The following is a 46,766-nucleotide window of genomic DNA, read 5'->3' as shown; positions in this document are numbered from 1 at the left end:
CCCCGAAGCCGGCAGGAACCGCGACAGCACAGCCCACTCGGCATCCGACAGCTCATGACGACGCACCATGACGGACATGATTCCTCATCACTTGATCAGCTTTGAAGACGGCCCCTAGGTGTCGCCCACGCTGCTTGCCGATGACGGCGCGGCGGCCGTGGTGGCAGCTTCGTGGAGGGCTGCCCGCAGGCTGTGCGCTGGAGGCGGCTCAGCAGACGTCGACGGTGCGGTGGGGTTCGTTCGAACTTCCCAACGGGCTTCGCGCGCATGGGTGGTAGTCCGGCCCGGCGCGGACGGCCGCTGTCGTACGTGCGCGGCGGCTGTTCCAGGGAGGACGATCCCGCCCTCCCTTACCGTCCGCCGGCCGGGACCTTGCCCTCACTCGCGGTCTGGCCCTTGTGGTTCACCTCGGGCAGGCGTGCCAGGAACATGTCGAACTCAGCGTGCTGCGCCTCGGTGAACGGCGCCTTGAGCACCGTCGCCGTCAGCGGCGCGGCACCCGCCTTCCGTGACTGCACCGTCCATGCCACGGGGTTGTGCGCCACCTTGGTGACCGAGGACCAGGGAATGCTGCAGTCCAGAGCCGGCGTGGTCAGCTGAAGGGCGTCGTCAGTGATCCTCACGGCAGTGGGTCCGACGTAGCGCGGGGCGACGGTCCGCCCCGCCCACCTGCCGCCCGCGGTGATGTTCACCACCTGCAAGGCCCCGAAGACGAACGCCGACATCGCGAACCAGGTGCTGCCCGCGGCCGCACCGGCCACCGCCACCAGCAACCACAGGCCGACGATGGCCCACCGGAGCCGGAGCCGGGCGGCTCCGTGCGCCGTCACCGACGCGACGATGTCCTCGGTGGTGGCCTCGTAAGTGACCTGGATGTCCATGCTCGCGTGCTCCCCGCTCCGTAGTGGCGGCACATCATCGCCGCACATCGTCATCCGAGGCAAACGTATTGGCGAACCCCACTGCCGGACGCCATCCGCGTCCACCGTGGTGGAAGGCGTCTGGCGTGGGAGGGCACGGACAGGTAGGTGGGAAGGCCAGGTTCGGACTCTGTCCGGGCCTGGCCCTTTTTGTGGGGTTCGGGGCCGGGGAGGGCGGGGGAGGTGAACTGATGGTCGGGTGAGCTGATTGACAGTGAGAGAAACCATCAGTCATGCTGACTTTCAAGGATGGTGATGCAGAGAGAGGGAGGGTGGCAGCTCATGGGGCACCGGTACGCGTTCCTCTTTCCGGGGCAGGGCAGCCAGCACGTGGGTATGGGGGCCGACCTGTACGAGCGGTCGCCCTTCTTCGGGCAGGTGTTGCGCCGGGCGGGGGAGATGGTCGGGCAGGACATCGAGGCGGCGGTGCTGGAGGGGCCGGCCGAGCGGCTGACCGAGACGGTGCCGACGCAGCTGTCCGTGCTGGCGCTGTCCTGCGCGTTGACGGCCGAGTTGGACCTGTTGGGGCTGGTGCCGGCCGTGGTGGCCGGGCACAGTCTGGGGGAGTACTCGGCGCTGGTGGCGGGCGGGTGGCTCGATCTGGATGACGCGTTGGTGGTGGTGGCCAACCGGGCGGCGGAGATGGCGGATTGCTGTGTCGCCGCCCCGGGAGCGATGGCCGCCGTGCTGGGGATGGACCCGGCGGCGGTGCGCGCGGCGGCCGGGGAGGTGGCCGGCACGGTCGTGGTCGCCAACGCCAACAGCCCGCGTCAGTCGGTGGTTTCGGGGGAGGCCGAGGCCGTCCGGCTGCTGTCCGGGACGCTGCTGGAGCGGGGCGCCAAGGCGGTGGTCCCGTTGGAGGTGCACGGTGCCTTCCACTCGCCGCTGATGGCGCAGGCGGAGGAGCGGCTGGCCCCGCTGATCACCGATCTGCCGCTGCACACCGGCCACACGCCGCTGATCAGCAGCATGACCGGCCGGCTGGTCACCGATCTCGACTCCTACCGCCGTCTGCTGGCCCAGCAGATCGCCGCGCCCGTGGAGTGGGTGGGGGTGATGGAGACGCTGCGCGCCGAGGCCGTGGACACCTGCGTCGAGGTCGGCCCCGGCACCGTCCTACGCGGTCTGCTGCGGCAGTTCGACCGCAAGGCGGTGTCCGCGTCCTGTGCCGGCTGGGGCGACGCGATGGCGCTCACCGTGGGTGATGAACACCTGCTGGTGGCCTAGGGAATGCCTGCCGCGTGAGCACGGTGACCGGCCCGACCGGCCGTAACGAGCATTGAGCACCGACCACTTGACCGACCGAGAGGGACAAGGAGAGCGCGATGCGTCGAGTCGCGATCACGGGCCTGGGGGTCCTGGCCCCCAATGGCATCGGAAAGAAGGACTTCGCCGAGGGCCTCTGGGAGGGCCGCAACGGCGTCTCGCGCATCGGTTCGTTCGATGCCGCGGGCTTCAACTCGCAGATCGCCGGCCAGTTGCCGCCGGTGGTGCTGCCCGGCAGCCCGGCCGAGGAGCCGGACGGCGACGACCGGATGGTCCGGATCGCCCTGGCCGCCGCGTACGAGGCGATGGCCGACGCCGGACTGGACGGAGCGGACGACCTCGACCCGTTCCGTACCGGGGTGGTGATCGCCAACGCGATCGGCGGCACCAAGTTCATGACCGAGCACTTCCCGGGCCTCACGGCGGGCGGCACCGGCCCGATCGAGGTGGCCGCCGCGCACCGCCGGCTGCACCTGTCCGCGACCTTCAACACCCCGACCGCGGCCGTCGCCGACGCCTTCGGCCTGTACGGCCCGGCGGTCACCCTGACCACCGGCTGCACCGGCGGCAACGACGCGGTCGGCTTCGCCTTCGACGCCATCCGGCGCGGCGAGGCCGACGTGATGGTGGCCGGGGCCGCCGAGGCGCCGATCACCCCGTTCGTGGTCGCCTGCTTCGACGTGATCGGCGCGCTGTCGGTGCGCAACGACGATCCGGAGCACGCCTCCCGCCCGTTCGACCGCTTCCGGGACGGCTTCGTGCTGGCCGAGGGCGCCGGCATCGCGGTGCTGGAGGAGTGGGAGCACGCCCGCGACCGCGGCGCCGTGATCCTCGGTGAGGTGCTCGGCTTCGGCAGCAGCGCCAACGCCTTCCACATGACCGACCTGGCCGAGCACGGCACCGATCTGGCGCGCTCCTTCCAACTGGCGCTGGACGACGCGAGGTTGCCCGCCGAGCGGATCGGCTACGTGAACGCCCACGGCTCCTCGACGCCGCAGAACGACGTGTGCGAGACCAACGCCGTCAAGCTGGTGCTGGGCGAGCGGGCGTACCGCACGCCGGTCAGCTCGATCAAGTCGATGGTCGGCCACGCGCTGGCCGCCGCCAACGCCCTGGAGTTCGTGGCCTGCGTGCTCGCCCTCAACGAGCACCGGCTGCCGCCGACGATCAACCACGTCGAGCCCGGGGAGCACTGCGACCTCGACTACATCCCCAACACCGCCCGCGAGGCGACCGTGGACGCCGTGGCCAGCCTCTCCAGCGGCTTCGGCGGCATCCACTCGACGGTCGTCCTCGGCCGCGCCTGAGCCACCCGACGGAAAGAGAGGACACGAGATGCGCAAGGTCGTCATCACCGGGGTGGGGCTGGCGCTCCCGGGCGCGCGGACCACCGAGCAGTTCTGGGAACTGGTCGGCGAGGCCCGCCCGGCGGTCGCCGAGATCGACCGCTTCCCGACCGGGCAGTACACCGCGCACCGCGCCGGCACGGCCGGGGACGAGGCCGTCGCCTCGATCCCGCTGCGGCTGCGCAAGCGGATGGACCGCTTCTGCCAACTCGCCCTGGTCGCCGCGCAGGACGCGCTGACCGCCGCCGGGCTGGACCCGGCGGACGCCCCCGAGGGGGTGGGCGTCTACCTGGGCAACATGTACGGCGGCTGGGAGATCACCGAGGAGAGCATGCGCCGGCTCTGCCGGGTCGGCTACACCGGTGTCAGCCCGTACATCGCCTCCGCCTGGTTCCCCACCGCGCCGCAGGGCCAGATCAGCATCAAGTGGGGGATCAAGGGCTTCTCCAAGACCGTCGCGGCGGACACCGCCAGTGCCGCCGTGGCCGTCGGCTACGCGGCGCGGGCGATCGCCGAGGGCCGCGCGGACGCGATGCTGGCCGGCGGTGCCGAGGCGCCGGTCACGCCGTACGCGTACACCTTCTGCGAGACCAGCGGGCGGCTCACCCCGGGCGACTACCGGCCGTTCGGCGCCGGGGCGGACGGCTTCCTGGTGGGGGAGGGCGCGGTGGTCTTCACCCTGGAGGCGGAGGAGAGCGCCCGGGCGCGCGGCGCCGAGGTGCTCGCCGAGGTGGCCGGGTTCGCCGCCGGGCACGCCGGCTCGGACCAGGTCTTCGGCCGCACCGGCACCGACGTGCTGACCCATGTGGCGCAGACCGCGCTGAAGGAGGCCGAGGTCGCCCCGCAGGACCTCGACCTGATCGCCCTGGACGCCCAGGGCACCGTCTACGCCGACGCCGGTGAAGTCCGGGCGGTGCAGGACCTGCTCGGCGCGGGCGCGGTCGACCGGGTGCCGTGCACCACCGTCAAGCCGGTCACCGGTCACCTGCTCGGCGCGGCCCCGGCCGTGGACCTGCTCGCCGCGCTGCTGGCGATCCGCCACGGGGCGGTCCCGCCGGTGGCCGGGATCACCGCGGGCGAGCGGGCGGCGACCGAACTGGACCTGATCGTCGACGCGCCCCGGGTGCGGCCGGTGCGCAGCGCGCTGGTCAACGCGCGCGGCGCGGACGGCACCGTGGCGGCCCTGGTGCTGCGCGGGCCCGCCGGAACAGCGAACTGACGCACCGTCGGAGCAGTCAACACTCGGAGCAGTCAACTTCAACCAGTCAGAGGGAGAAACCGAGATGAGCACCCAGACCCCGTCCACCTTCGAGCGCCTCAAGGCCGTGCTGGTGGAACTCGGCATCGAGGCCGAGGAGGTCGTCCCGGAGGCGCAGTTGCGCGCCGACCTGGACATCGACTCCGCCGAACTGGTCGAGACCGTCGCCTCGTTGGTGGGCGGCCAGGCCCCCGACGGCAAGGCGCTGAAGAACGTCCGCACGGTGGCCCAGCTGGTCGAGTTCCTGGACGGGCGGATCTGAACGGCGGCCCGCCCGCCGGCCCGGTGGGCGGGACCGACGACAGCGAGGAGAGGAGGCGGGATGACAGAGCACGAGGGCCAACCGCCCGCGGTGCCCGGGCTCCGGCTGATCGACCTGAGCGTCATCGTCCAGGACACCCCGAGCGAGGCGACCCCGGTGGAGGTCGAGGTGCTCGACCACGCGACCGGAGCCGTCGTGCTCGGACTCGGTCCGGACGCGTTCCCGGACGGCATGGCGGTCTCCAACGAGACCGTCACGCTGACCACCCACACCGGGACGCACATGGACGCGCCCCTGCACTACGGGCCGGAGTCCGGCGGCGCGCCCGCGAAGAGCATCGACCAGGTCCCGCTGGAGTGGTGCTACGGACCGGGCGTGCGGCTGGACGTCCGCCACGTACCGGTCGGCAGCGCGATCACGGTGGACCACCTGATCGCGGCGTTGGACCAGGCCGGGCACCAACTGGCCCCGGGCGACATCGTGTTGCTCTGGACCGGCGCCTCGAAGCACTGGGGCACCGCCGAGTACCTGACCGAGTACGCCGGACTCTCCGGGAAGGGGACCGCCTTCCTGGTGGAGCGCGGCGTCAAGGTGATCGGCATCGACGCCTGGGGGCTGGACCGCCCGATGGCCGCGATGGTCGAGGAGTACCACCGCACCGGGGACCGCGAGGTGCTGTGGCCCGCTCACATCTACGGGCGGGTCAACGAGTACCTGCAGCTGGAGAAGCTCAACCGGCTGGAGGACCTGCCCGGGCCGACCGGCTTCATGGTGACCTGCTTCCCGGTCGCCGTGGCGGGCGCCGGCGCCGGCTGGACCAGGGTGGTCGCGATGGTCGGCCCGACCGGGACGGCGCCCGCTCACCCCGGCCCGACCGGGACGGCCCCGGCGGCCCCCGCCCACCCCGGCGGAACCCGGGGCCCCGATCGGCGGACCGGCGAGCCGGACGGTCGAGAGGCGGGCTGAGCCGTGGTGGTCCGCTTGGGGGTCGACGTCTCGCACGTCGCGGACTGGGCGGTACGGCTGCGGCGCACCCCGCAGGTGGCCGCGGTGGCGTTCACCGAGCGAGAGCTCTCCGCCACCGCGGCCGACCCGCGTGCGCTGGCCGAGGTCTGGGCGGTCAAGGAGGCCGTGCTCAAGGCGCTCGGGACGGGCTTCGACGGGATCGGCTGGCGCGGCATCGAGGTGGCGCCGGCCGGCGGTGGTGCCCGGGCGGTCCGGATCGCGGGCGGCCGCCACCCGCCGGACTTCCCGCGGCTGCTGCACGGCGCGGTACGGGAGTTCGCGGGTTCGGTGCTGGCGGCGGTGGTCGCGGCTCCGGACCTCGGCCGCCGTCCGTCGCCGCGGCTGCGGGCCGCCGTGGTGGCCGTCCCGGCGGCCCTGGCGCGCAGGGAGCGGCAGCGGGCCCACTCGGCGGCCGCCCGGCTGGCCGGACGGCGGGCCTGGGAGGCGCTGTGCGCGGACGCGGGCCGCCCGGCGGGCCGGACCCGCTGGGACCGTACGGAGGCGGGCGCGCCGCTGCTGCGCACGGTGGACGGACGGTCCGTCCCGGTGGCGCTGGCGCACGGCGCGGGGCTGGCGGTCGCGCTGGTGGCGCTGCCCGCCGCGCTGCCGTCGGCCGAGGCCGAGAGCCCGTCGCCGCCCGTGGTCGGGGCCTGCCCGCGGCACGGGAAGCGGAGGGAGCCGGGCGATTCGGGCCCGGGGGCTGGAAAACCATCTCTAGAGCTGACTATCATCGCGCATGACAATCTGCTCAAGGAGGTGACGGTCCATGGCTGCGACCGCGGACAGCGGTGACACCGCGGACACCGCGAACAGCGCGGACACCGCCACGGCCCGGCGGCCCGAGCCCGGCACCGGCCGGCTGCTGCGCCAGGCGGCCGACCGGTTCTCCGACCGGCTGGCCGGGGCGCTCGCGGACCGCGGCGTCCGGCCCAAGGACCACGCCGTGCTGGCCGCCCTGGCGGCCGAGGGCCCCAGCGCCCAGCAGGCCCTCGGCGAACAGCTCGGGATCGACCGGACCAGCATGGTCGGGCTGATCGACCAACTCGAGGACCAGGGCTGGGTGGTCCGCCGCCGCAACCCGGCCGACCGGCGCGCCTACCGGATCGAGCTGACCGACCGGGGCACCCGCCTCGCCGCCGAACTCGCCGCGCTGGAGCGGCAGGTGGACGAGGAACTGCTGGCCGGCCTGGCCGCCGCGGACCGCGGCGCGCTGGAGCGGCTGCTCGACCTGCTGGCGGCATGACGAAGGCCCGGCGCGAGGACGCCGGGTGCCGACGGCCGCACCGCCGGGTTCAGAACGGGAAGCTCGGCGCCGAGACGGCCGAGGCGCGGTAGACCTCGGCCCCCGGACACGCGGCCTGGACGGTGTGCCCGCCGTCCGCGGTCGCCAGCCTGACCAGCACCGGCTCGTGGCCGAACCGCCGGTGCGCCAGCTCCACCCAGTCCACGGCCGGCCAGGCGCCGGAGGGCAGTCGGCCGACGGCGTGGCGGCGCAGTAGCGCCAGCTGCTCCGAGCCCTGGTGCCAGGCCGTCAGCGCCCGGGTGCCGCTCGGGCCGGTGGGCGGCGCGAAGCGGGTGCGCCGGGCGCGGTGCGCACCGGGCCGTACGGTCCGGCGGGCCGATCCGGGCCCGGGCGGGCGGCCCAGCCGGGCGGCCATCGCCTTCAGGAAGGCGTCCTCCAGGGCGGCGCCGGGCGTCTCCCGCCCGCTCACCCCGAAGCTCGCCGCCTCGCCGTCGCCGCGGTGCATCACGACCATGCCGAGCGCGAAGCCGACCGAGGTCCACAGGAACGACTCCGCCGTCAGCCCGTGCGCGGGCAGCGCCCGGCGGACCTCCTCCGGCAGCCGGTCGGCCAGCAGCACGGTGGCGTCGGCCAGCCGGGTGTGCGGGTGGCGCCACCAGCGGGCCGCGACGTCCAGCGCGAGCACCTCGGCGAGCGCCGGGCCGGGTGCGGCGGCGCCGTCCAGGACGGGTTCGCGCACGGCGGCGGGAACGGGGGCGGAGAAGAAGATCCGGGCCGGCACCAGGTAGCGCAGCCCGCTGACCGCGCCGACGCCCGCGAGCGCGGGCAGCGGCGGGGCGGCGCCGGGTTCGGCACCGCCGGGCACGAAGTCCGCGGGCCCCAGCGCCCGGACCGGGCCCGGCCCGACGGACGTCGGGCCGTTGGCGGCCTCCTGGAGGGCGCGCGCCGCCAGGTAGCGGGTGAGCGCGCCGCGGCGGGCGTCCTCGGCGGTGAAGCCGCAGGCGGAGACGGACATGGGGTGGCGACCGCCGAGGTCGGTCACGGTCGCGCCGTGCACGGCGCCGTGCACCACGGACGTCCAGATGGTCTCCTCGACGGTCGTCGTCATCTCGGCCTTCCTTCCCCCTGCCTTCCGGACCTCAGTGTGCGGGGCGGCCGACGGGTGCTCCATCCCCAGAACTGTGCAGCGCGGTGGGGGTGTTCCGCCCCGACCTGCGTACTTCGCCGGGGCCGGGTGGTGGTCCTGCCGCCGTCTAGTCCGGCTCGAGCCTCCGGGCCCCGGGCTTCCTTACGCTGCGAGCAGCACAGCAACGGCACGTGGCTGCTGGAGCAAGGGGGAAGAGCGAGGGATGAGCAGGCCGACGGGAGCAAGACGCGGGGAAGCGCCGCTGGTCCGCCGCCGCCTGGTCGAGGGCGGTCGGCACATCTCATGGACGGCAGCCGGCGAGGGTCCGGCGCTGCTGGTCCTGCCCGGCTGGGTCTCGCACCTGTCGGTGGACTGGTCGGTGGGGCCGGTGGGGGACTTCCATCGGTCGTTGGCGGGGGCCTTCCGGGTGATCCGTTACGACCCACCCGGGGTGGGGATGTCGGCCGAGGAGGAGCCCGACTTCTCCCGGGAGCGTCAACTCGCCGATCTCGCGGCGGTGGTGGACGCGTGCGCGGAGGAGCGGGTGATCCTGCTGGCGAGCGGCTTGGCCGGTCCGCTGGCGCTGCTGTTCGCCGCCCGGTACGCGGACCGGGTGAGCCGGCTGGTGCTGTTCGGCACCGCGCCGTCGTTCACCGTGGACCGCGACCACCCGGACGGGCTGGCCGACGACCTGCCCGGGGCGGTGGAGCGGCTGGTCCGGGCGGACTGGCACCTGGGCTCCCGGCTGGTGGCCGAGCTGTTGCTGCCGGGCACGCGGCCGGAGGAGGTCCGCTGGTACGCCGACTACCAGCGGATGTGCGCCCAGCCGGAGGCGGCGGCCGCGTTGTTCCTGGACTCCTGCGCGCTGAACGCCTGGGAGGAGCTGGGCGGGGTGGCCGTTCCCACGCTGCTGCTGCGCCGGGAGGACAGTTACCTGTGCCCGGCGGCGGTCGCGCGCCGGATGGTGGAGGCGCTTCCGGAGGCGGTGAGCCGCACCCTGCCGGGCGGGGCCTCACTGCCGTACTTCACCGATCCGGACGCGGTGCTGGCCGAGTTGACGGCGTTCGCCAACCCCGGCCGCGGGCTGTTGACGGACCGCGAGCTGGCGGTGATCGGGCGGGCCAGGGACGGGCTCTCCAACCGGGCGATCGCCCGGATCCTGGGGATCTCCGAGCACACCGCGGCCCGGCACCTGGCCAACATCAACGTCAAGTTGGGGGTGAACAGCCGCGGGATGGCGGTGGCCAGGGCGATGGAACTGGCGCTGATCTGACCCGTCCGCGATTGCGCCCAGCAGGGTCGCCGGGGATGCTCGTATCCGATATAGTAAACGCGCATAGCAAGTGGAGAGGGGCCCACCTATGGGGAAGCACCAGCACAGCCGGCACCACCAGCTCGGGGAGGGGAAGTGAGCACCGCCATGAACGACTCCGCAGTGCAGAACCAGCCGGAGGCCGACTTCGAACGGCCCGCCAAGCCGGCCGAGAGCCCGGGCTTCCTGCTCTGGCGCGTCACCCTCTCCTGGCAGCGGTCGATCGCCGCGGCCCTCAAGCCGCACGACCTGACGCACGTGCAGTTCGTGCTGCTGGCCGGCGCCGGCTGGCTCGGCGCCCAGGAGGGGCCGCCCACCCAGCGACACCTGGCCGACCACTCCGGCACCGACCCGATGATGACCAGCCAGGTGCTGCGCACGCTGGAGAGCAAGGGCCTGGTCGAGCGCATCCCCGACCCGGTCGACACCCGCGCCAAGCGGGTGCGGGTCACCGAGGCCGGCGCCGCCCTGCTGGAGCGGGCGATGTACGCGGTGGAGAAGGCCGACGCCGAGTTCTTCGCCCCCGTCCCGCGCAACGCGGCCCTCGCCGTGCTGTACGCGCTCTCCGACGAGTGGGGCCAGCCGCTCGCTTCGGGACTGCCCGGCAACCCCAAGGAGGGCTGACCCATGGCCACGGAGGCGGCGGCCCTGCACCTGACCGACGTCCGGCTGCCCGCCCGGGAGCCGTTCGACTTCCGGGCCTCACTCGGCTTCATCGGCTCCTTCCCGGCGATGGCCGGCCAGCAGGGCACCGCGCAGGCGGCGCTCACGCTGGCCGTCCGGGAGGCCGGGACGACCCTGGGCGTGCGCCTGACGGCGGCGCCCGGGGCGGCCGGGACTGCCGGGGGAGCCGGGGCGTCCGGGACTTCCGGCGTATCGGGCGCATCGGGCGCATCCGGCCTGGACGCCCGGCTCGCGGCCACGCAGCCGATCGGCCCGGAGGTGGTCGCGGCGGTCACCGACCGGATCGACTTCTACCTCGGACTCTCCGACGACCTGACCGAGTTCTACCGGCTGGCCCGGCAGGACGAGCCCTTCGCGCGCGTGGCGGAGCGGCTGCACGGCTACCACCAGGTCAAGTTCCCCTCCCCGTTCGAACTGCTCTGCTGGGCGATCCTGTGCCAGCGGGTGCCGATGCCGGTGGCCCGGCAGATGAAGCGGGCCCTGGTCGAGGCGGTCGGCAACCGGATCGACGTGGGTGGCGAACGGCTCTGGGCCTTCCCGGACGCCGAGCAGCTGGCCCGCTTCGAGGAGGCGGAACTGGCCGCGCTGATCGGCAACCAGCGCAAGGCCGGCTACCTGCACCGCTCGGTGCGGCTCTGGGCCGAACTGGACGAGGGGTTCCTGCGCACCGGGCCGTACCAGGAGGTCCGCGAGCAGCTGCTGAGGCTGCACGGGATCGGCGAGTGGTCGGCGTCCTTCCTGCTGATCCGCGGGCTCGGCCGGATGGAGCGGATCGTCCTCGACAAGGAGATGGCCCGGGCGGTCCAGCGGGTCTACGGCCGCCCGGTCGACGAGGCGCAGTTCCAGCGGCTGGCCGAGCACTACGGCCCGTGGCAGGGCTACTGGGGCCACTACCTGCGCGTCGGCGGCTGAGCCCCGGCGCCCCGGCACCCAGGCGCGCAGCTGAGCGCCCCACCGCGGTCGATCGCGGTGGGGCGCTCGTGATGTGACGAACCGTCAGGTCCGGTTCGACTCGCGCAGGCCGACCAGGGCGGTCAGCGCGCCGGCCACCGCCAGCGCGGCCGCGATGGCCATGCCCCAGCGGTCACCGGCCAGCAGTGCCCCGGTGTCGGGGTGCGCCGAGCCGGCCAGGTGGTGCGCCCGGGAGGCGGCCACCGTGGAGATCACGGCCAGACCGATCGCCCCGCCGATCTGCTCGCAGGTGCTCAGCAGACCGCCGGCGGCGCCCTGGTCTTGGTCGGCGACGTCCGCCGTCGCGGCCAGGTTGATCATCACGATCGCCACCACGCCGCTGAAGTTCACCACCACCGTGCAGGCCGACACGAACGGCTGGGTGCCGCTGGTCGGCAGGGTGGCCAGCACGCCGGTGGCGGCCGCCTGGAACAGCGCGCCGGTGATCAGCACCCGGGTGGCGCCGAACTTCTGGGCCAGTGGCTCGGAGGCCGCGCCGGCCGCCAGCCCCGCCACCCCGGCGCCCGCGAAGGTCAGGCCGGTGCGCAGCGGGGAGAAGGCCATCACGTCCTGGAGGAACAGGGTGACGGTGTAGACCAGGCCGAAGAACGAGCCCATCATCAGCACGTTGGCCAGATTGGCCACCACCAGTCGGCGCAGCTTGAGCAGGCCGAGCGGCAACACCGGTTCGGCGCTGCGCACTTCGACCACGGCGAAGGCCAGCCCGCCGACCGAGGCCAGGGCCAGCGCGCCCAGCACCCGGGTGGAGGTCCAGCCGGTCACGCTGCTCTCGGAGAGCGCGAAGACCAGGGCCACCACCGAGCCGGTGATCAGCACGGCACCGGGCAGGTCCATCCGGCGCGGCCGGCGGCCGTCCCGGCCGGGGCCGAGCAGCCGGGCGGCGAACACGGCGAGGACGGTGCCGATCGGTACGTTGATCCAGAACACCCAGGACCAGTCCAGGTACTGGGTGATGACCCCGCCGCCGACCACGCCGGAGACGAAGCCGGCGCCGAGCACCGCGCCCCAGGCGCCCATCGCCTGCCGGCGCTCCTTCTCGCCGGTGAACGTGGTGGTCAGGGTGGCCAGTGCGGCCGGGGTGACGGCCGCCGCGCACAGGCCCTGGACGGCCCGCAGGGCGACCAACTGCCCCGGGGAGTCGGCGAGTCCGGCCAGCAGTGAGGCGGTGGTGAAGCCGGCCAGGCCGAGCACCAGCACGCGCCGGCGCCCGTAGAGGTCCGCGAGCCGGCCGCCGACGATCAGGAAGCCGCCGAAGGCGAGGACGTACGCGGTGACCACCCAGACCAGGTCCCCGGCGCGGAAGCCGAGGTCGCCCTGGATCACGGGCAGCGAGACGTTCACGATGGAGAAGTCCAGCGAGATCATGAACTCGCTGAGGCAGAGCAGGAGCAGGACGATCCCGTGGGCCGCCCGGTGGCCCGGGCCGGCCGCGGCGTGCGAGGGCGCCCCGGGAGGCGCCGCATCCGTGGAAGTCCTGGACTCGATGATGGACACGTGCGCCTCCTGGGGCGTGTCGTGTGGGTGGAGGGGCCCGGTCAGGCCGCGGCGAGCTCCGCGAGGCGGGCGACGGTGGCCGGGATGTCGGCGGTGACGGCCGGGCCGACGTGCGGAGCGGCCTCGGCGGCGGCCGGTCCGGTGATCTCGACCCGGTGGGTGATCCTGGTGCGGCCGTCCGCCTGCGCCTCCAGGATGTGGATGAAGTGCAGGACCAGGCCGTTGACCACGGTCTCGTCGGTGAAGCGCTTGTTCGGCTCGGCCTCGATCAGGGTGAACGGGAAGCCGTCCTGGCCCTTGGGCTTCAGGTGACCCTTGGTGCCCACCTCGAACGGGCCGTGCAGCTCGATCGCGTCCAGGCCCTGGTCCCAGCTCTGCCACGTGGTGGTGTCGCTGTAGAGGGCCCAGACCGCCTCGGGGGCGACGTCGGCGACCACGCTGTGCTCGTACTCCCACATGGGGAAGTCCTTTCGTCGGTGAAATTCGATTCGCAGCGACCGGAATTCGTTGCCAGGCAATTCTTCACCGGCTTTTGCGGCACCCCCTCGAATCCCGCTCGAACGCCACTGGAGCGCCTTTGCCGGCGGCTCCGCTATGCGGGCATACCGACTGCTCGGAGGCGGTAAGCGCGCCGACTCGCCGTCGTTATGCAGCGCCCCGCTGGGGCTTGACCGGAGCGCTGCATGGTTTTGGGGATGGCCCGCTCGAATTCCCGTGCGGAGTATGGGGGTTGTCCGGCGTCGACCGCCGAGGAATCCGAACGGCGCCCTCCAGTGGAGCGAGGTCAGTTGCGATGAAACGGCGTCACCTGTTCGAGTTCGAGGATCTCTCCTGGTTCCCCGCGGTGCTGCGGAACCCGATCACCGACCTGCTGCGCGAGGCCATCGTGCTGCGCGGCGACGTCTACGCGCCGGTGGTGCCGCTGCTGGCCAAGCTGGTCCGCGAGCACGACGTCCCCCGGATCGTCGACCTCTGCTCCGGTGGCTCCGGCCCCTGGACGGTGCTGAAGGGCCGGCTGGCCGAGGAGGACGCGGACGTCGAGCTGGTCCTCACCGACAAGTACCCCAACCGGGAGGCGCTGGCGGCCGCCGTCCGCACCGTCGGTGACGGCCGGACCCGCTTCGAGGCGCAGTCGGTCGACGCGACCGCGGTGCCCGAGCGGCTGTCCGGACTCCGCACCCTGTTCACCGGCTTCCACCACCTGCGGCCGCACACCGCCCGCCGGGTGCTGGCGGACGCCTACCGCCGGCGCGAGGCCATCGCCGTGTTCGAGTTCACCGAGCGCCGCTGGGCGTCGGTCCTGCTCACCGTCCCGCTCGGCCCACTGCTGGTCTGGGGGTGGGCGGCGCGGCTGCGGCCGGTCAGCTACAGCCGGCTGTTCTTCAGCTACCTCGTGCCGCTGGTGCCGCTCGCGTTCATGTGGGACGGCATCGCCTCCAACCTGCGCACCTACACCACTGAGGAGCTTCGAGAGATGGTGCACGACCTCGACGCGTCGGACTACTCCTGGGAGACCGGCGTGCTGAAGCCCGAGGGCCGAGGGGGCCCGCCGGTCACCTACCTGATCGGCCGGCCCGTCGGCATCGGTGGCGCAAAGGCGGCGGCCCGATGACCCTCGCCCCGGAGCGGGGGGCCACGGCCCGCCCCGCGAAGACCTGGCCGGTCGCCACCGGGGGCTCCCCGCTCGGCGTCGCGCGCGGCTTCTCGAAGAACCCGATCACCCTGCTCACCGACGTCTTCCGGCAGCACGGCGACGCCGTCAAGGTGCGCTTCCTGGCCAACCAGTACTTCTACTTCCTCTCCGACCCGGACCACATCCGGCACGTGCTGGCCACCAATTCGGCCAACTACAGCAAGGCCCCGCACCCGGCCTTCCTGCTGCTCGGCCGGGTCATGGGCAAGGGCCTGGTGACCAGCGACGGCGACCTGTGGCACCGCCAACGGCGACTGATCCAGCCGGGGTTCACCAAGCAGCGGGTCGCCACCTACGGCGACATGATGACCGGCGCGACGCTGCGGATGCTGGACCGCTGGCGCGAGCGCGGCGCCCGCGGCGAGGACGGCCCGGTCAACGTCGACGCCGAGATGATGCGGCTCACCCTGGACATCGTCGGCCAGACGCTGTTCAACATGGACATCATCAACGAGGCCGGCAAGGTCGGGTCCGCGTTCAGCGAGGTCAGCGAGCAGTTCGCCAAGCTGCTCGGCAACCCCTTCGGCCCGCTGATGGTCAACCTGCCCTTCCTGCCGCTCGTCAAGCGGTTCAACGCCAACGTCGCCGAGCTGGACGAGGTCATCCACGACATCATCGCCAGCCGCCGCGAGCACCCCGTCGACACCGGGGACCTGCTCTCCCTGCTGATGGCCGTCACCGACGAGGACGGCGGCAGCGGGATGAGCGACCAGCAGCTGCGCGACGAGGTCATGACCCTGCTGCTATCCGGCCACGAGACCACCGCCGACGCGCTGACCTGGACCTTCCACCTGCTCGCCGAGCACCCCGAGGTGCTGGAGCGGCTGGAGCACGAGGTCGACACCCGGCTGGCCGGCCGCACCGCGACCGTGGCCGACCTGCCGAACCTGCCGTACAGCAGGCAGGTCGTCCAGGAGGCGATGCGGCTCTACCCGCCGATCTACCTGCTGGCCCGCTGGGGCAACGGCCCCGACGAGGTGGGCGGCCTGCCGCTGCCGAAGGACGCCAGCATCACCATCTGCCCCTGGGTCGTGCACCGTCACCCCGACTACTGGCCCGACGCCGAGCGCTTCGACCCGGAGCGGTTCACCCCGGAGAACGCCGCCAAGCAGCACCACTACGCCTACGTCCCGTTCAGTGGCGGCCAACGCCAGTGCCTGGGCGTGCACTTCGCGCTGATGGAGGCGCAACTGCTGCTCGCCACCGTGGTGCAGCGGTTCCGGCTGCGGTCCGTCCCGGGCCACCGGGTGGTCGCCGGCCCGGTGATGACCCTCCGCCCCGAGGGCGGCCTGCCGATGTACGCCGAGCCGCGCAGCGCCGTCTGACGATCCGTCAGCAATGCGAGGAAGCGCCGCCGGCCACCAGCCCGTGAAAGCCCGATTGGAGACCCCGCATGACCGCGCCCGTGACCACGCAGCCGTACCCGCAGAAGTACACCACCCCGTTCATCCTGTATCCGCCGGCGCTCTGGGAGAACCGCTCCGGCCAGGACTTCCTGCCGCAGCTGGCGCTCGACCAGACCGGCCAGGACTACGTGATGTACCTGTCGATCCCGTTCTGCCGGGTGCGCTGCTACTCCTGCCCGTACTTCGTCGACCAGCTCTCCCCGCACGACCCGCGCAACAAGGAGGCGCGCTTCGTCGACGCGATCGTCGCCGACCTCGAGCGCTGGGCGTCCTACAAGCGCTTCCAGACCGGCAGCCTGCGCGCCATCTACATCGGCGGCGGCACCGGCTCGCTGCTCAAGACCGCCTACCTGAAGCGGATCCTGGACACCATCTTCACCAACTACCCGGTGGCCAAGGACTACGAGCTCACCCTCGAGGGCAACGCCCGCGACTACATCCCGGAAAAGCTCGACTACGTCGCCGACTCGTACATCAACCGGGTCAGCCTCGGCGTGCAGTCCTTCGACGAGAGCATCCTGCGGATCATCGGCTCCCCGCACGCCGCCCAGGAGTCCGTCAAGGCCATCAACGAGCTGTCCTCGCGCGGCTTCAGCAACATCCAGATGGACATGATGTACAACCTGCCGGGCCACCGGCGGGAGACCTGGCAGCGCGACCTGGAGGTGCTGCGCGACCTCGACGTCAAGCACCTGACCACCTACCTGTACCGGATCCACCCCGGTACCCCGCAGGACAAGTTCATCAAGATGGGCAAGGTCGCCCCGCTGGTGGACAAGGAGTCGCAGTACGTCCGCAACATGTACCGCGACCTCGTCGAGGCCACCGAGAACATGGGCTTCCACAACTACATGTTCGACCACTTCTGCCGGCCGGGCTGGGAGAACGTCTACAACGAGTGGACGTTCCTGCGCAACAACGTCGAGATCCTCGGTGTGGGCCCCAGCGCCTACAGCTTCATCAACGACTACCGGGTCGGCGGCCGCAAGGACGTCGAGGGCTACATCGCCGCCGTCAACCGCGGCGAGCACTTCATCTCGGCCGTCTCCTCCCAGCTGACCCCGCGGGTCCGCAAGGAGCGCTACGTGATGAACATCCTCCAGGCCTTCGCGGTCGACCTGAAGGAGTACGAGTTCCAGTTCGGCTCCAGCTTCCTGGAGGACTTCAAGCCCGAGGTCGAGCGGATCGTCAGCCGCGGCCTCGCCGAGCTCGCCGACGACAAGCTCACGCTCACACCGCTCGGCCACGAGTGGCACATGAACGTGATGCTCGAGTTCACCAACCCCGACTTCTGGGGCGAGACCACCGCGCTGGAGCACCCGCACTGGGCCATGAACACCCCGATGGTCGACCTGTTCGCCGGCCGCCGCGAGGACTGGCTCGGCGCCTGAGCCCCGACGTACCACCGCAACAGCCAAGGAGCGAAGCAGAGATGACCACCGTCAGCCCCAGCGCCGGGCTCACCATCGACGCCCACCCCGGGTTCGCCCACCGTACCGTGCAGACCCTGGTGATCGAGGCGCCGCTGGACGCCGTCTACGGGGCGCTGTTCGAGGTCCGCGCGTGGCCCCGGTACCTGCCGCACGTGCAGGAGATCGACGTCCGCTACGACGACGGGCGCTACCAGGAGTTCTTCATGACGGTCGCCTCCGAGACCGACGGCTCCCAGCTGCGGGTCCGCTCGATCCGCAACTGCCGGCCGGGGGAGATCGAGTTCTTCCAGCCGGAGCCGCCCGAGTTCCTCCAGCACCACGGGGGGATCTGGCGCTTCACCCCGGCCGCCGACAACCCGGAGCACACCCACGTCGAGGTCACCCACGTGTGGAACCTCCACGAGGAGGTCGCCCCGCTGGTCTACCCGGCCACCGACGCGGCGAGCACCGAGGAGCAGGTCACCACCATGCTGGCCGGCCACTCCAAGCTGGCCCTGGACTCCTGGCGCAAGGTGCTCACCGGCAAGGGCGGGGAGTGAGCGCCGTGGCCGCCATCACCGAGAGCGTGGTCATCGACGCGCCGATCGAGGCCGCCTACGGCGCCTTCGCCGACCTGGACCGCTGGCCCGCGATCCTGCCGGACACCCTGGACGTCCAGGTGCTCTACTGCGACGGCTACAACCAGGAGTTCACCATGACGGTGGAGCGCCCCGGCGGTCAGGAGACCGTCCGCGGCATCCGCTACTGCCGCGCCCCGTACGAGCTGGAGCTGGTGCAGACCACGCCGCCGCCGCTGCTGAAGCGGATGGCCGGCCGCTGGACCTTCGCCGAGCAGGACGGCCGCACCACCGTCACCGCCACCCGGGAGTTCGAGCTGCTGGCGCCGCCCGCCGGTGACCCGGCCGCCGCGCCGGTGCCGGACGAGGCCGAGTTCGGCCGCCGGCTCTCCGGCCACCTGCAGCAGAACCTGCAGCTGTTCCGGGAGGCGGTCGAGGCCGATGTCGCCCGCTGAACACGCCGCGGCCGCCGCGCCCGCCGAATCCCGCGCGTCCGCCGAGTGCCGCGCGTCCGCCGAGTCCGTCCAAGTAGCCGACCGCAGCGACCTGTTGAGCGTCAGCCGGCCGGTCGCCGCCCCGGTGGCCGAGGTCCGGGCGCTGTTCTGGGACATCGCCTCCTGGCACGCGGTCTGGGACCGGATCACCGCCGTTCGGGTGCACTACGACGACGGCGCGCACCAGGAGTTCGACCTGGAGGTGGAGCGCGACGGCCGGACCGAGTTCGTCCGCACCGTCCGCTTCCTCGACCCCGGCGGCGACATCGAGTTCTTCAGCCCGAACCCGCCGCCGGGCATGGCCGACCACGTCGGCGCCTGGCGCTTCACCGAGCAGGACGGCGACTGCCTCGTCACCGCCGAACGGACCTACGAGCTGCTCCCGGCCCAGCCGGGCGGCAGCCCGTCCGACCCCGCCCACCAGGACTACCGGGACGCCTACCGGCGCCGCTTCGAGGACCGCCTCGGCCGGATCCTGGACAGTTTCGTCAGCCACTTCGAGGCGGGCGCGCAGCCGGCGCCCGCCGCCCTGGGAGCCGCCGCGTGACCACCGACGTGATCGTGATCGGAGCCGGCCCGGCCGGCTCCACCGCGGCGGCGGCCGCGGCCAGGGCGGGCCTGAGCGTCCTGCTGCTGGACCGCGCCCTGCAGCCCGCCCCGCACCTGCCCGAGTCGTGGTCCGGGGAGACCCTGCCGCTGCTGCGCGGGCTCGGCGTGGAGGACGTCAAGGAGGCCTTCGGGGCCGCCACCGGCGTGCGCTTCCTCAACGCCACCGGCCGCTTCGGCCTGGAGCTGACGCTCGCCCGGGCGGCCGGCTGCGACCTGCCGGCGGTGGTCCGGCTGGACCGTGCCAGGTTCGACAAGATCCTGGTGGACAACGCGGTCCGGCAGGGCGCGAGCTACCGCCCGCTGCACACCGTCACCGACGTCGAGTTCGCGGCGGACGGCAGCGGTGCCCGGCTCACCGCGGCCACCCCGGCCGGGATCGCCGAGCTGTCCGCCCGGTACGTCATCGACGCCAGCGGCAAGTCCGCCCTGGTCTCCCGGGCGCTCGGCACCCGTGAGGAGCCGGAGCAGCAACTCGACCCGCGGGAGGCGGTGTTCAGCCACTTCAAGCCCGAGCGCGAGCACGAGCTGGCGGTCGAGGGCACGATGACCATCATCGGCATCACCCACGGCTACGTGTTCGTGATCCCGATGGGCGGCGGCCGGGTCGGCGTCGGCGTGGTGGTCGGCGAGGAGCACGCCCGGCGCTATGGCGGTGACATCGAGTCGCTGTTCTGGGCCGAAGTCGACGAGGCCGCCCCGTTGCAGACCCTGCTGGCCGGCGCCGACCAGCTGCTGCCGGTGCTGCCCGCGCTCAACCGGCGCTTCCGCGCCACCGAGCTGGCGGGGGAGTCGTACGCGATCGCGGGCGACGCCGCGGCCTTCCTGGACCCGTTCTTCTGCAGCGGCATCGACATCGCCGTCCAGGCCGGGCTGTTCGCCGGCCAGGCGGCCGTCGACTCCCTCGCCGCCCCGGGCCCCGAGGAGCGCTCCGCGGTGGTCGCCGGCTACCAGGAGAAGGTCGGCGCGCTGATCAAGGGTGCGGACGCGGCGGGTGAGGCCACCTTCGCGGACGGCGCCCACCAGCAGCTGCTGATCGGCCTCGCCGACCCGCACCTGCCCACCGTGCTGCCGCTGGCCGCCCTGCTGCAGAGCACCCTGCGGGGCAGCGCCGAGGAGCCTCCGGGCTCGCCGCGGGAGCTGATCGGCGGCGTCCGGGAGCAGTTCGGCCTGCTCTGACCGGCGTCCGGCTCGGCCGGAGGACCGGAAAGCCCGCAGCACGCCCGCAGCACGCCCGCGCCATGCCCGTACCCACGAGAGAGAGCGAGGACCACCGCAATGATCCCCGTGACCGGAGGCATCGACATCAGGGGCGACCTCGCCACGGTCGGCGCCTACCTGGGGCACGTGCCCAACCTGACCGAGTGGACCACCTTCTTCCAGGCGGTCGACGGCGAGCAGGACGGCAGGTTCCAGGTGCAGTCCGTGATGGGCCCGATCGAGACCTGGATCACCGGCACCCGGAGCGCCGGCGCCCGCCGCTACGTCATCCACTCGCTGATCCGCGGCCAGGAGGAGGAGGCCGAGCTCGACCTCCAGGAGCACGGCGAGCACGTGGCCGTCCGCTTCACCGTCAACCTGCCGCCCCACGTCGACGAGGACGTGGTGGTCGGGCAGCGCAACGAGATGGCCGAGGAACTCGTCCAGCTCAAGCGGCTGCTCGAAGCGAACTGACCACCCGGCCGGTCCCCGCCGCCCCACCGGCCGGGACCGGCCGGCGCCTCCCCGCCGGGCTTCCGCCCGTCCTTCCGCCCGCCCGTCCTTCCGCACCCCAGCCGCCGACCCTTACGGAGCACCCATGGCCCGCCGCCTGTTCACCTCCGAGTCCGTGACCGAAGGCCACCCCGACAAGATCGCCGACCAGATCAGCGACGCCATCCTGGACGCGCTGCTCGCCCAGGACCCGGGCAGCCGGGTCGCGGTCGAGACGCTGATCACCACCGGCCAGGTGCACATCGCCGGGGAGGTCGCGACCACCGGCTACGCCGACATCGCCGCGATCGTCCGGCGCACCGTCCTGGACATCGGCTACGACAGCTCGCAGAAGGGCTTCGACGGCGCCTCCTGCGGCGTCTCCGTCTCCATCGGCTCGCAGTCCCCGGACATCGCCCAGGGCGTCGACACCGCCTACGAGTCCCGGGTCGAGGGCGCCGAGGACGAGCTCGACCGGCAGGGCGCCGGCGACCAGGGCCTGATGTTCGGCTACGCCTGCGACGACACCCCCGAGCTGATGCCGCTGCCGATCGCCCTGGCGCACCGGCTGTCCAAGCGCCTGTCCGAGGTCCGCAAGAACGGGACCGTCCCCTACCTGCGGCCGGACGGCAAGACCCAGGTGACCATCGAGTACGACGGCGACCGCGCCGTGCGCCTGGACACCGTGGTGGTCTCCTCGCAGCACGCCGCCGACATCAGCCTGGAGGGCCTGCTCGCCCCCGACATCCGCACGTACGTCGTGGAGCCCGAGCTCGCCTCGCTCGGCATCGACACCAGCGACTACCGGTTGCTGGTCAACCCGACCGGCCGCTTCGAGGTCGGCGGCCCGATGGGCGACGCCGGGCTCACCGGCCGCAAGATCATCGTGGACACCTACGGCGGCATGGCCCGCCACGGCGGCGGCGCCTTCTCCGGCAAGGACCCGTCCAAGGTCGACCGCTCGGCCGCCTACGCGATGCGCTGGGTCGCCAAGAACATCGTCGCCGCGGGCCTGGCCCGCCGGGCCGAGGTGCAGGTCGCCTACGCGATCGGCAAGGCCGAGCCGGTTGGCCTGTTCGTCGAGACCTTCGGCACCGAGACCGCGCCGGTGCTGGCCATCCAGGAGGCCGTCACCAAGGTCTTCGACCTGCGCCCGGCCGCCATCATCCGCGACCTGGACCTGCTGCGCCCGATCTACGCGCAGACCGCCGCCTACGGCCACTTCGGCCGCGAGTCGGACGACCTCACCTGGGAGCGCACCGACCGCGCCGCCGAGCTGCGCGCGGCCGCCGGGCTCTGAGCACGGGCTCGGTGCAGGGGCTCCGAGCACCGGGCCCGCACCGACGCCGAGCCGAAGAACGAGGCCGAAGTTCCGAGAGGGGAAGTACGTTGACCACCATTCAGAGCGGACTCGCCGATCGCCTCGGCACCGTTGTCGGCAGCCCCACCCCGCCGCCCGCCCCGGTCCGGCCCCCGGTGCACCCCCGGACCACGGCGGTCGGACCGCAGATGCGCGCCGCCGTCGAGCAGTTGGCCGCCAAGCACCGGGAGGCCTACGACGGGCCGAGCGCGGACGCCACCGAACGCCAGCACGCCCGCGGCAAGTTGACCGTCCGCGAGCGGCTGGACGTGCTCTTCGACGAGGACACCTTCGTCGAGCTGGAGCCGCTGCGCCGCCACCGCGCCTCGGGCCTCGGCCTGGAGGACCGCAAGCCGTACACCGACGGGGTGGTGGTCGGCTGGGGCGAGGTGCACGGGCGGACGGTCTTCGTGTACGCGCACGACTTCCGGATCTTCGGCGGCGCGCTGGGCGAGGCCCACGCGCAGAAGATCCACAAGATCATGGACATGGCCCTGGCGGCCGGTGCTCCGCTGGTGTCGCTGAACGACGGCGCCGGCGCCCGGATCCAGGAGGGCGTCACCGCGCTGGCCGGCTACGGCGGCATCTTCCAGCGCAACACCAGGGCCTCGGGCGTGATCCCGCAGATCTCGGTGATGCTGGGCCCGTGCGCCGGTGGCGCGGCGTACTCTCCCGCGCTGACCGACTTCGTCTTCATGGTGCGGGAGACCTCGCAGATGTTCATCACCGGCCCGGACGTCGTCCAGGCGGTGACCGGCGAGAAGGTCAGCCAGAACGGGCTGGGCGGCGCCGACGTGCACGCCGAGGTGTCCGGGGTGGCGCACTTCGCGTACGACGACGAGCGGACCTGCCTGGAGGAGGTCCGCTATCTCCTCTCGCTGCTGCCGCAGAACAACATGGAGCTGCCGCCGGTCGAGCCCACCGGGGACCCGGCCGACCGCCGCTGCGAGGACCTGCTCGACCTGGTGCCGGTCAACGGCAACCAGCCCTACGACATGCGCCGGGTGATCGCGGCGATCGCCGACGACGGAGCGTACCTGGAGCTCCAGGAGCGTTGGGCGAACAGCGTGATCTGCGCGCTGACCAGGCTGAACGGCTCGGTGGTCGGCATCGTCGCCAACCAGCCGCAGTCGCTCGCCGGGGTGCTGGACATCCACTCCTCCGAGAAGGCCGCGCGCTTCGTCCAGCTCTGCGACGCCTTCAACATCCCGCTGGTCACCATGCTGGACGTGCCCGGCTTCCTGCCCGGCGTCGACCAGGAGCACGGTGGCATCATCCGGCACGGCGCCAAACTGCTGTACGCGTACTGCAACGCCACCGTGCCGCGGATCCAGCTGATCCTGCGCAAGGCCTACGGCGGCGCCTACATCGTGATGGACTCCCGCTCTGTCGGCGCCGACCTGTCCTTCGCCTGGCCGACCAACGAGATCGCGGTGATGGGCGCGGAGGGCGCGGTGAGCGTGATCTTCCGCCGGGAGATCGCCGGCTCCACCGACCCGGTGACCACGCGGGACCTGCTGATCCAGGAGTACCGCGAGGAGCTGATGCACCCGTACTACGCGGCCGAACGCGGCCTGGTGGACGACGTCATCGACCCGGCCGAGACCCGCCGGGTGCTGATCCGCTCGCTGGCGGTGCTCCGCTCCAAGCACGCGGAGCTGCCCCGCCGCAAGCACGGCAACCAGCCCGTCTGACGCCCCGCCCCTCGAACCGACGACCGCTGCCGGAGCCCCCCTCTCCGGCAGCGGTCGCCGCGCGTCACAGCCGGGCGAGGTCCGGCTCGCGCTCCACGACGTCCAGTTGGGGATCGGCGTTGAGCATCGCGTGGTGCAGCCGCTGCAGCTTGGGGGAGGGCTCCAGACCGGTCGACTCGACCAGCGTGCCGTGCAGCCTCCGGTAGACGTCCAGCGCGTTGGAGGCCCGTCCGCAGCGGTAGAGGGCCAGCATGTAGTGGGCGTGCAGGTTCTGGTGCATCGGGTGCCGGGCCGTCAGCGAGGCCAGCTCGCCGATCAGGCTGGCGTGCCGGCCCAGGCCCAGGTCGGCGCTGATCCGGTCGTCGACGGCGCACAGCCGGTTCTCCTCCAGCTGGACGGCCTCGATCGAGAGGATCTCGCCGAGCTGGAGGTCGGCCATGGCCGGTCCGCGCCAGAGGTCGAGCGCCGCGCGCAGCTGGATCGCCGCCGTCGCGCAGTCGCCGGCCCGCAGCGCCGACTGGCCGGCCTCCCGCAGCCGGTCGAACCGGGCCGCGTCCGTCTGCTCAACCGGGACGTCGAGCAGGTACCCGTTGTACTGGGTGCGCAGCAGCGTCTTGGGGCAGGTGCCCTCCGGCGCCAGGCCCTTGGCGAGCATGCGGCGCAGCTGCAGGATGTACGTCTGCAGGGTGGTGGCCGCGCTGCGCGGCGGGTCGTACGACCACAGCTCGTGGAAGAGCGTCTCCACCGGCACCTTGGTGCCGGATCGGAGGGCGAGCAGGGCGAGAACCTGTCTGGGCTTCCCCGCGCTCGGCACCACCGACGTCCGTCCGAGCCTGGCGGTCAGTGGGCCCAGGATGCCGATCTCCACCGGAGTCTCCCTTCGTGCTCAGTGCTCCGTGCCGCGTGGCGAAGGCGCCGGCGTCGCGAAGGCGTCGCGTCGCGAAGTCGCGGCTCACGTAGGCCTTCGGGCCTCGCGGACCCCAGGAGTGGGGATGCGCCTCGCAGCGTCTTCACCATGGCATCCGGGGCGGCCCGCACCCCAGTGCCGGCCTCACCGATCGGGGGTGACTCGGGGAGGGGCCGGGGCGTGAGGATTTCACGGTCGATCGATGAGCCCGGCACTGTCCCCGCATCCGGCCGTGAGCCCAGAATCCTGGTGCCGCACCGGGAAGGCCCGGGGCGGAAGCCCACGAGAACCGACGGACCATCACGACACCTGGGGGATACCGTGTTCGGAGCTGCTCTTCTCGAATCGCTGGACCTGACCGACCTGCTGTCCCCGGCCGGGGACCAGGAGTCGGACCTCACCATCGTGGACCTCGACCACCCCGCCGCCGGGCGCGCCCAGCTGTGCGTCTGCTTCTCGACCGACGGCCTGTAGGGGTCCTCCGGTGATCCGCGGAGCCGACCCGACCGCCGCGCCCGCACCCGCGGCGCCGGCCGCAGCCGCCGCCGACCGCCGCCCGATCGGCTTCCGCAGCCACCTGCGGGCCGAGGTGGTGCCCGGCGACGCGGCCTACCTGGTCTCCGACCAGGGCGTGACCGCCCTGCAGGGGGAGGGCATCGAACGGCTGGTGCCGCTGCTCGACGGCACCCGCGACCTCGCGGGCGTGCTGCGGGACGCCGCCCCCGGGCTCCCGGACGGCCGGGCCCGGCAGCTGATCGCCCGGCTCGCGCGAGCCGGGCTGATCGGCTACCGCGGCGAGGCCGCCGCCGAGCCCGCGCACCGCTCGGCCCGCGCCTACTGGGAGCTGGCGGGCCTGGACGGCGCCGCCGCCATGGAGCGGGTCGGCGCGGGCGCCGCGGTGCTCGCGGTCGGCGGCGCCGACGCCGGGGAAGTGGAGCGGGCCTGCCGGAACAACGGCCTGCCGGTGGCCGCCGCGGCCGGCGCCGGGGCCCTGTCGGTGGTGGTCTGCGCCGACTACCTCGACCCGGCCCTGTACGAGGTCGACGCCGCCCACCGGGCCGCCGGGCGGCCCTGGCTGGCGGTCAAGCCCGGGGGCTCCAGCCCCTGGGTCGGGCCGGTGTTCGGCGCGGCCGACGGCCCGTGCTGGACCTGCCTGGCGCACCGGCTGCGCGCCCACCGGCGCTCCGAGGTGCCGGTGCAGCGGGCACTGGGGCTGACCGGCCCGGTGGCCCGGCCGGACACCTCGGTGCCGGCCGTCCGGGCGCTCGGCGCGCAGCTCGCCGCCCTGGAGGCCGTCAAGTGGCTGGCCGGCTACCGGCACGCCGGTCAGCGGGAGATCCGGGTGCTGGACAGCCTCGGCCTGGCCGTCCGGGGCCACCGGGTGAACCGCCGCCCGCAGTGCGCGGAGTGCGGCGACCCGGGCCTGATGGCCGCCCAACTGGCCCGGCCCGTCGTCCCGGTGGCCCGTCGAAAGGCGGACGGCGCGGACTGCCACCGCGCCGAGACGCCGGAGCAGGTCTACGAGCGCTACGGCCACCTGGTCAGCCCGGTGACCGGCGTGATCGCCGAGATCCGCCGGGACCCGCGCGCCCCGGGCCGGATCAACTGCTACCTGTCCGGCCGCAATCCGGTGGCCGGGGCCGGCGACCTCGACCAACTGCGCGCCGGACTACGGCAGATGAGCGGCGGCAAGGGCGCGACCCCGCTGGAGGCGAAGGTCAGCGCGCTGTGCGAGGCACTGGAGCGGCACTGCGGCGCGCTGCACGGCGATGAGACCCGGATCCGCGGCAGCTACCGGGAGTTGGCCCCGGAGGCCGTCCACCCGGACTCCTGCCAGCTGTTCGACCCGCGCCAGTACGTGGACCGGGAGCGCTGGAACGTGCGGCACTCCGTGTTCCAGCACGTGCCGGCGCCCTTCGACGAGACCGAGCCGGTGGACTGGACCCCGGTCTGGTCCCTGGCCGACGGCCGCCGGCGCCTGCTGCCCACCGGGATGCTCTACTACAGCTGTGCGGTCGGCCCGGTGGCGCCGCCCGCCGGCAGCCGCGCGCTGCGTGCCGACTCCAACGGCAACGCGGCCGGCAGCAGCCTGGAGGACGCCGTCGTGCACGGCTTCCTGGAACTCGTCGAACGGGACGCCGTCGCCCTCTGGTGGTACAACCGCACCCGCCAACCGGCCGTCCGGATGGCGGAGTTCGGCGACGTCTGGGGTCGGGACCCGATGGAGCTGTACGCCGGCCTGGGCCGCGAGGTGTGGGCCCTGGACCTCACCTCGGACCTCGGCATTCCGGTTTTCGCGGTGCTCTCCCGCCGCACCGACAAGCCCGCCGAGGACATCATGTTCGGCTTCGGCGCCCACTTCGACGCCCGGACCGCCCTGCGGCGGGCCCTGACCGAGATGGGCCAGCTGCTGCCGGCCGCCCTCGGCGCGGCCCCCGACGGCACCGGCTACGACCTGGACGACCCGGAGCTGCTCTCCTGGTGGCGCGCGGCGACCGTGCGCAACCAGCCCTACCTGCTGCCCGATCCGGCCCGGCCGGCGCGCGGCCCGGCCGACTACCCGGACGGTCCGCGCCGCGACCTCGGGGAGGAGGTCGCCGCCTGCGTGGCGGCCGTCCGCGCCCGCGGCCTCGACCTGCTGGTGCTCGACCAGACCCGGCCCGACATCGGCCTGCCGGTGGTCAAGGTCGTCGTCCCCGGCCTGCGTCAGATGTGGGCCCGGTTCGCCCCGGGCCGCCTGTTCGACGTCCCCGTCGCCCTCGGACGGGTGGGCCGGCCCACCCGCTACGAGGACCTCAATCCGATCCCCCTGTTCGTCTGACCGCTCCGGTCGGACCGCCCGGCGGAGCCCCCGCCCGCCGGGCCACCAGCACTGAGGAGTCACCCATGCCGACCAGCGACGGAATCCTCGCCGCGGCCCGCGCCGCCGGCGGAGCCCGCCCCCGCGCCCTGTGGTCCCTGCGCGAGGACGTCCTGGTCGAGCCGGTCGAGCCGAACGGGTCGCTGCTGCTCAGAGCCGGCTGGGGGGACTTCCGGCTGGACCGTCCGCACCCGCTGGTGGGGGAGACCCTGCGGCGGATGGGCCTCGGGCCGATCATGCTGGAGAACGTCTTCGCCGGGGCGATCCCCGCCCCCGGCGGCGGGGAGCCGGTGCCCGACCACGCCGGGCAGACGGAGGTGCTGCGGGTGCTGCACCGGCTCCAGCACCTGGTGGTGCGCTCGCTCGGCCTGGAGGACGCCGCCCAGCCGCTGTTGTCCGTGGTGCCGCTGGCCAAGGAGGCGCGGTTCCACCCCGGGCCGGTCGAGCCGGGCCGGCCGGTGCGGCTGTCCCGCTTCGCCTTCCTGCGCACCGAGGGCGCCGGCTTCGTGTTGGAGGCGCCCACCGCCCTGCACCGGGTCGAACTGCACCGGCCGGAGAGCGCCCGGGTGGTCGGCATGCTCGGCCGCCCGGTGCGGCCCGCCGAGATCGTGCCGGAGTCGGGCCTGTCCGAACCGGCGGTGCTGGCGGTGCTGGCCCAACTCGCGGGCGCCGGACTGCTCTCGGTCGCCGAGGACGGCGGGCCCGCGCCCGAGTCGCCGGTGGAGCTGATCCGGCTCGCCGCCCCGACCTTCGGCGAGGACGTCGACCCGGTGCTGGCCGCGTGGTCCGGCGTCGACCTGTTCTTCCACACCCGCAGCACCACCGGGCGCCACGACGGCCCGTTCGGTGCGACCTACCCGCTGCGCGGGCACGCCGACCCCGAGCCCGCGCTGCGTCCGCTCCCGGCCGGCCGGCGCCACGCCCTGGCCCGCCCCGACCTCAAGCAGGTGCTGGCGGGGGACCCGGTGCTGACCACGGTGATCGAGGGCCGCCGCTCGATCCGCGAGTTCGGCGCCGCCCCGTTCACCGCCGAGCAGCTCGCCGAGTTCCTGCACCGCACCGTCCGGGTGCGCGGGCTGCGCCCGGCCCCCGCCGACGACCCGTCCGGCGAACCGGTCAGCGACCGCCCGTACCCCAGCGGGGACGGCGCGTACGAGCTGGAGTTCTACCCGGCGGTGCGGGACTGCGAGGGCCTGCCGGACGGGATCTACTACTACGCGCCGGGCGAGCACTGCCTGGTCGCGGTCAACGAGAGCCGGGAGGAGCTCGACGAACTGTTCGCCGAGGCCGCGGTGGGGGCCCGGCTGGCCACCCCGCCGGCCGTGGTGGTCGCCATCACCTCCCGGCACCGCCGGCTCTCCTGGAAGTTCAGCGGCCTCGCGTACGCGCTGACGCTCAAGCACGTCGGCGTGGTGACCCAGAGCATGTACCTGGTGGGGACGGCCATGGGCCTGGCCACCTGCGCGCTGCGCAGCGGCGACATCGAACTGGCCGACCGGGTGCTGCGGGTCGACTGGCGGGCCGAGAGCAGGGTCGGCGGCTTCGTCCTGGGCACGCTTCCGGAGGGCAGTCGCCCGGTCCGGGAGGCGCCGGTGGAGCCGGCCGATTTCACCGGCTGGGACGAGTGTGCGAACGAGGTGTCGGCGCGGCGATAGTCGAGCCCTATACTCCCCCCAAGTCGCTTGGGGGGAGTCCAGCTTGAGTGGAACCGTGCGTGTGCGGAGGGGGCCCGACGGATCCGGCGGCGCGGGGGGTCTGCCCGCCGGGGAAAACAGACCGGCCGGTTTCAACGCCCCCCCACCGAGGCTGGCACTGGCCATTGTGGTGATCGTGCAGCTCGGCTTCGTGCTGATCGGCTTTCTGAACATGACCACGAGTCATCCGACGGAAAGCCAATTCGTCGTGGCCAGCCTGACATTCACGGCCGCCTCGGCCCTGCAATTCGTCCACTGCGCGCCCCGGATGCAGCGAGTCCGGGAGCGGTACGGACGCTGGACGCTGCTCGCCCAGGCGGTGCTCACCTACCTGCCGCTGGTCTTCTTCGGCTTCGCCTGGGGCGGGATGGCGGGTTTCCTGGGCTCCTCGGTGCTGCTCCTGCTGCCCGGCCGGCGGGCCGGAGCGGCCTTCGGGGCGGTCGTGCTGCTCTCCGGCGTCAGCGGAGCGCTGCTCGGCATCGGGGTGGCCGAGGCGGTCTACCTCACCGTGGCGACGGCGCTCACCGGGCTGATCGTCTTCGGCCTGACCAGGCTCGCCCAGCTGGTCATCGAGGTGCAGCAGGCCCAGCAGGACCTGGCCCGGCTGGCCGTCACCAGGGAGCGGCTGAGGTTCGCCCGCGACCTCCACGACCTGCTCGGCTACAGCCTCTCCGCGATCACCCTGAAGAGCGAGCTGACCTGCCGGCTGGTCACGGCCAACCCCGAACGGGCGCTCGACGAACTCGGCGGGGTGCTGGAGATCTCCCGGCAGGCCCTGGCGGACGTGCGAGCGGTGGCCCGCGGCTACCGCGACATGTCGCTGGAGAGCGAGGCGCTCTCCGCGCGCTCCGTGCTCTCAGCGGCCGACATCGAGGCCCGGTTCGACCTGGGCGGCCTCCAGCCCACCGGCGAGGCCGACACCGTGCTCGCCACCGTGCTGCGCGAGGGCGTCACCAACCTGCTGCGGCACAGCAAGGCCGAGTGCTGCGTCGTCAAGGGCCGGACGGAGGACGGGCGGCTGCGGCTCACCCTCTCCAACGACGGCGTCCCCGAGCGGGCAGCGCTCGGGGACGGCGACCGGCACGGTGGCGGTCTGGACAACCTGGAGGTGCGGCTCGCCGAGGTCGGCGGGCGGCTCAGCGCCGGGCCGGACGGGCGGGGGTGGTTCCACCTGGTCGCCGAGGTGCCGGCCTGAACTTCTCCGGCCTGAGCACCTCAGGCCGGAGCGCCTCGTTCAGACCAGCCAGCCGGATTCCTCGGCCAGCCGGATGGCGTCGATGCGGTTGCGGGCGTTGAGCTTGGTCACGATCGTCGTCAGGTAGTTGCGCACCGTCCCGACCGACAGGTGCAGGGCCGCCGCGATCTCCGCCGCCTCGGCGCCGCCGGCGGCGGCCCGCAGCACCTCGGTCTCCCGCAGGGTCAGCGGGTTCCGGCCGCTGTCGAAGGCGTCCAGCAGCAGCTGAGGGTCGATCACCCGCCGGCCCGCCGCCACCCCGCGGACGGCCTCGGCGAGTTCCTTGGGCGGCGCGTCCTTCAGCAGGAAGCCCGACACCTGCGCCTCCAGCGCCCGGCGCAGCGTGCCCGGCCGCCCGAGGCTGGTCAGGATCAGTGACCGGCACTGCGGCAGCTCGTCCTTCAGCAGGCAGGCGGCGGTCAGGCCGTCCATGCCCGGCAGGTCGATGTCGATGATCGCCACGTCGGGCGCCGTCTCCCGGGCCTTCGGCACCACCAGGTCACCGCGCTCGGTCTCGGCGACCACCTCCAGGTCGTCCTCGAGGTCCAGCAGCGCCACCAGCGCACCTCGGACCATGTGCATGTCCTCGGCCAGCAGAATCCGTATCACCCGGTACTCCCCCCAGAGCCGCGGCCGGGCAGGCCGCCCGGACGGACCTCCGATGGTAGGGGAACCCGGTCCCCGCAGCGCCCGACATGCTCCTGTTGCCGGCGGGACGCGCGGTGCGCGGTCGTACGGTCCTCGGCATGGCATGGCATGGCACGGCACGGCAGGACACGGCACGGCACGGCGGGTCAGTCCGGCGCAGGAGCCTCGGAGGTGCGGGCGTCGCGCGTCAGTCCGCGGTGTCCGGCTCGTCGGCGAGCCCGAGCCGCAGGTGCTCGATGTGGTAGATCGCCTGGTCGAGCAGCGCCGCGACGTGGTTGTCGTAGAGCGCGTAGACCACCGAGCGCCCCTGCCGCTGCCCGACCACCAGGCCGAGGTTGCGCAGCAGTCGCAGCTGGTGGGAGCAGGCGGACTGCTCCATGCCGACCTCGGCGGCGAGTTCGGTCGCCGCGCAGGGCCCCTCGCGCAGCCGGGAGAGGATCAGCAGCCGGGACGGGGTGGCGAGGGCCTGCAGCGTGGTCGCCACCCGGGCGGCGCTGGCCGCGTCCAGGCGCGTGTGCGGGACGGCGGTGGCGGGGGCGGCTCCATGACCCATGAGGCCCATAGTACAACTCACGCATGAAGGGGCGTTCATATGTTCATGTATGCTGGATGAGTCATCGGCTCCACCCTGCCTCGAAGGGTTCCTTCCGCATGCCCACCACCCTGGCCGAGCACCCCGCGCCCACCGCCGCACCACGCCCGGACACCGCCCCGCGCCGTCGCACCCGGGTGTTCGCGCTGCCCGAGGCCCGCTGGGCCGCGGCGGCGACCCTGCTCTTCCTGATCGCGCTGCCGCTCCAGCTCACCGGCGCCCCCGCGTGGACCTGGGGCCCGCTGTACGCCCTCGCCTACGCCGGCGGAGGCTGGGAGCCCGCCTGGGCCGGACTCCGGGCACTGCGCGAGAAGACCCTCGACGTCGACCTGCTGATGGTCGTCGCCGCGCTCGGCGCCGCCGCCGTCGGCCAGGTGATGGACGGCGCGCTGCTGATCGTCATCTTCGCCACCTCCGGCGCCCTGGAGGCCCTGGCCACCGCCCGGACCGCCGACTCGGTGCGCGGACTGCTCGACCTGGCGCCCGCCACCGCGACCCGGCTGCTGCCGGACGGCGCCGAGGAGACCGTCCCGACCGGGGAACTGGCCGTCGGCGACACGGTCCTGGTACGGCCGGGGGAGCGGATCGGCGCCGACGGGCGGGTGCTCGACGGCGCCGGCGACGTCGACCAGGCCACCATCACCGGCGAGCCGCTGCCCGTCGCCAAGCGGCCCGGTGACGAGGTGTTCGCCGGCACCCTCAACGGCACCGGGGCGCTGCGGATCCGGGTCGACCGGGACGCCGCGGACTCGGTGATCGCCCGGATCGTCGCCATGGTCGAGGAGGCCTCCGAGACCAAGGCGCCGACCCAGTTGTTCATCGAGAAGGTCGAGCAGCGCTACTCGATCGGCATGGTGGTCGCGACCCTCGCCGTCTTCGCCGTCCCGCTCGCCTTCGGCGCGGCCCTCACCGGTTCACTGCTGCGGGCGATGACCTTCATGATCGTCGCCTCGCCCTGCGCCGTCGTCCTCGCCACCATGCCGCCGCTGCTGTCCGCCATCGCCAACGCCGGGCGCCACGGCGTGCTCGTCAAGTCCGCCGTGGTGATGGAACGCCTCGGACAAGTCGACGCCGTCGCCCTCGACAAGACCGGCACCCTCACCGAAGGCACCCCCCGCGTCACCGACCTCCGGCCCCTGCCCGGCTCCGGCCTGTCCGAGAGTCGACTGCTGGCCCTGGCCGCAGCCGCCGAGCACCCCAGCGAGCACCCGCTCGCCCGCGCCGTCGTCGACGCCGCCCGGGCCCGCGGGCTCGCGCTGCTGCCCGCCGAGGACTTCGACTCCGTCCCCGGCGTCGGGGTGACCGCCACGGTGGACGGCCGGATGGTCGCGGTCGGCACGCCGGAGCGGCTGCGTGGGGGCCTCCGTCGACCGGAGGCCGGCGGAGGCCGCGGGGGCGCCGTCTCCGGGACCGTCACCGAGGTCGCCTCCGGGACCCTCGCCGGGATCGTCGCCGAGGTGGAGGCCCGCGGCCGAACCGCCGTCCTGGTGGAGGTGGACGGCGTTCCCGTCGGCGTGCTCGGCATCGCCGACCGGCTGCGCCCCGACGCCGCCGCCACGGTGTCCGCGCTCACCGGCCTCACCGGCCGCTCCCCGATGCTGCTCACCGGCGACAACCCGCGCGCCGCCGCTGCGGTGGCCGCGGAGGTCGGCATCGCGAAGGTCCGGGCCGGGCTGCTGCCCCAGGGCAAGGTCGCCGCCGTCCGGGAGCAGGAGGCGGCCGGCCGCAAGGTGCTGGTGATCGGGGACGGCGTCAACGACGCACCCGCCCTGGCCGCCGCCCACACCGGCATCGCGATGGGCCGGGCCGGCTCCGACCTCGCCCTGGAGACCGCCGACGCGGTCATCGTGCGCGACGAACTCGCCACCGTCCCGGCCATGGTGGCGCTCTCCCGGCGGGCGAGGTCCTTCGTGGTGCAGAACCTGGTGATCGCCTCGGTGTTCATCTCGGCCCTGGTCGTCTGGGACCTCGTCGCCACCCTGCCGCTGCCCCTCGGCGTCCTGGGCCACGAGGGCTCGACCGTCATCGTCGGCCTCAACGGCCTGCGGCTGCTGCGCGAGGCGGCGTGGGTGAAGGCGCGGGAGCAGGCCCGGGGATAAAACGCGCCGGCTTCCTCACAGCACGGTGAGGATCTCCTGGTGCGCCCCGTCCAGGACGAAGCCGTTGTCCCAGCGGACCCGCACCGTCACCCGGCGTCCGCGCTCCCGGTGCGCGGCCCACTCCGGCTCCAGCGCGGCGATCTGCGCCTCCAGCCGCTCCCGGCTCGCCACGGGCATGGTGTGCCCGTAGTCGTCGAACAGCGCCTTGAGCCGCCGGTACTCGCGGACCCCCTCGCCCTCCGGAAGCTCCCCGTCCACCCGCTCGACGGTGCCCTCCAGCCCGGCCCCCAGGGAGAGGGACCCGACGACGGCCTCGGCCTCCCCGGCGACCGCCTCGCAGAGGGCGAGATCCTCCGCCAACCTGACGCGCCGTCCTGCCTCCAGGGTCATCCGCCGTCCGCCTTTCGATCGATCGCTGCCGCCGGCCCGGGCGGCCCGGGCCGGCGGCCATTATCCGCCGAGCGCGGCGAGGCCTCTGGCGGGGAGGCCGCGGCGGGTGGCGGAGTGGGACGTCGGCGGGGCCGACTTTCCACTCCGTCCGGCCCGGAACGGGCGTGTGCGGGCGGATCCACAGGGCACGCCCGGCCGGGCTGTATGAACCATGAGCCGATGCCACCGCTCCTGGGACACCCGATGGTTGGTGTTGACGTACCCGGGCGGGTGGCCGGTGAACACGTAGCCGGCCGGGATCGGCACGGTGGCGCGGGTCCGGAGCTCGTTCCGTACGGGCTGCCGGCACCGCATCCCGGCTTCGTTGCAGCCGTCAGTCGTGGGGTGGGTGAGGCTGCGGAGACGCGGAGACGCGGAGACGCGGAGACGCGGAGACGCGGGTGGGCGCGGTCAGCCGAGGGCTGCCCGCCGGGGCCGGGGCCAGTCGGAGTGGTGCTGGTCGATGACGTAGCGGTGGCCGTGCTGCCAGGCGCCGGTGGGGGTGGGGCGCGCGTCGGCGAGGTGGGGGTGGCCCGGGGGGAGGTCGGTGTGGAGGTGGCTGAGGGTGTCCGGGTCGCGGGTGGGCCAGAGGGAGGCGGCGGTGACGGCGGAGGCCAGGGCCACGGTGCCCAGGGCCGCGGCGGTGGCGGGCAGGCCGACGCCGGCCGCGAGCCAGCCGGCCAGCGGGTAGGTGAGCAGCCAGCAGCCGTGGGACAGCGAGAACTGCGCGGCGAAGGCGGCGGGCAGGTCGGGGTCGGCGGCGGAGCGGCGGATGACCCGGCCGCCCGGGGTGAGGACGGCGGAGCTGCCGGCGCCGACCAGGGCCCAGGCGGCGAGCAGGGCGAGCCAACTGCCCGTCCCGGCGGGGGCGGCGGTGATCGCCGTGACCGCGGCGAGGACGCAGGGCAGGGCGAAGGCGGCGGGCAGCATCACGGACCGGTCGCTGGTCCGCGCCAGCAGCCGGGGCAGCAGGAGTGCGGCGAGCATCGAGCCGACGCCGTACGCGCCGAGGGCCAAGGACACGGCCCCGGCCGGGCGGTGGAAGTGGTCGCGGACCACGTTGACGGTGTCGACGAAGACGATCGCGCCCGCCGCCGCGACCGCGAGGTCCAGCGCGAGCAGGGCCCGGAGCCGTGGGGTGGCCCAGAACAGCCGGGAGCCGAAGGCGGCCTTGCGGGAGATCCCGCCGGGGCGCTCGACCGGCCTGGGTTTGGGCAGGGCGGCGGAGGCGACCAGCGCCGCGGAGGCGAGGAAGCCCGCCGTCGTGCCGGTGAACAGCCAGTCGTACGAGACGACGGACAGCAGCAGGGCGGCCAGCGCCGGGCTGAACAGCGATTCGAGGTCGTAGGCGAGCCGGGACAGCGAGAGGGCCCGGGTGTAGTCGCGTTCGGCGGGCAGCACGTCCGGGATGGTGGCCTGGAAGGTCGGGGTGAAGGCGGCGGAGGCGGCCTGGAGCAGGAAGATCAGGAGGTAGACCTGCCAGACCCGGTCCACGAAGGGCAGGGTGAGCGCGACCCCGGCTCGGGTGAGGTCCATCGCGACCATCAGGGCCCGGCGGGGGATCCGCTCGGCGAGTGCTCCGGCGATCGGCGCGACCGTCACGTAGGCGACCATCTTGATCGCCAGCGCGGTGCCGAGCACCGCCGAGGCGTCGTGGCCGGCGATCGAGTACGCGAGCAGTGACAGTGCCACGGTGGCCAGTCCGGTGCCGACCAGGGCGACGATCTGGGCGGTGAACAGGTGGCGGTAGGTGCGGTCGCGCAGCACGCTCAGCATGGGTCCCGTCCCGGGGCGGCGGTGGCGGAATGACGTGTCCAGCATAGTCAACAGGTGCGTACCTGTGCACCTGTTTGCCGTCGGACTCCGCAGCCCGGAGCCGGGAGGTGGCGGTCGTCAGTCGTGCGGCGGCAGGTGGCCGATCTGGTGGTCGGCGACGTTCAGCGCCTCGTCCACGAGCCGCCGCAGGTGCCCGTGCCGCAGCGAGTAGACGACCCGCCGGCCGTCCTTGCGGGTGGCGACCAGTCCGGCCAGCCGCAGCTTCGCCAAGTGCTGGCTCACCGACGGCCGTGCGGCCCCGGTCGCCTCGGTCAGTGTGGTCACGTCCGCCTCGCCTCGCCCGAGCCGCTCCAGCAGCGCGAGCCTGGTCCGGTCGGCGAGCAGTGCGAGCACGGACGCGGCGACGTCCAGCCGTGCTTCGCCCCGCTGCTGCGAGTGGTGCGCATCTGCCAGATCGGTGCCGGTGCTCATCCGGCCATGGTAGGCCCTGAGCGCGTGCACGCGTGCGCACCCGACGACGTTCGGCGCCGCCAGTAGGCGATGGTGACGGCGGCCAGCAGTGGGCCCCAGAGCAGCAGCGGGGCGTAGCAGGCGATCAGCACGACGGTGTGCCAGTCGCCGGTGAACACCGGGATGCCGTCACTCATCGGGCGGCCCTGGATGGTGCGGCCCATCGAGAGCATGACGGTGAACAGGGTCGTGACGCAGACCAGCGCGGCGGCGCCCAGGGCCGCCGGCACGACGGCCGCCGCGACCGGGACGCGGCGGCCGCGCAGCCCGGGGAGCCAGCGCGGGAAGACCTCGCCCCAGTGGGCGACCAGGCCCAGCGCGGAGACGGCCAGCAGCTCGGAGACGGCGGACAGCAGGACGACGTAGAGCTCCAGCGGCAGCCACCGGGGCAGGTTCCCGGACTCCTGGGCGCCGTTGCCGGCCAGCGGGAGGTGGAAGGCGCAGGTGGCGATCCGCCAGGCGCTGGACGGCAGGACGGTGAAGGGCACGGCCCGGGCGGCGATCCGGGCCCAGCGGGGGACGCCCGGGACGGGGGTGTGGACGGCCGCCCAGACGGCGCGCAGACGGCTGCGGGCGCCGAACGGTGCGGTGGACGGAGCGCCGGTCGGAGTCGTGCGCGGGGCGGTGTCGGGGGCGACGGCGGTCATGGGCGGCTCCCCGGTCCGGCGGGTGCGGTGCCCCCACGGTCGCAGCCGGACCCATCGCGCCGCCTCGGCCGGTGGGCGGAGCCGGCTCCCCCCACCGGGGGATCCGGCCGCCGGGTGGTCAGTCCGCCGGCTGCTCCACGGGCTCCGCCGCCGGGTGGTCGTCGGCGGGGGCCGGGGTGGGCTCCAGGTTGCCCATCCGGGGCAGGGCGAGCAGCGCGGCGAGTAGCAGGATGCCGCTGATGACCAGCGGGGTGCGGACGTTGACGGCGGAGCCGATCCAGCCGCTGAGGGCCGCGCCGATCAGCATGCCGATCCGGGTGAGCATCAGGTAGCAGCTGTTGACCCGGCCGAGCAGTTCCTTGGGGACGATCTGCTGGCGCAGCGAGATCGCCTGGACGTTCCAGGTCACCACGCCGAAGTTGCCGACCGCGAACAGCACCGCCACCAGGATCACCGAGGGGCTCAGCCCCATCAGCAGCAGCGCGGAGCCCATCAGGACGAAGGAGAGGCCGATCCGCGCGCGCCGCCCCATCCGCTGGCTGAGCCGCCCGGCGAGGGTGCTGGCGGCCGTGCCGCCGACCACGCCGGAGGCGAGGACGGCGCCGTAGGCCCAGGTCGGGGCGGACAGGGTGCGGGTGACCAGCAGCGCCAGCATGGTGATGCCGAGCGCGGAGGCGCCGCCGGCCAGGGCGGAGAGGGTGGCGACCAGGCGCAGTTGCTTGTGCTGGTAGAGCCAGCGGACACCCTCGCGGATCTCGGTGAACACCGGGCGTCCAGCCTGCGGCCGGCGGGCGCTGGAGCGGCCGGTGGCGAAGACCAGCGCTGCGGCGAGCGCGAAGGAGAGGCCGTCCACGGTGAAGGGCGAGCCGGCGGCGAGGGCGAACAGGGTGGTGCCGACCAGCGGGCCGGCCATCCGGCCGACCAGCAGGCCGCCCTGCAGCCGGCCGTTGGCGGTGTCGAGCTGGTCGGGCCGGACCACGTCCGGGATGGCCGAAGTGGCGGCGTTGACGAAGACGGTCTCCCCGCAGCCGAGGACGAAGGCCAGGACGGCGAGGGCGGCCAGCGGCGGGGTGGCGAGGAAGACCCAGCTGGCGAAGCCGAGCACGATGACGGCGCGTCCGATGTCGATCGTCCACATCAGCCGGCGGCGGTCGAAGCGGTCGGCGATGACACCGCCGAACAGGGCCATCAGCAGCCAGGGGAGCGAACCGGACACCGCGACCAGCGAGACCGCCTTCGGCGAGTCGGAGACCGTCAGCGCGAGCAGTGGCAGCGAGGAGTCGCGCATGCCGTCGCCCACTGCTGAGATCGATGAGGCCGACCACAGCATGGCGAATTTACGGCCCAGTTGGGGCCTGCTGCGCTGCGGGGGTGTGGCTACGCTGGCTGAGGTCACCGAGGCAGTATGGCATGACCGCTACAGATTTGGCCGCCCTTCACAGAGCATTCCCAGCCGGGTGCTCAGGGTCCGGAAACACCCTTGACAGGGGTGGCCGGCCCGCCGGCCGGGGCCGCCCCGAACAGCACGCGGGAGGCCCGCCCGCGCCCGGGTCACGGCTTCGGCAGCGCGTCGGCCGTCGTGGGGAGCGAATAGGCGTCGGGATCGACGGTTCCCGGCAGGTCGACGGCCGGGCGGCCGGGGGCGTTCGGGTCGGGCAGCGACGGCTGCGCGGGCGGGGCCGCGACCTGGTTGAAGGGGATGCCGGGCGGGGCCTGGACCGGGGCCGTACGGCCGGCGGGCAGCGGGCCGCGGTTCGGAGCGCCACAGGCGGCCCGGGCCTCCAGATCGTCGGGGCTCTGGACGGCGGGCTGGTTGCCGGTGAAGCAGTTGCCGGGGTCGGCGGAGGCGAGGACGAGGTCGGCGCCGTTGCCCTCGGTGCGGTTGCCCAGGACCTGGTTGCCGGCGGCGGGGTGGCCGGGCGGGTCGGTGATGATGACGCCGGCCGCGCGGTTGCCCTTGACGAGGTTGCGCTCGACCCGGTTCGCCGTGCCGCCGCCGATCCCGATGCCGATGCCGAAGCCGCCGTCGGCCTGTTCGGGGGTGTCGGTGGCGTTGTTGTCGGTGACGGCGTTCCCGGCGATCACGGCACCGTGCTGGGGTGCGAGGGCCTCCAGGTCATTGGAGTTGACGGTGACGCCGACCCGGTTGCCGACCACGCGGTTGCCGAGGACGTACAGCCCGTCCGAGGAGTTGGTGAGCTCGATGCCGACGGCGTTGCGCTCGACGGTGTTGCCGCGCACCAGGGTGTCGCAGGGTTTGCACTGGCCGACGTAGATGCCCGAGTCGGCCCCGCCGGAGGCGTAGGAGTCCTCGATGACGCCCGCCCGGGCGTCGAAGGCGTAGATGCCGTAGAGGCCGTTGTTGTAAGCGGTGACCCGGGTGGCGCGGAAGCCCTGGACGGCGGGGAACCGGGTGGTGTCCAGCGGGTTGTAGGCGGAGCCGCCGGCGCCGCGCTGCTGGAGCTTCTCGTCGGTGACGCCGGTGAACAGCACGCCGTTGGCGAGGAAGCCGTGCACGGTGAGGTTCTCGACCACCGATCCGGGGCCGGTGACGGTGACGCCGTTGACCAGCCGTACGCCACCGTCCAGGACGACGGTGTTGCGGTCGGCGCCGCGCAGCACGATGCGGGGCTTGGTGATCCGCACGCTCTCCTGGTACGTGCCCGGGGAGACCAGCACGGTGTCGCCCTCGCGGGCGACGTCCACGGCCTTCTGGATGCTCGGGAAGTCCTGCGGGACCCGCACCACCGTGCCCTCGGGGTGGTGGGCGTCGGAGGAGGGGCCGGGGGCGGCGGAGCAGCCGGAGAGGGCGAGGGCGCCGGCGAGGAGCAGTGTGAGCAGGCCGCAGCGTACGCGCCCACTGAATACGAGTGTTGACCGGTAACCGAATTGATGCTCAGTCAAAAGTTGCATAAGGGGTGTTCTATCGTCTCCAATGTCGGTCATGCATGCGGAAACCGGAAAGGCGCGGAAGGAACCGGGAGCCGCCGGGGGCGGTGTGGACCGGAGGGCGCTGATCGCGGGCGGGGGCGCGGTGCTGGCCGCCGGGGTCGGTGCCGGACTCGGTGCCGGGGCCGTCGCGTTGGGGCGCGGGCGGTCCGCCTCCGCTCCGCCGCCGCCCGCCCCGCCGGTCGCCGTTCCGTTCCACGGGCAGCGGCAGGCCGGGGTGACGGCCCCGCAGCAGCCGGCCACCGTCCTGCTGGCGCTCGACCTGGCACCCGCCACCACCTCGGACGGGCGCAGCGCCCTGCGGTCGCTGCTGGGCGAGTTGACCGACGTGCTCCGCGGGGCGGCGGGCGGCACCTCGACGGACCCGCGCCTGCGGGGCGCGGAACCGGCACAGCTCAGCAGCCTGGTGGGGGTCGGGCCGGGGCCGGCCGCGCGGCTGGGGCTGAACGTGCCGTCCGTGCTGGCCGACCTGCCGGCCTTCCCCGGTGACCGGCTGGAGCCGGCGCGCGGCGGCGGAGACGTGGTGGTGCAGCTGTGCGCCGCCGACCGCTGGCCGCTGACGGTCGTCGCCGAACTCGTCGGCGCCGCGGCGAAGTCGGCGGGGGCGGGCGTCCGCTGGAGCCAGTCCGGCTTCCTGGCGCGGACCGCCCCGGGCACCACGCCGCGCAACCTCTTCGGCTACAAGGACGGCACGGCCAACCCCGACGAGGCGGCCGCCCGGCAGTGGGTGTGGGGACCGCCCGGGCCGTACGAGCACGGCACGGTGCTGGTCTACCGCCGCATCCGGATGGACACCGCCGCCTTCGCCGCCCTCCCCGAGGAGCGCCGCGACCTGGCCATGGGCCGCCGCCTCGCCGACGGCACCCCGCTCACCGGCACGGCCGAGCACGACGACCCCGACATCTACGCCAAGAACCCCGACGGTTCCTACGTCATCCCCAACACCGCCCACGTCCGCCTGACCAGCCCCCGCCTGGACTCCGGCGCCCGGATGCTGCGGCGCGGCTACAGCTACGACGACGGCCCGGACGACCGGGGGCTGCTGTTCTGCGCGTTCGTCCGGGATCCGGCCCAGTTCAACCGGGTGCAGGAGCGGCTGGCGGCGAAGGACGCGCTCAACCCCTTCCTGGTGCACACGGCTTCGGCGGTGGCGTACGTGCTGCCGGGGGCGCCGGAGGGCGGGGTGCTGGGCGAGGGGCTGTGGGCGTAGGGCGCGTCATGGCGGTTGTTCCCGGGCCGTGGGGACGACCGGGCACGAGGGCGACCGCTTCCCGAGGGCGACCGGGCGCGGGGCCGACCGGTTCGCGGGGGCGCCGGGTCACCAGGTGACCGGCAGGGCGGCCGGGCTGCGGGTGGTGGTGCCCAGCTGCCACGGCAGGCGGTCGACGGGGGTGGTGAGGCGGAGGCCGGGCAGGGCGGTGGCCAGGCGGCGCAGGGATTCGCGCATTTCGAGGCGGACCCGCCAGGCGCCGATGCAGTAGTGGGGGCCGCAGCTGAAGGCCAGGGTGGGGGCGTCGAGCGGCAGGGCGAGGTCGGCGTCGAGGCCCGCGGGGTAGACGGCCGGGTCGCGGTTGGCACTGCCGAGGGCGGCGGCGACGACGGCGCCGGCCGGGATGGTGACCTCGCCGAGCTCGATCGCGGCCGTGGCACGGCGCAGGGTGGTCTCCTCGTCGCCGAGCGGGATGAAGTGCAGCAGGCGCTCGACGCCGCGTTCGGCGATCTCGGCGTCGGCCAGCAGGGGCCAGTGGTCGGCGCGTTCGCCGAGGAGGTAGGTCAGGGCGTTGCCGAGGGCGCCGGTGACGCTCTCGTTGCCGCTGGCGGTGAGTCCGAGGACGAGGAAGGCGAGGGTGTCCTCGGGGACGCCGCCGTCCTGGTCCGCGGCCCGGACGAGTCGGCTGACCAGGTCGGGGCCGGGTGCGCGGCGCCGGTGCCGGATCAACTCCTCGGTGAAAGCGTGGAATTCGGCGAGTGCCGGGCCGTGGTCCTCGGCCGGGTCGCCGCCCTGGGCGAGCAGGGCGAGGGTCCAGCGCCGCAGCCGCTCCTCGTCCAGCCGGGCGGGGCCGTCGCCGTCGAGGCCCATCAGCCGCTTCGTGACCGCGAAGGGCACCGGCCGGGTGAAGGCCGTGACCAGGTCGGCGGGCGGCCCGGCGGCGACCAGCGCGTCCACCGCCTGCTGGACGGCGGCCGCGACCCAGGGCTGCCAATCGGCGATCGCCCGCGGGGTGAAGGCCTTCTGGATGGTGGCGCGCAGCCGGCGGTGTGCGGGGCCGTCCTGGTTGAAGAGTGAGGCCGGGTTGGCGGCCACGTCGGCGGTGCCGCCCGCGGTGCCGACCTCGTGCAGGTCGGCCCGGGTGAGGCGGGGGTCGCCGAGGACCTGCCGGACGTCGCGGTAGCGGGTGACGAGCCAGGCGCGGGTGCCGTCCGGGAGGGTGGTCGGGTGCGGCGGCTGGGCGGGGGTGACCGGGAGGCGGTGGAGCGGGGGGAGTGGGGTCGCGGTGTCGGGCGCGGCGGTGGACATGGATCCCTTCGGGGGCGACGGGCCTGCGGGGCACTGGCATCCAACTGTCATATTTACTGCGGAATTTCAGCCCTTGGGGCGGTTCTTCCGCCGGAGCCGATGGTATGCCCACGGACCTCGTCCGGGCCGTCACGCCTTGTGGGCCGTCGTGCCTTGCGGCGCCGTGGTGCTGTCGGCCGTCACCGACCCCACTCGGGTGCCGGATCGGCGGGCAGCAGCGGCCGCAGCGCGCCGAGGACCGCGCCGATGCAGGCGTCGCGCAGCTCGGTGCGGGTGCAGGTCTGCTCCGTCAGCCAGTCCAGGACCAGAACCCGGACGAACACCAGCCAGCTGCGCAGGACTTGGGACACCGCCTGGCGCGCTCGCTCGTCCGCGAGCGGGAGAACGCCGAGCAGCCGGGCGCGCAGGGCGTCCAGCTCCTCGGTGATGATGGTCTGGATGACCGGATCCCCGGCCAGGACGCGGTTGGCGGTCAGCACGGCGTGCCGGTTGGCGATGAAGTAGTCGAGGTGGGCGTCCATGCCCTCGACCAACTGCTCGACCAGGGTGTCCGCCGGGTCGAAGCGGCTCTGCACCAGCAACTCCCCGGCCGCCTGCCGGTACACCTCGGCGAACAGTTCGTGCTTGCTCGCGAAGTGCTTGTAGAGCAGCGCGCGGGACACCCCGGCCTGCTCGGCGACCTCCTCCATCAGCACGTCCTCGTACGGCCGGGCGGCGAAGGCCCGGGCGCCGACGGCGAGCAGCTGGGCGCGGCGCTCGGCGGGCGAGAGGCGTTTGCGGCGTTCCTGGACTGGCATGGCGGACAGGTTACTTGACACGTGTCCACTAGTCGGCGCTAGCTTAGTGGACACGTGTCAACTAAGCCCGGCGTCCGGCCGGGCGGGTAGCGGGGTGGTGGGGAGCATGGCGAAGACGCTGCGGGTGCTCGCGTGGATCATGGGGGTCGCCTGTGTGGCGATCGGCTTCTTCCATCTGCTGGCCGGGAACGCCGCGATCCCCGGGATCGGAGACCCCGGCCCGACGATCGACAGCTTCGGCCGCTTCATGGGCGCGGCCTTCGCCGGGTACGGAGCGGCCTGGATCTGGGCCGCCCGGCAGGCGCCGGTGCCCGCCCGGGCGGTCCGGTGGCTGGCGGCGGTGTTCCTGCTGGGCGGCCTCGGGCGGGTGCTGTCGATCGCCGTGGACGGGTGGCCGCACGGCTTCCAGGTGGTGCTGATGGTGATCGAACTCGGGCTCTCGCCGGTGTACTTTTTGCTCGCCGACGCCGACGAGCGGGCGGCCCGGGCGGGGGTGTCGGCGGGTGCGGCCCAGCGGGTCTGAGCGGTCCGCGGGCCTGAAAAGTCGCCAGGCTCGGACGGTCAGCGAGCCCGAGCGGTGAGGCGGCCCGAGCTGGCGGCCGGTCGGACGGCGAAGGCCCGCAGGTGCGCCAGGACGGTCCCGGTGTCCGCCGTCGCCCCGGTGAGCGAGACGTGTCCGTCGGGCCGGACCAGCACCACCGCGTCCCCGCGCAGCCCGTACGCGCGGGCGGCGTGGCCGTCCGGGTCGAGCACGGCGGCGCGCCGCAGTCCGGGTGTGGCGGGCAGGTCGGCCAGGCCGGGGTGGTCGCCGAAGGTCAGCAGGGTGAAGTGCGGCCCGCGGAACAGCTCGAACAGCCGGGTCGGCGTGCCGTCGGCGGTCGCGCAGGGCGCGTCCGGGGCGCGGTCGCCGGCCCGGACGTCGGTGGCGCCGTCGAGGTCGCGGCCGAGCGGCCCGCCGCGGTAGCCGACTGACAGGCCGGTGAGGTCGGCGCCGTCGACGGCCATGGTGCGGAACTGGTCGCTCAGTAGGTCGGCGCCGTCGCCGCTGAACACCGCCTTGTGGTGGGCGGAGGTGGCGGCCAGGGAGGCTCGGGCGATCGGCAGCCGCTCGTCCTGGTAGCTGTCGAGCAGCGCCTCGGGCGCGCCGCGCAGCACGGCGGCCAGCTTCCAGCCCAGGTTGTGGGCGTCCTGGACGCCGGTGTTCAGGCCCTGGCCGCCGGCCGCGGTCTGGCAGTGCGCGGCGTCGCCGGCGAGCAGGATCCGGCCCTCGCGGTAGCGCTGGACCATCCGAACGGTGGGGCGCCAGACGGTGGACCAGGTCGGCTCGTGCATCCGGACCCCGGGCAGGCCGGCCCGTTCGGCGAACAGTCGGCGGAAGGTGTCGAGGGTGGGGGCCGGCAGTTCGCCGCCGGCGTCCGGCTCGACGGCGGCGTGCACGGCCCAGGTGCCGTCCTGCCGCATCGGGATCAGGGCCATCGCGCCACCGCCGAACCGGGGGTGGTTCCAGATGTGCATGTGGTCGGGGTCGAGGCCGTCGAGGTCCATCGACGCCATGATGAATCGTTCCTCCTCCCAGGTCTCGCCGAGGAGGGGGATGCCGGCCAGTTTGCGGACGGTGCTGCGGCCACCGTCGCAGCCGACCAGGTACCGCGCGCGCAGCCCCGTGCTCCGGCCGCCCCGGCGGAGGGTGGCGAGCACGCCGTCGCCGTCCTGGGCGTGGCCGACCAGCTCCGTGCCGGTCTCGACCTCGACCCCGTACTCCGCGAGCCGCGCGCGCAGCACGGCCTCGGTGTGGTGCTGGGCGATCAGCAGCATCCCGCCGTACGGGCGGTCGGGCGTGGCGGGGAGGGACTCCGCCGGGTCGACCTCCTGGACGAGCTCCGCGCCCCGGTAGGTGCGGACCTTCAGGTTGAGCGCCCCCCGGTCGAGGATCTCCGCGACCACCCCGAGGTCGTCGAAGACCTCGAGCGTCCGCGGGTTGACGCCCTTTCCGCGCACTCCGGCCGTGCGGAACTCCTCCTCCCGCTCGATGATCCGGCAGTCGACCCCGGAGCGGGCCAGCCCGAGGGCGAGCACGAGGCCCACCGGGCCGGCGCCGACCACCAGGACCCCGGTGTCGGGCCTGCCGGGAGTGCCGGGCAGGCCGGAGGTGTCCAGCGTGTCGGGCGTGTCAGGCATGTCAGGCATGGCGGTGGCCCCCTGTCACTCAGCCGTAAGATACGGCACGTGTCTTGCTGTGGACAGTAGACTGGCCCCCATAGGAAACGCAACGTATCTATGAAGGTCGGGTGCGGAAGCCGGTGGCGGACGACGGAGCGAGAACGGCGGGCGCGGGATCGACCCGGCGACGCGGCGGGGAACTGGAACGGGCGATCCTCGACGCCGTCTGGGCCGAACTCGTCGACCACGGCTACGACCGGCTCACCATGGACGGCGTCGCCGCCCGCGCCCGCACCAGCAAGCCGGTGCTCTACCGTCGCTGGCAGAACCGGGTCGAACTGGTCATGGCCGCCCTCGGCCGCAACGCCCCCGACTACCAGGAGCCGCCCGACACCGGCGAGTTGCGCACCGACCTGCTCACCTTCCTGGGCGGTCTGGCGCACCGCTTCGACGACCTGCCGGCGGACGCCGTGCACGGGCTGCTGGTCGACATCATGCGCGACCCCGAACTGCGCACCCGCTTCCGCGCCGGGCTCACGGCCGACGGCCCGGTGGACGGCCTGGCCGCGATCATGTACCGGGCCGCCGACCGGGGCGAGATCGACCCGGCCCGGCTCACCCCGCGGGTGATCTCCCTGCCCCTCGACCTGCTCCGCGACACCCTGATGATGGAGGGGGTCGTGGCCTCCGACCGGGTCATCGCGGAGATCCTGGATCAGGTGGTGCTGCCCCTGCTCCGCGCGCCCGGGGCACCGGGCCGGTGCTGACCAGGCGGCGGGCGACCCGCACCCGCCCGCGCGGCGTGCGTCACCTGTTCGCCGTCCCTGGACCTCGTTAGGGAACACCGGCACGGCCGTCACCGCCACCGGCACCGACCGGGCGGGCACCGGCGCCTGCACCCTGCACCTTGCGGCCGGGGCCCAGGGCCGCGACCCCCGCGCCGGAAGCCGGGGCGAAGGCAGCGGATCGAGTCGGGCTACCGGAGGAAGTGGTCCCGATGCTCGGTCAGGAAGGCGTCCAGGCTGCGGGGAAGGCGGCCGAGGATGTCGGCGACGGTGCGGGTGGGGGATTCGGGCCGGGCGATGGCGAGTCGCTGGATCTCCACGACGTGGTCGGCGAGCCA

At 73.6% G+C, this 46,766-nt stretch carries 45 protein-coding genes (1 of these 45 only partly in view); 28 read left to right on the top strand and 17 right to left on the bottom strand.

Going from position 1 to position 46,766, the window contains the following annotated elements:
* Positions 1-350 precede the first annotated feature (350 nt).
* Positions 351-881, bottom strand: a complete 531-nt coding sequence (locus ACZ4WV_RS10190; RefSeq protein ID WP_465744745.1) for a hypothetical protein — start codon at positions 879-881, stop codon at positions 351-353.
* A 294-nt stretch (positions 882-1,175) separates the two neighbouring features.
* On the opposite strand from ACZ4WV_RS10190, the gene ACZ4WV_RS10185 reads away from it, so the two are divergent.
* From ACZ4WV_RS10185 to ACZ4WV_RS10155, 7 genes are all read left to right on the top strand, one after another.
* Complete coding sequence (locus ACZ4WV_RS10185; protein WP_465744743.1) at positions 1,176-2,147, top strand: ACP S-malonyltransferase; 972 nt, start codon at positions 1,176-1,178, stop codon at positions 2,145-2,147.
* A gap of 98 nt (positions 2,148-2,245) precedes the next feature.
* Positions 2,246-3,493: a beta-ketoacyl-[acyl-carrier-protein] synthase family protein gene (locus ACZ4WV_RS10180; RefSeq protein ID WP_465744742.1), complete on the top strand. Its 1,248-nt coding sequence runs from the start codon at positions 2,246-2,248 to the stop codon at positions 3,491-3,493.
* Positions 3,494-3,521: 28 nt separating this feature from the next.
* Positions 3,522-4,751 carry a beta-ketoacyl-[acyl-carrier-protein] synthase family protein gene (locus ACZ4WV_RS10175; RefSeq protein ID WP_465744740.1) on the top strand — a complete coding sequence of 410 codons (1,230 nt, stop codon included), beginning with the start codon at positions 3,522-3,524 and terminating at the stop codon, positions 4,749-4,751.
* A gap of 64 nt (positions 4,752-4,815) precedes the next feature.
* The gene (locus tag ACZ4WV_RS10170) at positions 4,816-5,052 is read left to right on the top strand and encodes an acyl carrier protein (protein WP_465744738.1); all 237 of its coding nucleotides are present in this window, start codon (positions 4,816-4,818) and stop codon (positions 5,050-5,052) included.
* 60 nt (positions 5,053-5,112) lie between these two features.
* Complete coding sequence (locus ACZ4WV_RS10165) at positions 5,113-6,018, top strand: cyclase family protein (protein ID WP_465744736.1); 906 nt, start codon at positions 5,113-5,115, stop codon at positions 6,016-6,018.
* A gap of 3 nt (positions 6,019-6,021) precedes the next feature.
* Positions 6,022-6,849, top strand: coding sequence for a 4'-phosphopantetheinyl transferase family protein (locus ACZ4WV_RS10160; RefSeq protein ID WP_465744734.1), 828 nt, complete (start codon positions 6,022-6,024; stop codon positions 6,847-6,849).
* On the top strand, positions 6,824-7,300 hold the full coding sequence (locus tag ACZ4WV_RS10155; protein ID WP_465744732.1) for a MarR family winged helix-turn-helix transcriptional regulator: 477 nt from the start codon (positions 6,824-6,826) through the stop codon (positions 7,298-7,300). The genes ACZ4WV_RS10160 and ACZ4WV_RS10155 overlap by 26 nt, the downstream gene beginning before the upstream one ends.
* 49 nt (positions 7,301-7,349) lie before the next feature.
* Here ACZ4WV_RS10155 and ACZ4WV_RS10150 read toward each other — a convergent pair whose 3' ends face one another.
* The gene (locus tag ACZ4WV_RS10150) at positions 7,350-8,408 is read right to left on the bottom strand and encodes a hypothetical protein (protein ID WP_465744730.1); all 1,059 of its coding nucleotides are present in this window, start codon (positions 8,406-8,408) and stop codon (positions 7,350-7,352) included.
* 241 nt (positions 8,409-8,649) lie between these two features.
* On the opposite strand from ACZ4WV_RS10150, the gene ACZ4WV_RS10145 reads away from it, so the two are divergent.
* From ACZ4WV_RS10145 to ACZ4WV_RS10135, 3 genes are all read left to right on the top strand, one after another.
* Positions 8,650-9,699, top strand: coding sequence for an alpha/beta fold hydrolase (locus ACZ4WV_RS10145; protein WP_465744729.1), 1,050 nt, complete (start codon positions 8,650-8,652; stop codon positions 9,697-9,699).
* 135 nt (positions 9,700-9,834) lie between these two features.
* The gene (locus ACZ4WV_RS10140; protein ID WP_465744727.1) at positions 9,835-10,362 is read left to right on the top strand and encodes a MarR family winged helix-turn-helix transcriptional regulator; all 528 of its coding nucleotides are present in this window, start codon (positions 9,835-9,837) and stop codon (positions 10,360-10,362) included.
* 3 nt (positions 10,363-10,365) lie between these two features.
* Entirely contained in the window at positions 10,366-11,334 is a 969-nt protein-coding gene (locus ACZ4WV_RS10135) for a DNA-3-methyladenine glycosylase family protein (RefSeq protein ID WP_465744725.1), read from the top strand.
* An 84-nt stretch (positions 11,335-11,418) separates the two neighbouring features.
* Here ACZ4WV_RS10135 and ACZ4WV_RS10130 read toward each other — a convergent pair whose 3' ends face one another.
* Entirely contained in the window at positions 11,419-12,888 is a 1,470-nt protein-coding gene (locus ACZ4WV_RS10130; protein WP_465744723.1) for an MFS transporter, read from the bottom strand.
* Positions 12,889-12,929: 41 nt separating this feature from the next.
* Entirely contained in the window at positions 12,930-13,346 is a 417-nt protein-coding gene (locus ACZ4WV_RS10125; RefSeq protein WP_465744721.1) for an SRPBCC family protein, read from the bottom strand.
* Between the two features lie 335 nt (positions 13,347-13,681).
* On the opposite strand from ACZ4WV_RS10125, the gene ACZ4WV_RS10120 reads away from it, so the two are divergent.
* The 10 genes from ACZ4WV_RS10120 (at position 13,682) to ACZ4WV_RS10075 (ending at position 23,823) form a co-directional block, all read left to right on the top strand.
* Complete coding sequence (locus ACZ4WV_RS10120) at positions 13,682-14,500, top strand: hypothetical protein (RefSeq protein WP_465744719.1); 819 nt, start codon at positions 13,682-13,684, stop codon at positions 14,498-14,500.
* Positions 14,497-15,906, top strand: a complete 1,410-nt coding sequence (locus ACZ4WV_RS10115) for a cytochrome P450 (RefSeq protein WP_465744717.1) — start codon at positions 14,497-14,499, stop codon at positions 15,904-15,906. Before ACZ4WV_RS10120 ends, ACZ4WV_RS10115 begins: the two co-directional genes overlap by 4 nt.
* A gap of 68 nt (positions 15,907-15,974) precedes the next feature.
* Positions 15,975-17,378 (top strand): coproporphyrinogen-III oxidase family protein, encoded by a 1,404-nt coding sequence (locus ACZ4WV_RS10110; RefSeq protein ID WP_465744715.1) that lies wholly within the window; start codon positions 15,975-15,977, stop codon positions 17,376-17,378.
* A gap of 41 nt (positions 17,379-17,419) precedes the next feature.
* On the top strand, positions 17,420-17,959 hold the full coding sequence (locus ACZ4WV_RS10105; RefSeq protein ID WP_465744714.1) for an SRPBCC family protein: 540 nt from the start codon (positions 17,420-17,422) through the stop codon (positions 17,957-17,959).
* A gap of 5 nt (positions 17,960-17,964) precedes the next feature.
* A complete protein-coding gene (locus ACZ4WV_RS10100; RefSeq protein WP_465744712.1) occupies positions 17,965-18,432 on the top strand; it encodes an SRPBCC family protein in 468 nt (155 codons plus the stop codon).
* Positions 18,419-19,018 carry an SRPBCC family protein gene (locus tag ACZ4WV_RS10095; RefSeq protein WP_465744710.1) on the top strand — a complete coding sequence of 200 codons (600 nt, stop codon included), beginning with the start codon at positions 18,419-18,421 and terminating at the stop codon, positions 19,016-19,018. Before ACZ4WV_RS10100 ends, ACZ4WV_RS10095 begins: the two co-directional genes overlap by 14 nt.
* The gene (locus ACZ4WV_RS10090; protein ID WP_465744708.1) at positions 19,015-20,256 is read left to right on the top strand and encodes an NAD(P)/FAD-dependent oxidoreductase; all 1,242 of its coding nucleotides are present in this window, start codon (positions 19,015-19,017) and stop codon (positions 20,254-20,256) included. The genes ACZ4WV_RS10095 and ACZ4WV_RS10090 overlap by 4 nt, the downstream gene beginning before the upstream one ends.
* Before the next feature lie 99 nt (positions 20,257-20,355).
* Entirely contained in the window at positions 20,356-20,751 is a 396-nt protein-coding gene (locus tag ACZ4WV_RS10085; protein WP_465744706.1) for a hypothetical protein, read from the top strand.
* A gap of 124 nt (positions 20,752-20,875) precedes the next feature.
* Positions 20,876-22,069 carry a methionine adenosyltransferase gene (gene metK, locus ACZ4WV_RS10080; protein ID WP_465744704.1) on the top strand — a complete coding sequence of 398 codons (1,194 nt, stop codon included), beginning with the start codon at positions 20,876-20,878 and terminating at the stop codon, positions 22,067-22,069.
* Positions 22,070-22,278: 209 nt separating this feature from the next.
* Positions 22,279-23,823 carry an acyl-CoA carboxylase subunit beta gene (locus tag ACZ4WV_RS10075; protein WP_465744757.1) on the top strand — a complete coding sequence of 515 codons (1,545 nt, stop codon included), beginning with the start codon at positions 22,279-22,281 and terminating at the stop codon, positions 23,821-23,823.
* Positions 23,824-23,887: 64 nt separating this feature from the next.
* Here ACZ4WV_RS10075 and ACZ4WV_RS10070 read toward each other — a convergent pair whose 3' ends face one another.
* Positions 23,888-24,691 (bottom strand): AfsR/SARP family transcriptional regulator, encoded by an 804-nt coding sequence (locus tag ACZ4WV_RS10070; protein ID WP_465744702.1) that lies wholly within the window; start codon positions 24,689-24,691, stop codon positions 23,888-23,890.
* 360 nt (positions 24,692-25,051) lie between these two features.
* Between ACZ4WV_RS10070 and ACZ4WV_RS10065 the strand changes: the two genes are divergently transcribed.
* The 4 genes from ACZ4WV_RS10065 to ACZ4WV_RS10050 all read left to right on the top strand — a co-directional run bounded on the left by ACZ4WV_RS10065 (position 25,052) and on the right by ACZ4WV_RS10050 (position 30,479).
* Positions 25,052-25,204, top strand: a complete 153-nt coding sequence (locus tag ACZ4WV_RS10065; protein WP_465744700.1) for a hypothetical protein — start codon at positions 25,052-25,054, stop codon at positions 25,202-25,204.
* A gap of 10 nt (positions 25,205-25,214) precedes the next feature.
* The gene (locus ACZ4WV_RS10060; protein WP_465744698.1) at positions 25,215-27,551 is read left to right on the top strand and encodes a TOMM precursor leader peptide-binding protein; all 2,337 of its coding nucleotides are present in this window, start codon (positions 25,215-25,217) and stop codon (positions 27,549-27,551) included.
* Positions 27,552-27,616: 65 nt separating this feature from the next.
* Positions 27,617-29,245, top strand: coding sequence for a SagB/ThcOx family dehydrogenase (locus ACZ4WV_RS10055; protein ID WP_465744696.1), 1,629 nt, complete (start codon positions 27,617-27,619; stop codon positions 29,243-29,245).
* Positions 29,246-29,492: 247 nt separating this feature from the next.
* Positions 29,493-30,479: a sensor histidine kinase gene (locus ACZ4WV_RS10050; protein WP_465744694.1), complete on the top strand. Its 987-nt coding sequence runs from the start codon at positions 29,493-29,495 to the stop codon at positions 30,477-30,479.
* A 39-nt stretch (positions 30,480-30,518) separates the two neighbouring features.
* On the opposite strand, the gene ACZ4WV_RS10045 is transcribed toward ACZ4WV_RS10050, so the two are convergent.
* Together ACZ4WV_RS10045 and ACZ4WV_RS10040 are read right to left on the bottom strand one after the other, a co-directional pair.
* Positions 30,519-31,127: a response regulator transcription factor gene (locus ACZ4WV_RS10045; protein ID WP_465744692.1), complete on the bottom strand. Its 609-nt coding sequence runs from the start codon at positions 31,125-31,127 to the stop codon at positions 30,519-30,521.
* A gap of 226 nt (positions 31,128-31,353) precedes the next feature.
* Positions 31,354-31,719 carry an ArsR/SmtB family transcription factor gene (locus tag ACZ4WV_RS10040; protein ID WP_465744690.1) on the bottom strand — a complete coding sequence of 122 codons (366 nt, stop codon included), beginning with the start codon at positions 31,717-31,719 and terminating at the stop codon, positions 31,354-31,356.
* A 98-nt stretch (positions 31,720-31,817) separates the two neighbouring features.
* On the opposite strand from ACZ4WV_RS10040, the gene ACZ4WV_RS10035 reads away from it, so the two are divergent.
* Positions 31,818-33,857 carry a heavy metal translocating P-type ATPase gene (locus ACZ4WV_RS10035; protein WP_465744687.1) on the top strand — a complete coding sequence of 680 codons (2,040 nt, stop codon included), beginning with the start codon at positions 31,818-31,820 and terminating at the stop codon, positions 33,855-33,857.
* A 15-nt stretch (positions 33,858-33,872) separates the two neighbouring features.
* On the opposite strand, the gene ACZ4WV_RS10030 is transcribed toward ACZ4WV_RS10035, so the two are convergent.
* From ACZ4WV_RS10030 to ACZ4WV_RS10005, 6 genes are all read right to left on the bottom strand, one after another.
* Entirely contained in the window at positions 33,873-34,247 is a 375-nt protein-coding gene (locus ACZ4WV_RS10030) for a hypothetical protein (protein WP_465744686.1), read from the bottom strand.
* Between the two features lie 450 nt (positions 34,248-34,697).
* Complete coding sequence (locus tag ACZ4WV_RS10025; protein WP_465744684.1) at positions 34,698-36,062, bottom strand: MFS transporter; 1,365 nt, start codon at positions 36,060-36,062, stop codon at positions 34,698-34,700.
* A gap of 117 nt (positions 36,063-36,179) precedes the next feature.
* Positions 36,180-36,533 (bottom strand): ArsR/SmtB family transcription factor, encoded by a 354-nt coding sequence (locus ACZ4WV_RS10020; RefSeq protein ID WP_465744682.1) that lies wholly within the window; start codon positions 36,531-36,533, stop codon positions 36,180-36,182.
* Positions 36,530-37,219, bottom strand: coding sequence for a hypothetical protein (locus ACZ4WV_RS10015; RefSeq protein WP_465744680.1), 690 nt, complete (start codon positions 37,217-37,219; stop codon positions 36,530-36,532). The genes ACZ4WV_RS10020 and ACZ4WV_RS10015 overlap by 4 nt, the downstream gene beginning before the upstream one ends.
* 118 nt (positions 37,220-37,337) lie before the next feature.
* A complete protein-coding gene (locus ACZ4WV_RS10010; RefSeq protein WP_465744679.1) occupies positions 37,338-38,549 on the bottom strand; it encodes an MFS transporter in 1,212 nt (403 codons plus the stop codon).
* Positions 38,550-38,770: 221 nt separating this feature from the next.
* Entirely contained in the window at positions 38,771-40,123 is a 1,353-nt protein-coding gene (locus ACZ4WV_RS10005) for a right-handed parallel beta-helix repeat-containing protein (RefSeq protein ID WP_465744677.1), read from the bottom strand.
* A 40-nt stretch (positions 40,124-40,163) separates the two neighbouring features.
* On the opposite strand from ACZ4WV_RS10005, the gene ACZ4WV_RS10000 reads away from it, so the two are divergent.
* On the top strand, positions 40,164-41,378 hold the full coding sequence (locus ACZ4WV_RS10000) for a Dyp-type peroxidase (RefSeq protein ID WP_465744675.1): 1,215 nt from the start codon (positions 40,164-40,166) through the stop codon (positions 41,376-41,378).
* Positions 41,379-41,486: 108 nt separating this feature from the next.
* Here ACZ4WV_RS10000 and ACZ4WV_RS09995 read toward each other — a convergent pair whose 3' ends face one another.
* Both ACZ4WV_RS09995 and ACZ4WV_RS09990 read right to left on the bottom strand, forming a co-directional pair.
* A complete protein-coding gene (locus tag ACZ4WV_RS09995) occupies positions 41,487-42,686 on the bottom strand; it encodes a cytochrome P450 family protein (protein ID WP_465744673.1) in 1,200 nt (399 codons plus the stop codon).
* A gap of 179 nt (positions 42,687-42,865) precedes the next feature.
* Complete coding sequence (locus ACZ4WV_RS09990; protein ID WP_465744672.1) at positions 42,866-43,483, bottom strand: TetR/AcrR family transcriptional regulator; 618 nt, start codon at positions 43,481-43,483, stop codon at positions 42,866-42,868.
* A gap of 106 nt (positions 43,484-43,589) precedes the next feature.
* Here ACZ4WV_RS09990 and ACZ4WV_RS09985 point away from each other — a divergent pair, with 106 nt between their 5' ends.
* Positions 43,590-44,006 (top strand): DUF4345 domain-containing protein, encoded by a 417-nt coding sequence (locus tag ACZ4WV_RS09985; protein WP_465744669.1) that lies wholly within the window; start codon positions 43,590-43,592, stop codon positions 44,004-44,006.
* A 38-nt stretch (positions 44,007-44,044) separates the two neighbouring features.
* Here ACZ4WV_RS09985 and ACZ4WV_RS09980 read toward each other — a convergent pair whose 3' ends face one another.
* Positions 44,045-45,661, bottom strand: coding sequence for an FAD-dependent monooxygenase (locus ACZ4WV_RS09980; protein WP_465744667.1), 1,617 nt, complete (start codon positions 45,659-45,661; stop codon positions 44,045-44,047).
* A 110-nt stretch (positions 45,662-45,771) separates the two neighbouring features.
* Between ACZ4WV_RS09980 and ACZ4WV_RS09975 the strand changes: the two genes are divergently transcribed.
* Positions 45,772-46,410 (top strand): TetR/AcrR family transcriptional regulator, encoded by a 639-nt coding sequence (locus tag ACZ4WV_RS09975; protein WP_465744665.1) that lies wholly within the window; start codon positions 45,772-45,774, stop codon positions 46,408-46,410.
* A gap of 209 nt (positions 46,411-46,619) precedes the next feature.
* On the opposite strand, the gene ACZ4WV_RS09970 is transcribed toward ACZ4WV_RS09975, so the two are convergent.
* Positions 46,620-46,766: the 3' end of an NmrA family NAD(P)-binding protein gene (locus ACZ4WV_RS09970; RefSeq protein WP_465744663.1), read on the bottom strand. The gene runs 708 nt beyond the window's last position; only the last 147 of its 855 coding nucleotides appear in the window; its start codon lies off the right edge, out of view; it ends in the stop codon at positions 46,620-46,622.

The sequence above is a fragment of the Kitasatospora sp. NPDC029312 genome, from assembly GCF_055569215.1.
Note: the sequence above shows the minus strand (reverse complement) of the source record. Positions and strands in the feature narration are given on the sequence as shown.

Coding starts and splice junctions, on each gene's coding strand:
- ACZ4WV_RS10040 (WP_465744690.1), bottom strand. CDS start 31,719: ATGGGTCATGGAGCCGCCCCCGCCACCGCCGTCCCGCACACGCGCCTG.
- ACZ4WV_RS10085 (WP_465744706.1), top strand. CDS start 20,356: ATGATCCCCGTGACCGGAGGCATCGACATCAGGGGCGACCTCGCCACG.
- ACZ4WV_RS10025 (WP_465744684.1), bottom strand. CDS start 36,062: ATGCTGAGCGTGCTGCGCGACCGCACCTACCGCCACCTGTTCACCGCC.
- ACZ4WV_RS10150 (WP_465744730.1), bottom strand. CDS start 8,408: ATGACGACGACCGTCGAGGAGACCATCTGGACGTCCGTGGTGCACGGC.
- ACZ4WV_RS10020 (WP_465744682.1), bottom strand. CDS start 36,533: ATGAGCACCGGCACCGATCTGGCAGATGCGCACCACTCGCAGCAGCGG.
- ACZ4WV_RS10000 (WP_465744675.1), top strand. CDS start 40,164: ATGCATGCGGAAACCGGAAAGGCGCGGAAGGAACCGGGAGCCGCCGGG.
- ACZ4WV_RS10030 (WP_465744686.1), bottom strand. CDS start 34,247: ATGACCCTGGAGGCAGGACGGCGCGTCAGGTTGGCGGAGGATCTCGCC.
- ACZ4WV_RS10135 (WP_465744725.1), top strand. CDS start 10,366: ATGGCCACGGAGGCGGCGGCCCTGCACCTGACCGACGTCCGGCTGCCC.
- ACZ4WV_RS10075 (WP_465744757.1), top strand. CDS start 22,279: ATGCGCGCCGCCGTCGAGCAGTTGGCCGCCAAGCACCGGGAGGCCTAC.
- ACZ4WV_RS10125 (WP_465744721.1), bottom strand. CDS start 13,346: ATGTGGGAGTACGAGCACAGCGTGGTCGCCGACGTCGCCCCCGAGGCG.
- ACZ4WV_RS10120 (WP_465744719.1), top strand. CDS start 13,682: ATGAAACGGCGTCACCTGTTCGAGTTCGAGGATCTCTCCTGGTTCCCC.
- ACZ4WV_RS10105 (WP_465744714.1), top strand. CDS start 17,420: ATGACCACCGTCAGCCCCAGCGCCGGGCTCACCATCGACGCCCACCCC.
- ACZ4WV_RS09985 (WP_465744669.1), top strand. CDS start 43,590: ATGGCGAAGACGCTGCGGGTGCTCGCGTGGATCATGGGGGTCGCCTGT.
- ACZ4WV_RS09990 (WP_465744672.1), bottom strand. CDS start 43,483: ATGCCAGTCCAGGAACGCCGCAAACGCCTCTCGCCCGCCGAGCGCCGC.
- ACZ4WV_RS10015 (WP_465744680.1), bottom strand. CDS start 37,219: ATGACCGCCGTCGCCCCCGACACCGCCCCGCGCACGACTCCGACCGGC.
- ACZ4WV_RS10145 (WP_465744729.1), top strand. CDS start 8,650: ATGAGCAGGCCGACGGGAGCAAGACGCGGGGAAGCGCCGCTGGTCCGC.
- ACZ4WV_RS10155 (WP_465744732.1), top strand. CDS start 6,824: ATGGCTGCGACCGCGGACAGCGGTGACACCGCGGACACCGCGAACAGC.
- ACZ4WV_RS10010 (WP_465744679.1), bottom strand. CDS start 38,549: ATGCTGTGGTCGGCCTCATCGATCTCAGCAGTGGGCGACGGCATGCGC.
- ACZ4WV_RS10185 (WP_465744743.1), top strand. CDS start 1,176: ATGCAGAGAGAGGGAGGGTGGCAGCTCATGGGGCACCGGTACGCGTTC.
- ACZ4WV_RS10115 (WP_465744717.1), top strand. CDS start 14,497: ATGACCCTCGCCCCGGAGCGGGGGGCCACGGCCCGCCCCGCGAAGACC.
- ACZ4WV_RS10095 (WP_465744710.1), top strand. CDS start 18,419: ATGTCGCCCGCTGAACACGCCGCGGCCGCCGCGCCCGCCGAATCCCGC.
- metK (WP_465744704.1), top strand. CDS start 20,876: ATGGCCCGCCGCCTGTTCACCTCCGAGTCCGTGACCGAAGGCCACCCC.
- ACZ4WV_RS10110 (WP_465744715.1), top strand. CDS start 15,975: ATGACCGCGCCCGTGACCACGCAGCCGTACCCGCAGAAGTACACCACC.
- ACZ4WV_RS09995 (WP_465744673.1), bottom strand. CDS start 42,686: ATGTCCACCGCCGCGCCCGACACCGCGACCCCACTCCCCCCGCTCCAC.
- ACZ4WV_RS10180 (WP_465744742.1), top strand. CDS start 2,246: ATGCGTCGAGTCGCGATCACGGGCCTGGGGGTCCTGGCCCCCAATGGC.
- ACZ4WV_RS10165 (WP_465744736.1), top strand. CDS start 5,113: ATGACAGAGCACGAGGGCCAACCGCCCGCGGTGCCCGGGCTCCGGCTG.
- ACZ4WV_RS09980 (WP_465744667.1), bottom strand. CDS start 45,661: ATGCCTGACACGCCCGACACGCTGGACACCTCCGGCCTGCCCGGCACT.
- ACZ4WV_RS10170 (WP_465744738.1), top strand. CDS start 4,816: ATGAGCACCCAGACCCCGTCCACCTTCGAGCGCCTCAAGGCCGTGCTG.
- ACZ4WV_RS10035 (WP_465744687.1), top strand. CDS start 31,818: ATGCCCACCACCCTGGCCGAGCACCCCGCGCCCACCGCCGCACCACGC.
- ACZ4WV_RS10190 (WP_465744745.1), bottom strand. CDS start 881: ATGGACATCCAGGTCACTTACGAGGCCACCACCGAGGACATCGTCGCG.
- ACZ4WV_RS10055 (WP_465744696.1), top strand. CDS start 27,617: ATGCCGACCAGCGACGGAATCCTCGCCGCGGCCCGCGCCGCCGGCGGA.
- ACZ4WV_RS10175 (WP_465744740.1), top strand. CDS start 3,522: ATGCGCAAGGTCGTCATCACCGGGGTGGGGCTGGCGCTCCCGGGCGCG.